Below are 56,235 nucleotides of genomic sequence, written 5' to 3'. Positions count from 1 at the left end.
GTGCACGCTGCTGCGCCAGTATCCGCGCACCAACCCCTGGGGACACCCGGCGTCGGAGTGCTGAGACGCTGACGAAGCACCCGGCCCGTCCGTGGGAACGCCACGGGCGGGGCGGGCGCCTTGCGGGTGGCGTCAGGCCCCGGTGGGGGTCCACCGCACGCGCAGGTGCTGGATGGAGCGGATGGTCAGCGACTGCGTGGCTCCGAACTCCGGGTTCTCCTCCAGCCGCAGGTCCGGGAGGGAATCCAGCAGCATGTTGGTGGCGATGAGGGCCTCCAGCCGGGCCAGCGGCGCTCCGATGCAGAAGTGGATGCCCCGGCCGAAGCCCAGGTGTGTCGGGTGGTGCCGGGAGATGTCGAAGTGCTCCCCGTCCGCGAGCAGCGCGGAGTCACGGCTTCCGGACGCGTAGAGCAGGAGCAGCCGCGAGCCCTTGGGCAGCGCGACGCCCGCGAGCTCCACGTCCTCCAGGGTGGTGCGGATCATCCCGTGCGCCACCGAGTCGAAGCGCAGCGTCTCCTCGATGAGGTGCGGCACCAGCGAGCGATCCGCGCGCAGCCGCTGCCAGAGGCCGGGCTGGAGCAGGGCCTGCTTCCAGCACTGGGCGAGCAGCGCCGTCGTGGTTTCATGGCCCGCCGCCAGCATGCTCCCGGCGATGGCGATGATCAGCTCCGGCAGCGTGAGGGCTTCGCCGTCCGCGTCGGTGGTGACCAGGTAGCTGATCAGGTCGTCGCGGGGCTCGTCCTCCCGGGCGCGGATGAGGCGGGCGACGTAGTGCTGGAAGGTGACCCAGCTGCGCGCCAGCGGCGGCTGCTCCTCCGCGGGGACGCGGGTGAAGATCATCCGGAAGAAGTCGTCGCACCAGCGCTTGATGTCCGCCATGTCCTCCTGGGGCACGCCCGCCATGCCCAGGATGACCCTCACGGGCAGCGGGTACGCGAACTGCGTCACCAGGTCCGCGTGTCCCTTCTGCGCGAAGGCGTGGATCAGCTCCTGGGAGACGGCGCGGATGGGGGCTTCCTGCGCGGCGATGCGCTGGGCGGAGAAGCCCCGTCCCAGCAGCTTGCGCAGCCGGGTGTGCGCCGGCGGATCCGAGTTGATCAGGCTGTCCGCCAGGGGATAGCCCTCGGCGAGCACCGAGAGCGTCTCCGGGGAGAGCACCGACCCCATGTTGCCCAGGTCCGCCGACGAGTAGCGCGACGGATCCTTCAGCACCTGGCAGATGTCTTCGTAACGGCTCACCAGCCACATCCCCAGCATGGGGTTGAAGCTGACGTGAGCGTCCTGTCTCAGCTGCGCGTAGAACGGATGCGGGTCCTCGACATGCGGTCCCGCGAACGGGTTGTACTGGGCTCCCAGATGGGGGCACTTCATGGCGGCTGGGGCCTTGCTGCCGTGCGCGTCGATGTGGCGTGCCTCGGACTGTCCTTCCACCTTCACTGTTTCCACTGCGGTACTCACCTTGAGCTTCCTCTCAGGATCCCCCCACAGCGGAATATTATAACCCAACCTGACAGGTCTTCTCAGCGAGTCCTGTGAACCCCACCCAGCAGGAAATCAGGGCTGTTAGGACCCTGGCTGATACGGGGGATGAGACAGGGCGTGTTTCCGGAGGACGGCGCGCTCCACCTTGCTCATCGCGTTCCGAGGCAATGTTTCAACTGAAACAAAGCGGGTGGGGACCTTGAAGCGCGCGAGCGACTGCCGGCACCACGCGTCCAGGTCTCCGGGCAGGGCATGGCCGGGGCGCAGGACGACGAAGGCGACGGGGACTTCACCCCAGTGCGGATCCGGCACGCCGACGATGGCGGACTCCAGGATGGCCGGGTGGTTGGCGAGGACGGCTTCGATCTCCGCCGGGTAGAGGTTCTCCCCTCCCCGCACGATGAGGTCCGTGCGGCGCGACAGGAGGGTGAGGCGCCCCTTCGCGTCCAGGACGCCTACGTCCCGGGTTCGCAACCAGCCGTCGTGGAAGGCGTCTCGCGTGGCATCGCGCTGGCGCCAATAGCGGGCCATGAGCGTGGGGCCCCGGACCTCCACGTCGCCTTCCTGTCCCTCACCGAGCGTCGTGCCGTCCGTCCCGACGATGCGGACCTCCAATCCCGGCAGGGGTGGACCCGCGGTGCGGCCATCCGCTTCCGTGGGACGCTCGGTGGTGACCTGGGAGCAGGCCTCGGTGAGGCCGTAGGTCTGGAGGGCCAGGAGTCCCGCGGCACGGGCCCGTGTGAGCAGCGCCGTGGGGACGGGACCGCCGCCAATCAGCGCGCACTGGAAGGTGGCGGGCAGCTTGCGGTCCTGCCTCGCGTCCAGCACCCGCTCCAGCGTGGTGGCGACGAAGCTGGCGTGTGAAGTGCCCTCCGTGTCGATGGCGCGGTTGACCGCGTCCGCGTCGAAGCGCTCGTGCAGGAGGAGGCAGCCGCCCTCGTACGCGGTGCGCGTCAGCATGGCCAGACCGCCGACGTGGAACAGCGGCAGCGTGCCCAGCCAGCGCGGCGCGGGGTGCGCGCCCAGGTTCGCGGCCGAGGCCCGGCACGAGGCGCGAAAGGCGCCTTCCGTGAGCACGGCGCCCTTGGGCCTCCCCGTCGTCCCGCTGGTGAAGAGGATGACCCGGGGCGTGTCCGCGTCCCAGGCTCGTACGGGTACGGAGTGCGCCGCGACGCCCTCCAGGAAGGACTCCAGGGACTCCGCTCCGGGAAGCCGGTCGCGCAGGGCGTTGAGTGCCAGGTTGAGGCGAGGCTCGACGGCCTCCAGCAGGGGCCGCAGCTCCGCCGGGGTGAGCCGGGCGTTGAGCGGCGCGAACACCGCGCCCAGGCGGCCCAGGGCCCAGAAGAGGAAGGTCACCGACGGGTGGCTCGTGGACAGCAGCGCCACGCGGTCCCCCTGATCCACTCCGTGCGCGGCCAGCGCTGCTGTCCAGCGCGCCACCTCTTCGTCCAGCGCCCGGAAGGTCCAGGTCTGTCCCGTGAAGCGCAGCGCCTCCGCTTCGGGATGCCGGCGCGCGCCTTCGCGGATGGGGCAGTCGTAGGTCATGGCCTGGCGTCTCCGAGGCTGGGACGGCCGGAGCGCATGGCTCAGCGGTCCCGGATGAGGTCCGGGTTCAGCCCCAGCCCGGGCAGGTCGCGCAGCCGGATGAGTCCCCGCTGGGGTTGATAGGGATGATCCCTCGGCTCGTCCGCGAAGAGCCGCCCCACGGCGAGCCCGGAGGCCAACTCTCCTGACGGCAGCGCGGACGCCAGGTGCGCGGCGCCCGCACGGGCCACCACGCCGTCGATGGAGCTGGTGACGAACGCGTGCATGCCCAGGTGGGCCGCACGCAGCGCCACCACCATGGAGGGCAGCAACCCTCCGAGCACCATCGGCTTGATCACCACCGCGCCCACCGCCGGCCCGCCGCCCAGGTCCATTGTGAGGAGCGTGCGCACCGAGGCGGGCGTGGCGAGCGTCTCATCCGCGGCGATGAGGCACGGGGCACGGCGCTGCACGCGCCACAGCGCCTGCAGGTCCTCGGGATGGGTGGGCTGCTCCACCAGCTCCAGGTCGTACCAGCCCAGCCGATCCAGGGCGCGGTTGGCTTCGGGCTCAGTCCAGCCGCCGTTCGCGTCCAGGCGCAGACGCACGCGGGGGCCCACCGCGTCGCGCACGGCGCGCACCCGGGCTTCGTCCTCGTCCAGCGAGCGGCCCGCGACCTTCACCTTCAGCGTCTGGTAGCCCTCCTCCACCGCCGCTCGCGCTTCGTGGGCCAGGGCCTCGGGCTCCACGGCGCTCAGCAGCGCGTTCACCAGGACCTCCTGCCTCGCCTCCTCCGCGAGCAGCCAGCACAAGGGCACACCCTTGCGCTGGGCCAGCAGGTCCAGCAGCGCCAGTTCCAGGCCGTGCTGCGCGGCGGGGACGGGCTCCTCGATGTCGATGCCGCGGAGCCGCGCACCGTGCTGGCGCACTTCCTCACTGGCCGACGGCACGAGCGTGGCTTCGATGCCCTCGATGCTGTCCTCCAGCGACTGGCCCTTGAGGGACCCCAGCCACCCGCGCAGCACCGTGTGCGTGGTGGCCAGTGACTCCGTGCCGAACTCGGGCAGCGGCATCGCCTCGCCCTGCCCCACGTGGCCGTCCTCGTCGCGCAATCGCACGAGGAACCCGTCGCGCGTGGCGTACGAGCCCCTCGCCGTCTTCAGGGGGGTGGAGAGCGCGAGGTGCAGCGGGGTGAGCGTTGCTTCGGTGATGCGCATGACAACCCTTCAGCGCAGGTACAGCCCCACCGCGAACAGCAGCCCGAACACCATCTGCAGGCGTGCCGTCCCGCCCAGCGCGGGGTTGAGCGCGGCGCCCTCCGCCTTCAGCATCAGCTTCAGCGGCGGCACCACCAACGGCAGGCTCAGGAGCGGCAGGAAGACCCAGGCGCTCGCGTAGCCCCTGGCGAACAGGATGAACGGCGTGACGTAGGAGGCCACCAGCAGCAGCACGTACTCCGCGCGGCCGAAGCCCTGGCCGAAGCGCACCACCACCGTGCGCTTGCCGGCCTTCACGTCCGTGCTCGCGTCGCGCTGGTTGTTCACCACGATGAGGCACGTGCCGATGGCGCCCACCGGCAGCGACACCCACCAGGCCGCCGGGGCCACGAAGCCGGCCTGCACGTAGTACGTGCCCGTCACCGCGACGATGCCGAAGAAGATGAGCACGAACAGGTCGCCCAGGCCGTGGTAGCCCAGCGGATACGGGCCGCCCGTGTACGCGTAGCCGCACACCAGCGAGGCCACCCCGATGAACACGATGGGCCAGCCGCCCACCGCCACCAGGTACAGCCCCACCAGCGTCGCCAGCGCGAAGCACACGAGGCCGCCCAGCAGCACCGTGCCCGGCGCGATGAGCCCGCTCTGCGTCACGCGCTTGGGCCCCAGGCGCTCCTCGGTGTCCGCGCCCTTCTTGTAGTCATAGAAGTCGTTGATGAAGTTGGTGCCGATCTGGATCAGCACCGCGCCCAGCAGCGCCGCGAGCGCGGGCAACAGGCGCCCCACGCCGTTGCTGTACGCGAGCGCCGTGGCCACCAGCACCGGCACCGCGCCGGCGGTCAGCGTCTTCGGACGCACGGCCATCAGCCACGTCTTCAGCGTGGGCCGGGGAGGCACCGCACCGGAGGGATTGCTCACCAGGGTCGTCACGAGTGGGTCGCCTCTCGCGCCAGGATGGCGGATTCGAACTGCGGCGCTTCGTACCAGGGCGTCTGGAGGAACGAGAGCACTTCGCGCACGTACGCCTCCGGCGCCTCCAGGTGCGGGGCATGCGTGACCCCGGCGAACGCGTGGCGCCACACCACCGGCAGCTCCGCCGCCATGCGCCGCGCCAGGGTCGTGAACTTCACGTCCTGATCCCCGGTGAGCAGCAGCGTGGGCAGCCGCTGACGGTGCAGCGCCGGCCAGTAGTCCGGCTGCACGCCCAGGCCCAGGGTCTCCAACGCCCCGGCGAGCCCTTCCCTCGTGCACGCCTTGCGGCGCTCGCGCAGCGCGGACTGCTCCGGATCCGGCAGGCGGCGCAGCCCGTCGAAGAGGGGCAGCGCTTCCCACCGGTCCACGAAGGCATCCACGCCCTTCGTGCGGATGAAGTCCACGAGCTTGGCGTCCGCCTCGCGCCGTTCGGAGCGCTCCTGACGGCGGTGCAGGCCGGGCGAGCCGCTCTCCATGATCAGCCGGCCGAAGCACTCCGGCGCGCGCACCGCGGCGCCCAGCGCCAGCCGCGCACCCTGCGAATAGCCGAGCAGATCCACCTGGCCGCCCAGCTCGCGCGCCAGTTGGACGACGGCGTCCACCGTCTCCAGGAAGCCGTCGCGCCCCGTCTTCTCCGGCAGCGGCGTGCGGCCGTGGCCGGGAAGGTCCACCGCCACCACGCGCACGGAGCGGCCGAGCAGCGGATGCAGGTGTCCGAACGAGGCGCCGCTGCCGGTGAAGCCGTGCAGCGCCAGGAGCGTATGGGGGCCTTCGCCCCAGGTGTCATAAGCGAGCGTCACGCCCATGGTCCTTCTCCCAGTGCGGCGGCCATCCGCGCATAGAGGTGCCGGTGCGCAGCCACGTTGGTGGTCCGGTCCACCTGGACCTCCACCAGGTGGAGGCCACCCTCCAGCCCGGTGCGCACCGCCGCACGCAGGGCCGCGGGCGTCGTGGGCCGCTCGAAGCGAGCACCCGCGAGCGCCGCCGCGTGCGACAGGTCCACGCCATGCGGCGTGCCGAAGAGGGTCTCGAACTCGTCCGGCTTCGCCACCTGCGCCAATGGCAGGAAGGAGAAGATGCCGCCGCCGTCGTTGTTCACCACCACGACCGTCAGGGGCACGCGCGCCCGCGCCGCCGTGACGAGCCCGCCCACGTCGTGCAGGAGCGCCAGGTCGCCGGACAGCAGCACCGCGGGCCTGCCGGCCGCCGCGGCCATGCCCGCCGCGCTGGACACGATGCCGTCGATGCCGTTGGCCCCCCGGTTCGCCAGCACGCGCAGCGGCACACAGCCACCGTGCGCGAAGGCATCCACCGCGCGGATGGGCATGCTGCTGGACACGAAGAACAGCGCGTTCGCCGGCAGCGCCGCCACCACCTCGCGCGCCAGCCGGGGCTCGGTCAATGCCTCGGACTGCTCACCGAGCGCCGCCTCCAGCGCGCTGCGGGCCATCCGCTCCGCGTTCACGAAGTCCTGCGCCCAGCGGCCGGGGCCTCTCGACAGCCCTTCCGTCAGCGCCCGGCACGCGAGCACCGCGTTGCCTTCCACCACCCGCGCGGCCCGGTGCGCCGGGTCGTACAGCGCGCTTTCGTCGCTGAAGACGGTGATGTCCGCGCCGGAGGTGTCCAGCCACTGCTGCGGCGACTTGGGCGTCAGGCCTCCGCCGAAACGCAGCACCAGCTCCGGCGTGTGGCTCCGCGTGAACGGTTCATGGCGGAGGAGCGCGTCGTAGAGCGACACCGTCAGCGGGCCGCCGCCATAGCGCGCCTGGGATGTGGCCTCCGCGAGCACCGGGTAGCCTGTCGCCAGGCTCAGCGCGGCGATGGCCTCCGCGAAGCCGTCGTCCTCGTCGCGGGGACCACACACGATGACGCCGCGCTCGGTGGCGGCGATGCGGGCGCGTACGGCGTCCAGCGCCTCGGCGTCCGGGGCCCGCGACGCCGGCAGGATGCGGGTGATGGGAGCGTCCGCCCGCCCTTCCCTCGCGAGCGCCGTCAGCTTCTCCGCGCCGAAGTCCTGCGGAATGGGCGCCAGCGGTTCGCGGAACGGCACGTTGAGTTGCACGGCGCCCCGGGGCGCGCGGCACGCGGTGCTCACCGCGCGGGCGGCCGTGGCCCGCAGGTGCGCGATGGCCGGACTGTTCGCCTCGGGCATGCCCACGTCCGCGAACAGCCGCGCGAAGTCTCCGTAGAAACGGCCCTGGGGCACCGTCTGCGGCGCGCCCCAGCCCTGCAGTTCCAGCGGGCGGTCCGCCGTGAGGATGACCAGCGGCACCTGGGCCATGGCCGCCTCGATGACGGCCGGGAAGAAGTGCGCGCCCGCCGAACCGCTCGTCGCGACCAGAACCACCGGCTGGCGCGACTGCTTGGCCATGCCCAGCGCGAAGAAGCCCGCGCTCCGCTCGTCGATGACGGACCAGACGCGCAGGCCCGGCGTGTGCGCGCACGCGAGCGCCAGCGCCGACGAACGGGAGCCCGGACACACCACCGCGTGCCGGACGCCGCCCCGCACCAGCTCCTCCAGCAGCGCACGCGACCACAGCACGTTGAGGTTGGTGTCCAGGGACATCACCGGCCCCCCAGCGCGCGCAGCATGGCCAGACTCTTCATCTCCGTCTCCCGCCACTCGGACTCCGCGCTGGAGCCCGCGACGATGCCCGCGCCCACGAAGAGCCGGGCCTTCGCACCGCGCACCAGCGCCGAGCGCAACGCCACCACCAGGTGTGCGCGTCCGGGGCCCACCCAGCCCACCGGCCCCGCGTACCAACCCCGGTCCAACGACTCGTGCTCCACCAGGAACGACAGCGCGCGCTCGCGCGGCGTGCCGCCCACCGCCGGCGTGGGGTGCAGCGCGGTGACGACCCGCGCGGTGTCCACTCCTTCCGCCAGCTCCGCGCGGATGCCCGTGCGCAGGTGCACCACGTTCTTCAGCGCGAGCACCGACGGCTGCGCGTCCGCGGACACGCTCGCCGCCACCGGCGTCAGCGCCTGGAGGATGTAGCGCACCACCGCGTCATGCTCGCGCCGGTCCTTGTCGCTGGCGTCCAGCGCCTCCGCGCCACCCGGTGCCGCGGATCCCGCGAGCGCCTCCGTCTCCAGCCGCCGCCCGTCCACCCGGCACAGCGTCTCCGGCGTCGCGCCCAGGAAGCCCGTGCCGTCCGGCGCGCGGAAGAGGAACGTCGCGCAGCGCGGGTTCTGCTCGCGCAGGCGCGCCAGCACATCCACCACGTCGAAGGGGGCCGGCCCTTCCGCATCCAGCGCCCGCGCCAGCACCACCTTGTGCAACTGGCCCGCGCCAATGGCCTCCACCGCGCGATCCACCAGCGCCTCGAAGTCCGGCCGCGACGAGGCCGTGCGCAGCGCCACCGGCTCGCCCACCGGGTGCCGGTAGGCCTGAGGAAAGGACGCCCGCACGCGCTCCAGCCGCGAGCGCACCACGTCCTCCGCGCCAGGCACTTCCAGCGCGAAGACCGCGACCGCCAGCGCGCTGCCATCGCGCCACACCAGCACCTCCGGCAGCGTCCAGCGCGCCAGTCCGTGCGAGCGCCACGCGCCATCCACCGGTTCCGTCGGGCTGAAACGCATGCCGCCGAACCAGGGGCCCGGCAACAGAGGAGACGCCGCGTCCAACCACCGCACGCTGTCCTGCCCGAGCGCACCGAGCACCGCCGGCAACTCGCCCGGTGCATGCGCTTCCAGGACACCCGCTTCGCCCCATCCCGCCACCGCCTCGCGTGCCACCGGCCGCTCCCAATACACGGAAGGAACGCCGAGGCTGCCTGCTCCAGCCAGCGGATCCACTCCCGCCAGGGGCATCATCCCGGCGACCCATCGCGGGCCCTCAGCGGGACTGAGCGGCGTCATCAGCCATTCTCCTGCACCTCGGGGGATGCGAGTGACATCACCTTCGATTGTCTTCTAAGCGATCTCGGCTATACATGCACCAAGGAGTTCAAAACCGCTTGAACTCCATGGAATCTGAATTCCCGTAACTCCAGCGAAGGAGCCATTGTGGGAGGCCAGCAGCCAGAGGACCCAGCCGGGCGGCGTGACCCGGGTGCACACCGCGTCCTTCGCGCAGCGCGTCCAGAGGGCACCCGCGTCCGCGTAGGGGCCGTGGAGGTGGGTGGCCCCGGCTTCGTGGTGATGGCGGGGCCGTGCGCGGTGGAGGGCGCGGAGCAGTTGGAACTGGCGGCACGCGCGGTGGCGCAGGCGGGTGCGCACCTCCTGCGCGGAGGCGTGTTCAAGCCGCGCACCAGTCCATACGCTTTCCAGGGCATGGGGGAGCCGGGGCTGAAGCTGTTGGTGGACGCCGGCCGGAGGCACGGCCTGCCCATCATCAGCGAGGTGATGGAGACGGAGCAACTGCCCCTCATGGCGGAGCACTCGGACATCCTCCAGGTGGGCGCGCGGAACATGCAGAACTTCGGGCTCTTGCGCGCGCTGGGCCGGCTGCGCAAGCCGGTGCTGCTCAAGCGCGGGCTGTCCGCCACGGTGCAGGAGTGGCTCAACGCCGCTGAATACATCCTGGCGGGCGGCAACGAGCAGGTGCTGCTGTGCGAGCGCGGCATCCGCACCTTCGAGACGTCGATGCGCAACACGCTGGACCTGGCCGCGGTGGCGTGGGCGAAGGAGCGCACGCACCTGCCGGTCATCGTGGATCCGTCGCATGCCACGGGCATCCCGTCGCTCATCACGCCCATGTCGCTGGCGGCGGCGGCCTGCGGGGCGGATGGATTGTTGATTGAAGTCCATCCCCGGCCGGAGCAAGCACTGTGCGACGGGCAGCAGGCGATGTCGCCCGGGGATTTCGCTACGTTGATGCAGCGGCTGCCGGGCGTGCTCGCCGCGGTGGACCGTCACCTTTGGACGCCGGCGGTGCCGGCACAGATCGCGGGGGCGCGATGAGTACCGAAGTCCGTCAGATGTTCTCCTCCATCGCCACGCGCTACGACGTGACGAACGAAGTCCTCTCCTTCGGCATCCACCGGCTGTGGCGGCGCACGGCGGTGAAGCTCAGCGGCGCGAAGGAAGGCAGCCAGGTGCTCGACTGCGCCACCGGCACGGGTGACCTGGCGCTGTCGTTCAAGCGCAAGGTGGGGTCCACGGGCCGCGTGGTGGGCACGGACTTCTGCCCGGAGATGCTGGAGAGCGCGCCGGCCAAGGCGGCCAAGGCGGGGCTGGAGGTGGAGTTCCAGGTGCAGGACGCCATGGCGCTCACCTTGCCGGACAACAGCTTCGACGTGGCGTCCATCTCCTTCGGCATCCGCAACGTGGATGATCCGGTGAAGTGCCTCCAGGAGATGGCGCGCGTGGTGCGCCCCGGGGGCCGCGTGGTGGTGCTGGAGTTCGGCCAGCCCACGGGCCCCTACGGCGCGCTGTTCCGCTTCTACAGCAAGACGGTGATGCCGGCGATTGGCGGCCTGCTCACGGGCAACCGCGCGGCGTACCAGTACCTGCCCCGCACCGCCGCGGCCTTCCCCGCCGGCGAGCGCTTCCTCTCCCTGATGGACCAGGCCGGCGCCTACTCCGAGCGCGCCGCCCACCCCCTGCTGTTTGGAACCGCCTACGTCTATGTCGGCACCGTCCGTTGAGGCACGACGCCTCCTTGTTTCCCAAGTCGTCGCGTCGGTAGACCCCAGACTCCAGCAGGCGCTCCAGGGGGCCCTTTCGTCCCCGGGGCCCTGCCCCCGCCCGGTGGGCACGCAGACCGTCGTCATCGCCGGGCACCGCGCCGCCGGGAAGACCCGCCTGTTGCCGCTCGTCTCGAAGCTGCTCGGGCGGGCCGGGTTGGATCTGGACGCGGAGCTGGAGCGCCGGCACGGGCGCCCGCTCCGCTCCTGGGTCGCGGAGTCCCCCACCACCTTCCGCGCCGCTGAGCGCGAGACGCTGGGCCTCCTGCCCGCGGGCAGCGTGGTGGCGGTGGGTGGCGGCTTCCTGTCGCATCATCCGGAAGCGCTCGCGGGGCACTTCACGCTCGTCGTCCCCGTCACCTTCGACACGTACCGCGAGCGGCTGACGGCGGACACCACGCGCCCTCGGCTGCGCACGGACGTGCCGCTGGAGGAGGAGCTCCACTCGCTGTTCCACGAACGCGAGGCGCTGCACGCCCGCGTCCCCACCATCTCCCTGGCGGACTTCCTCCGGGGCTGTCTTGCCCAGGAGCCCGCGTGATGGCCACCCGGCGCATCATCACCCTGCCCCCCACCCTCACCGGCGCGGACGCCGAGGCCTTCGCGCGCGACGGCCTCAAGCGGGGCGCGGACGTCATCGAGGTGCGCACCGACCTGCACGCCCCCGGCGACATCGACCCGGACGCGCTCGCCCGCGTGATGCCGCTGCTCGTCTCCGAGCGGGGCAAGCCGCTGCCCGCCCCCTGGATCCAGGCGGCGTGGCGCGTGGACCGGGACGTGGAGCGCGCGCAGGACATGGACGCGCCGCCGGGCAAGCTGCTCGCGTCGCACCACGCGGAAGGGCCGCTGACGACGGCGGAGGCGCTCAGGCGCTGGTCCCGTCCCATCCCCCCGGATGCGCTGGTGAAGCACGTGGAGCCCATGGACGGGCCCGCGCACCTGGACGTGCTGCTGGAGACGCAAGCCCAACTGTCGCAGCGCTTCGGCTCAGAGCGCGTCACCGTGCTGGGCATGGGGCCCGTCGCCATCCCGGCGCGCGCGGTGCTCTCACGCAGGAACGGCCTGGAGTACGTGGCCATGGGCGGCCCGTGGACGGCGGCCCCCGGACAGCGCCTGCTGGACGACGTGGTGCGCGAGCACCGCAAGGTGAAGGACCCGCACGCGCTGCGCCTGGGCATCCTGGGCACGTCCATTCCCCACTCGCGCTCGCCGCGCATCCACCGCCAGCCGTTCGACCGCATCGACCTGGCGGAGGACGCGCCGGTGGAGGCGGTGGTGGACGCGCTGCTGCCGCACTACGCGGGCTTCGCGGTGACGAGCCCGTTCAAGATGCGGCTCGCGAAGCACAGCGGTTCGGCACTGGAGGCCATCAACACGCTGGTGCGCCGGGGTACGCGGTGGGAGTCCTTCAACACCGACACCGAGGGCGCCCGCGCGGTGCTGGAGCGCCTGGGCGCGAAGGACGTGGCGGTGCTGGGCGATGGCGGCTCCACGCAGGCCCTGCGGCTGGTGGCCGCTGAACAGGGACTCGCCCTGCGGGTCGTGCGGCGGGCGGAGATTCAAACGCCGCTGACGGGGGATTGGGTCTGGACCTGGCCAGACCGGGTGGCCCCGCCCGAAAACCTGAGATTCCACGGGGCACGCGTGGCGGTGATCGCATACGGTGCGCCCGGCCGGCGCGTCGCCGCGGAGATCGTTCGCCGCGGGGGCACCCCTCTCCTGCTAGGTGCGGCGTGGTTCGTCGCCCAGGCCCGGCGGCAGCGACAACTCTGGGAAACGGCGACATGAATACCTTTGGCACCCTCTTCCGGCTGACCACCTTTGGCGAAAGCCATGGTCCGGCGCTGGGCTCCGTCATCGACGGCTGCCCCGCGGGCGTTCCGCTCACGCGCGACATGCTCCAGGCGGCGCTGGACCGCCGGCGTCCCGGCCAGTCCGCGCTCGTCACGGCACGCAACGAGCCGGACACCGTCGAAATCCTGTCCGGCGTCTTCCAGGACAAGACGCTGGGCACGCCCATCGCGGCCATCGTGCGCAACACGAACCAGCGCTCGCAGGACTACAACCAGCTGGCCAGCGTGGACCGGCCCGGTCACGCGGACGCCGTGTGGCGGGAACGCTACAAGCACCGCGACCACCGCGGCGGCGGCCGGACCAGCGGCCGTGAGACGCTCTGCCGCGTCATCGGTGGCACCATCGCGGAGGCCTACCTCGCGCGCGACCTGCCCTCGCTGAGCACCGTCGCCTACGTCTCCCAGGTGGGTGAGCTGGTCGCCTCCGTTCCCGCGCCGGGCCTCACCCGCGCGATGGTGGACGGGCACGCCACCCGCTGCCCGGACGCCGCCGTGAACGAGGAGATGTCCCGCCGGATCCTCGCCGCGAAGGAGGCCGGGGACAGCCTGGGCGGCGCCATCGACGTGCGCGTGGAGGGCCTGCCCGTCGGTCTGGGCGAGCCCATCTTCGGCAAGCTGAAGGCGCTCATCGCGCAGGCGCTGGGCAGCATCGGCGCCGTCACCGGTGTCGTGTGGGGCCCGCCGGATCTGCTCCAGCGCATCGGCCAGCCCGGCACGCAGTTCCACGCCGTGAAGGACGCGTACGGTGGCATCCAGGGTGGACTCGCCAACGGTGAGCCCATGCAGGTGCGCGCCTTCTTCAAGCCCCCCGCGACGCTCGCGGATCACGCCAAGGGCGGCCGTCACGACCCGTGCATCATGCCCCGCGCCGTCCCGGTGCTGGAGGCCATGGTGTCGCTCGTCATCGCCGACCTCGTCCAGCAACTCAACGCCCGCCCCCACTCCGCATGAGCCCGCTTCCTCCCGGTTCCTACCGCCCCCCTGCCGACCGCTGGGGTTCCTTCACGAAGCTCGTCGCGAAGCTGCCCGAAGGCAGCGTCGCCGTGGTGGACCGCACCGTCGCGCGCTTCCACCCCACGCTCATCCCCGCGCTGGAGGCCCGCAAGCCGCGCGCCATCATCCAGCTGGTCGGCGGTGAGCGCGCCAAGAGCCTCGCGTCACTGCAGAAGGTGCTCGCGGGCGGCATCACGCTGCCGCGCTCCGGCACGCTCGTCGCCGTGGGCGGTGGCACCGTGGGCGACGTCGCCACCGTGGGCGCGCACCTGCTCAAGCGCGGCGTGCGGCTGGTGCAGGTGCCCACCACGCTGCTCGCGGCGGTGGACAGCAGCCTGGGCGGCAAGGGCGCGGTGGACCTCGTCGTGCGCGGCCGCGTGGTGAAGAACCCCGCGGGCGTCTTCCACTACGCGGATGAGACCTGGCTGTGCCCGGAGCTGTACGCCACGCTGTCCGACGCGCAGGTGCGCGAGGGCTCCATCGAGGCGTGGAAGATGGTCGCGTCGCTGGATGCGTCCCTCTTCAAGCGCTACGTGCGCACGCCGCCGTCGCTGGAGAAGCTGGTGAAGGACGCGCGCGGCCTGAAGGAAGGCGTCTGCGCGAAGGACCCCTACGAGCACCAGGGCCTGCGCCGCGTGCTCAACTTCGGCCACACCTTCGGCCACGTGCTGGAGAGCCTGTCGCGCTTCAAGCTGTCGCACGGCGACGCGGTGGGCCTGGGCATCCTCTGGGCCCTGGACGTGGGCCGGCACCTGGGCATCACCCCGGAGCCGGTGGCGCACGAAGTGGAACGCGCGCTGGCCAGAGGCCCGGGTGTGCTGGGCCGCGACCGCGCCGCGGAGCTGGCCCACCGCGCGTCGCTGAAGGACGTGGTCGCGCTCCTGGACGCCGACAAGAAGGCCGGCGCGAACGGCGAGCTGCGCATGGTGCTGCTCACCGCCGTGGGCACCGCCGAAGTCGTGGATGTGTTGCCGAAGACGTGGCGGGCCCTGTGGCCCGCCTGGACCCGAGGAGCCCGCCCTTGAGCCACGCCTCGCCGAACCGCCTGACCGTCGACCCGAGCGCCTTGAGCGCCTCACCGCTCACCCCGCCCGTGTCGAAGTCGGACGCCCAGCGAGCCCTGGTGTTGGGACACCTCACGGGCGCCTGGCCGCTGCCGTCGGTGCAGGCGGAATCGGACGAGGACCTTCCCGCCGACGTGCGCGTGCTGCGCCGGGGCGTGGAGGCCCTGCGCCTTCCCCCCGGTCCCGTGCGCGACGTGGACTGCGCGGATGGCGGCGCCCCCTTTCGCATCCTGGTGACCCAGGCCGCGGTGACGCCCGGTGCGCGCGTGCGCTTCACCGGCACGCCCCGCCTGGGCGAGCGCCCGCACGGCCCGCTCTTCACGTCGCTGAAGCAGGCCCTGGGCCCCGCGGGCCTGACGCTCACCGAAGGCACCCCGTGGCCGGTGGAGCTGCACGCGCCCCAGGACACGGCGAAGGTACCGCCGGTGTTCCGGGTGCCGGGCGCGCAGAGCAGCCAGTACGCCTCCAGCCTGCTGCTGGGCTGCGCGGAGCGGTTCCTGCGGGAGAAGCGCGCGTGGAGCGTGGAGATCGAAGGCACGCTCACCAGCGCCGGCTACATGGACCTCACGGTGGCGTGGCTGCGCCGCTTCGGCTTCACCGTGGAGCAGTCCGAAGGTCACTATTCGGTCACGGGCTATCAGGCGCCTGAATCCGTGCCATCACTGCCGGGCGATTGGTCCTCGCTGGGGTACCTGGTGCTCATCGCCTGGCGCACGGGCGGCACCGTGGAGCGCGCGGAGCCCGAGAGCGCCCACCCGGACCAGGCGATCCTCCGGCTGGCCGCTGACGTGGGCCTGAAGATGATCCCCGCGGGCGCGCCCAACACCTGGCGCTTCGGGGGCGAGGCCACGGGCGAGCTGCGGGCCACGGGCAAGGAGTGCCCGGACCTGCTGCCCACGCTGGCGGCGCTCGCGTGCGTGCTGCCCCGGCCCACGACGCTCACGGACGTGGGCATCCTGCGGGTCAAGGAGAGCGACCGCCTGGAGGGAATCCGCACGCTGGTGGCGGCCTACGGCGGCACCACGGAACTGTCGGCCGGAGCCGACACCGAGACGCTCCGCATCCTCCCGCCGAAGGTGAAGCCCGCGCGCTTCGCCATGGACAGCCGGGGTGACCACCGCCTGGCGATGTCAGCGGCCACCCTGTGTGTGCTGTCCGGGGTGCCTCTGGATCTGACGGGGCCGGAGTGCGTGGAGAAGAGCTTCCCGGGCTTCTGGCGGCAGCTGGCGCGCGCGGGAGTCCGGTATTCCTGAGCACGGAGGCGGACCGGAAACTTCGCCTCTCGGACTTATCGTTCTTTTTTGTTGAAAGCGTCTGCCGCCCTGTGAAATCTCCGCCCATGCCCAAGGACACGCTGACCGTCACCGACAATCGGACCGGGAAGACGTACGAGATCCCGATCGAGAACGGCTGTATCCGCACCCCCGACCTGCGCCAGATCAAGACCGGCAGCGACGACTTCGGTCTCATGGGTTACGACCCCGCGTTCCTGAACACGGCGAACTGTAAGAGCGCCATCACGTTCATTGACGGTGACAAGGGCATCCTCGAGTACCGCGGCTACCCCATCGAGCAGCTCGCGGAGAAGTCCACCTTCCTGGAGGTGGCCTACCTGCTGCTCAAGGGCCAGCTGCCCACGCAGGCGGAGCTGGACAACTTCACGCACAACGTGACGCACCACACGCTGGTGCATGAGAACATCAAGTCCTTCATGGACGGGTTCCGCTACGACGCGCACCCCATGTCCATGCTGGGCTCCACGGTGGCGGCGCTGTCCGGCTTCTACCCGGACGCGAAGAACATCCGCGACGCGCGCAGCCGTGAGATCCAGATCACGCGCCTCATCGCGAAGATGCCCACCATCGCCGCGTTCTCGTACCGGCACTCCATGGGCCTGCCGTACGTCTACCCGGACAACGACCTGTCCTACGTCGCCAACTTCCTGGCGATGATCAAGCGCATCGGCACCACGACGTACAAGGTGCACCCCACGCTGGAGAAGGCGCTCGACGTCCTCTTCATCCTGCACGCGGACCACGAGCAGAACTGCTCCACCACGTCCGTGCGCACGGTGGGCTCGTCGCAGGTGGACCCCTACTCCGCGGTCGCCGCGGGCGTGGGCGCGCTCTACGGCCCGCTGCACGGCGGCGCAAACGAGGCGGTGCTCCGCATGCTCCGCGAGATCGGCACCAAGTCCGCCATCCCGGAGTTCATCAAGCAGGTGAAGGGCGGCGAGGGCGAGAAGAAGCTCATGGGCTTCGGCCACCGCGTCTACAAGTCCTACGACCCGCGCGCGAAGGTCATCAAGCGCGTGGCGGACGAGGTCTTCGAGGTGACGGGCAAGAACCCGCTGCTGGAGATCGCGCTCGAACTGGAGCGCATCGCGCTCGAGGACGAGTACTTCGTGAAGCGCAAGCTGTACCCGAACGTCGACTTCTACTCGGGCCTCATCTACGAGGCGATGGGCTTCCAGGCGGAGATGTTCCCCGTCCTGTTCGCCATCCCCCGCACGGTGGGCTGGTGCGCGCAGTGGGAGGAGATGGTGACGGACAACGAGCAGAAGATCGCCCGTCCCCGTCAGGTCTTCACCGGCTCCGCGCGCCGCGACTACGTGGCCCGCGACAAGCGCACCAGCGCCAAGTAGCCGCCGGCTGAACAGCCACTGAAGCACGAAGGGGCGCAGGACTCGTTGCTGAGTCCTCCGCCCCTTTCGCTTTTTCCTACCCGTGGGCCGCGGCGGCGCCGGCCGGCTCGCTGTAGAGCGCGTCGATGGCGTCCGCGTACTTCTGCTCCACCACCTTGCGGCGCATCTTCATGCTGGGCGTGAGCTCGCCGCCGTCGATGGAGAACTCCCCCGGCAGCACGCGGAAGCGCTTGATGGTCTCGAAGCGCGACAGCTTCGGGTTCACGTCCCGCTCGAAGGCCTCGTGCAGGTGCTGCTGGAGCCGCGGGTCGTTCACCAGCGCGGCCACGTCCTCTGGCCAGCCCTTCTCCCGCGCCAGCTTCCGCACCCGGTCCGGATCCAGCGTCACCAGCGCCACCAGGTAGTTGCGCCGGTCGCCCACCACCAGCGCGTGCCCCACGGGGGAGACGGCCTTGAGCAGCTCTTCGATGTTGGCGGGGGACGTCTTCTTTCCGCCGGAGGTGACGATGATCTCCTTCTTGCGCCCGGTGATGCGCAGGAAGCCCTCCGCGTCCAGCTGCCCCACGTCACCCGTGTGCAGCCACCCGTCCGCCAGCAGCTCCTGCGTGGCCTCCGGGTTGCGGTGGTAGCCCAGGCACACGTTGCCGCCCTTCACGAGGATCTCCCCGTCCTCCGCGATGCGCACCTCCACGCCCAGCATGGGGCGGCCCACCGTGCCCAGGCGCGCGCACTCGGCGGTGCTCACCGTGGCGGGGCCGGACACCTCCGTCATGCCCCAGACCTCCAGGAGGACGACGTCGATGGAGGCGAAGAAGTCCAGCACGTCCCGGCCAATGGGGGCCGCGGACGTGGAGAACAGCTTCGCCTTGTCCAGGCCGATGCGCGTCTTCAACGGCTGGAACACCACCCGCTGGGCCAGCGCGAACTTGGCCTCCATGAACGACGGCACGCGCTCCTGGCTCAGCACGCGCGTGTTGCGCTCCAGCGCCGTGGCGCGGGCCCACTCCACCAGCCGGCGCTTCAGGGGCGGCTGCGCGGCCAGGCCCTCCTCCGCCTTCGACTTGAACTTCTCCCAGACGCGCGGCACCGCGAAGAAGACGGTGGGGCGCACCTCCGTGAGGTTCTTGCCCAGGGCGTCCAGCGAGTCCGCGAAGTACACCTGCGTGCCCATGAGCAGCGGGCTGTGCAGGGAGACGATCTGCTCCGCGACGTGGGACAGCGGCAGGTACGACACCAGCCGCTCGTCCTCCATGTTCCGGAAGCCCATGGTGTCGCCCAGCTGCTTCGACGTCCAGGCCAGGTTGCGGTGGCTGAGGGCCACGCCCTTGGGCTGGCCGGTGGTCCCGGAGGTGTAGATGAGCGTGCTCAGCGCGTCCGGGTGGAGCGCGTGGACGCTGTCCCAGTACGGGGCTTCGTCCTGCTTCGCGCCGGAGGCCAGCACGTCCGCGTAGCGCAGCACCCCTTCCGGCAGGGGCGTGGGCGCGTCCACGACGAGCAGGTGCTTGAGCGCGGGCAGCCGCTTCTGGACCTCCAGCCCGGTGGCCAGGTGCTTCGCGTTCTCCACCAGGAGGAAGCGCGCCTCGCAGTGGCCCAGGATGTAGACGAGCTGATCCACGCTGCTGGTGGTGTAGAGCCCCACCGGCACGCCGCCCAGGGCCATGGCCCCCAGGTCCGCGACGTGCCACGCCTCGCGGTTGAAGCTCAGGATGCCCAGCGGGTCGCCTTCCCGGAACCCCAACGCATGCAGCCCGAGGGCGAAGCGCTTGACGCGCTGGGCATAGTCGAACCACGAGGTGGGGACATAGGCGCTTCCATGCCGGGACCAGAGTGCCGGGCGGTGTTCCAGCCGGGCGGCCTGGTCATGGAGCGCATGCAGCATCGTCTTGGGCAGGTCCATCCGACGGAACGTAGTGGAAGCGCACCGCCCGTACCACGTCTCCCCGTCTCAGCCGTTGACAGCATGTTCACCGGCTTTGTATGCCGCGCCCGACCATGAGCATCGACTTCACCTGTCAGAAGTGCGAGGCCAGCTTCGAGTTGGAAGCCCAGGACCTCATCGAGGGGACGGAGAAGATTGTCTGCCCCCACTGCGACGCGAAGGCGCCCGCGAACCTCTCCGAGGACTTCGTCGCCGCGCTCACGGAGATGCGCGCGCAGATCGCCACCCTGAGCAAGAAGTTCGCGGTGACGATGACGCTCGAGGCCGAGGAGCTCGAGGACGAACTCGACGACGAGGACGAAGACGAGGAGGAGTCCGACGAGGACGACCTCGACGAGGACGAGGACGACGAGGAGTCCGAGGACGAAGAGGACTACGACGACGAAGAGCCCGAGGGCGAGGACCGCTAGCCGTCTCGCGCCCCCTCTTCCCGCCTGCCCGCCCGCCCTCCAACCGGGTGGGCCAGGGCCCGGGGGCCGCTCGCGAAGGCGCAGGGGCAGCGCCCTCCCGGTGAAGGGGGAGGTGCGTAGCTTAGGGATGTGAAAACGTCCAACCGCGCCAATTTCTTCGTCGCTCCGTTCACGGCCGTGGTGCTGGCGCTGGGGGGAGCGTTGTTCCTTCCCGCGTTCGGGATCCCCGGCGCCATCGCCGCCTCCGAGACGGCCGAAGGGAAGAAAGAGAAGCCCTGCATCACCGAGAAGGGCAGCGATCCGAAGGCCTGCTCGGAGCTGGTGGAGCTGGAAGTGAAGGACGTGGTGCCCTTGATGGAGGCGCAGACGCACGCCGTCGTGCTGACCACCAAGGACGGGGAGACGGTGCTCCCGCTCTTCGTGGACGAGGGCGCGGCGGTCTCCATCGCCTTCCGCCTCGCGGAGCGTCCGCCGCCCCAGCCGCTGTCGCAGGACCTGCTGGACGACGTGGTGTCCAAGCTGGGCGGCAAGGTGACGGAGGTCCGCATCGACGACCTGCGCGACAACGTCTACTCCGGCCGCGTCTTCCTGCAGCAGGGCAAGAAGGAGCTGGCGCTGGACGCCCGGCCTTCGGACTCCATCGCCATGGCCATGCACAGCCAGGCGCGCATCCGCGTGACGCGCAAGGTGCTGGCCCTGGCGGGCATCACCCGTTCGGAGATTGAAGCCCTCCAGAAGCAGCAGGACCTGGGCGTGGGCGGCAGCGGCCACGGCGGCGAGGACATGGGTCCCCTGCCTCCGCCGCCTCCCATGGGCCCCAGCGCCGGCCACCCGAAGCCTCCCTCGGAGGACATCGGCATGGATCACTCCGTCAAGGATCAGCCGCGGATGGAGCCCATGGGCAAGGGTCAGGAGATCGACCTCTAGCCGGGCCAAGGACACGCCCTGGAACGATGAAAGCCCGGCCCCCCCTCCCAGGGTAGCCGGGCTTTCTTCGTCTCAAGCGTCTGAGAGCCACGAATGGCGTGCGCTGGCTCGCGGTAACTTTCCGCCCAGCGCGTGAGGCGAAGAGTTAGTCCTTCGGGCGCAAGCCTGTCAAGCCGGCCACCCCCTGCGGCTAGGATGGGCGGCTCTATGCGCAAGGCGAAGATCATCTGCACGCTGGGACCGGCGTCGGACTCCAGGGAAGTCATCGAGGGGCTGGTGAAGGCGGGCATGAACGTGGCCCGGCTCAACTTCTCGCACGGTACGCACGACGAGCACCGGCAGCGCGTCCTGCGCATCCGCGCGGTGTCGAAGAAGCTGGGCGTGCCGGTGGCCATCCTCCAGGACGTGCAGGGCCCCAAGGTGCGCCTGGGGAAATTCGAAGGCGGCCAGCTGATGGTCAAGGCCGGCGACACCGTGACGGTGACGACGCGCGCGGTGCTGGGCCAGGGCACCGTCATCCCCACGCCGGTGCGCTCGCTGCCGCGGGACGTGGCGAAGGGGCACGAGGTGCTGCTGGACGACGGGCGGGTGCGCCTGCGCGTGCTGAAGGTGAGCGGCCAGGACGTGTCCTGCCGCGTGGAGGTGGGCGGGCTCCTCAAGGACCACAAGGGGCTCAACCTGCCCGGCACGGCCATGTCGGTGCCCACGCTGACGGAGAAGGACAAGGTGGACCTGGCCTTCGGCCAGGAGGTGGGCGTGGACTACGTGGCGCTGTCCTTCGTGCGCAGCGCCCAGGACGTGCGCCAGGCGCGGGCGCTGGTGGCGAAGCTCAAGACGCCGCTCATCTCCAAGATTGAAAAGCCCCAGGCGGTGGAGAACCTGGAGGCCATCGCCGCGGAGTCGGACGGGGTGATGGTGGCCCGCGGCGACCTGGGCGTGGAGATGCCCCTGGAGCAGCTGCCCGCCATCCAGAAGCGCGCCGTGCGGGAGGTCAACCGCATGGGCGGCATCGTCATCGTCGCCACGGAGATGCTGGAGAGCATGGTGCTCAACGCCCGGCCCACGCGCGCGGAGGTGTCGGACGTGGCCAACGCCATCCTCGACGGCGCGGACGCGGTGATGCTCTCCGGGGAGACCGCGGCGGGCCGCTACCCCGTGGAGGCGGTGGCCACCATGGCGCGCATCGTGGAGGAGACGGAGCGCACCAGCCTCATCACCCTGCCCCACTCCCCCTTCGAGCGCTCGGCGGACCTGGGCACCGGCATCGCGGCGGCGGCGGTGGCCGCGTCCCGGCAGCTCAACATCGGGACCATCATCGCGTACACGGAGAGCGGCCACTCCGCGCGCCTCATCTCCGAGTTCCGCCCCGGCGCGCGCATCATCGCCCTGACGCCCAACCCGGACACGGTGAACCGGATGGCGCTGTACTGGGGCGTGACGGGCCACCTGGTGAAGCGCATCGGCTCCATGGAGGCCATGCTCAAGCAGGTGCGCAGGCTCTGCCAGGACCAGAACCTCTGCGAGCCCGGCGCGCCCTTCATCCTGGTGGCCGGCATTCCGCTCAACGTGCCGGGCAACACCAACCTGATGAGCATCCACCGCGTCTAGTCCGCGCGCGGTGGAGGCCCGGGCAGGAGGCCCTAGAGGACCTTCTGCTCGAAGTCGTAGAGCTTCTCCACGGAGAGCTGGCGGTAGCGCTCCACGTTGAGGGCCCGGCGGGCGCACTCCCACACCAGGTCCTTGGCGGGGCGCTCCGGCTCCTTCTTCTTGCGGCGCTTCACCTCGGCCTTGATGGCCTTGAGGGCCATGGCCGGGTGGTAGCAGAAGGCGGAGGAGAACAGCAGGTGCCCGCCGAAGGGCACCAGGCGCGCCTCCAGCACGTCGCCCGTCTCCAGGCCCGCGATGTGACGGCGCTCCGTCACGTCGAAGTCCTTGCCGGAGAAGAGCTCGCGCAGGCGCACCATGCCCTTGGCCAGCTTGCGCACCTCGAAGAGGCCGTGGACCGTCTCCGTGAAGCTGCGGAAGGCGTTGGCCTCTTCGGGCGGCGCGGACTTCTGGCGCTCCTCGTACAGCTCCGCGGCCGGCGTCCTGCCCGTGAGCGGCGAGACGCGGTCGTAGAGGTAGTAGTCCAGGAACGACGCCATCCGCAGCTCGAAGAACTTGTCGTCCTCGAAGACTTCGCCGGTGAGGCGGAAATACTCCGCCTTCGCCTCCAGGAGGTCCGGCTTGCGCGCCTCCGAGCTGCCGAAGGCGATGAGCTGGTCCAGGTACGGCTGGTACGACAACGGGGTCAGCGCGGTGTCCATGGCCGGTGCGAGCCTCTTCCTACGAACCCGCCATCAGCGTCGCGAAGCGGCTGAACAGGTAGCGCGCGTCGTGAGGGCCGGGCGAAGCCTCGGGGTGGTACTGCACGCTGAAGGCCCGCGCATCCGGTACGGCCAGGCCCTCCACCGTGCCGTCGTTCAGGTTGATGTGCGTGACGACGGCCTTGCCCTTGAGGCTGGCGTCGTCCACCGCGAAGCCGTGGTTCTGCGCGGTGATCTCCACCTTGCCCGTGGTGAGGTCCTTCACGGGCTGGTTGCCGCCGCGGTGGCCGAACTTCATCTTGTACGTCCGGCCGCCCAGCGCCAGCGCCATGATCTGGTGCCCCAGGCAGATGCCGAACACCGGCACCTTGCCCAGCAGCGCCGCCACCGTGCGGTCCGCGCCCTTCACCGCGGCCGGGTCGCCCGGGCCGTTGGCCAGGAAGACGCCGTGCGGCTTTTTCGCCAGCACCTGCTCCGCCGTGGTGTGGGCCGGCACCACCGTCACGCGGCAGCCCACGTCCACCAGGTACTGGAGCATGGAGCGCTTGAGGCCGTAGTCGTACGCCACCACGTCGTACTTCAGCTCCGGCTCCGGCTGCTTGTCCCCGGTCGCCAGGAACACGTCCGGCGTCGGCGTGGTGAAGAGGTAGGGCTCCTTGGTGGACACGCCCGTGGCCAGGTCCAGCCCCTCCATGCCCACGGCGCTGCGCGCGCGCTCGGACAGGGCGGCGGCGGACACGTTCTCCGTGGAGATGATGCCCGTCTGGGCGCCGTGCGTGCGCAGGTGGCGCACCAGCCGGCGGGTGTCCACGCCTTCGATGCCCACGCGGCCGTGGCGCGCGAGGTACGCGTCCAGCGTCTCCTGCGAGCGCCAGTTGGAGGGCGTCTTCGTCAGCGAGCGCACCACCATGCCCACCGCGTGCGGCAGGCCCGCCTCCTCGTCGCCGGCATTCGCCCCGATGTTGCCCATCTCCGGGTACGTCATGGTGACGATCTGCCCCACGTACGAGGGATCCGTGAGGATCTCCTGGTAGCCGTACATGGACGTGTTGAAAACCACCTCACCCACCGTCTCGCCGGAAGCGCCAAAGGCGCGACCTTCGAAGGTGGTGCCATCCGCCAGTGCGAGCACCGCCCGCTTCGTCATCACCGCGACTCCTTGAGCTGACCGTCCTCGAACACACACCGGCCGCCCACCCACGTCTGCGACACGCGACCCTTCAGCGTGCGCCCGTGGAAGGGCGTGTTGCGACTGCGGGAATAGAACCGGTGGGCATCCACCGTCCACTCCTCCGAAGGTGACACCAGCGTGATGTCCGCCGGGGCACCAGGCGCCAGGTGACCGCCCGGCAGGCCGAATACCCTCGCCGGCCCGTCCGACAGGAGCTCCACCGCCCGGCGCGGGGTGAGCACGCCCTCGTGCACCAGCACCAGCGTGAGCCCCAGGGCCGTCTCCAGCCCGACGATGCCGTTGATGCCCTTCTCGAACTCCACCAGCTTGTCGGACACGCCGTGCGGCGCGTGGTCCGTGGCGATGGCGTCCACCGTGCCGTCCACCAGCGCCTCGCGCAGCGCCTTCACGTCCACGTCGCCGCGCAGCGGCGGCGCCATCTTCGCGTGGGTGTCGTAGTCCCCCACCGCCCGGTCATCCAGGATGAAGTGGTGCGGCGCCACCTCGCAGGTGACGCTCAGGCCGCGCTTCTTGGCCTCGCGAATGAGCCGCACGCTGCCCTCGCACGACACGTGCGCGACGTGCAGGCGCCCCTTCGTCTCCTCCAGGAGCACCAGGTCGCGCGCCACCATGGCCACCTCCGCGGAGGCCGGAATGCCGCGCAGGCCCAGCCGCGTGGACGTGGCGCCCTCGTGCATCGCGCCGCCGGCGGACAGCGTGAGGTCCTCCTCGTGCACCATCACCGGCACGTCGAACTGGGTGGCGTACTGGAGCACCCGGCGCATCAGGGCCGCGTTCATCACCGGGCGGCCATCGTCGGTGAGGGCCACGCAGCCGGCGCCAATCAGCTCGCCCGCCTCGGACAGCTCCTCGCCCTTGAGCCCCTTGGTGATGGCGCCCGCCGGGTACACGTGGCACAGGGCCGCGTCCCGCGCGCGCGACAGCACCAGCTCCGTGACGAGCGCGCTGTCGTTGACCACCTTGGTGTTGGGCATGGCCACGACGCCGGTGAAGCCACCCGCCACCGCCGCGCGGCAGCCGGTGAGGACCGTCTCCTTGCCCTCTTCTCCCGGCTCGCGCAGGTGCACGTGCAGGTCGATGAAGCCCGGCACCAGCCACTTCCCCGTGGCGTCCACCACCCGGGCGTCCTGGGGCGCGGGCAAGGCGGCGTCCGACACCTGCGCCACCCGGCCGTCCGTCACCAGCACGTCGCGGACGCCGTCCACGCCATTGCGCGGGTCGATGACGCGCGCCCGCTGGAAGAGCACCGTGGTCATGATGCGCACGCCTCCAGGATGGCCCGGCGCACCGCGACGCCGTTGGCCACCTGTTCCAGGATGACGCTGCGAGGCCCGTCCGCCACCACCGGCGACAGCTCCACGCCGCGGTTGATGGGGCCCGGGTGCAGCACGAGCGCGTCCGGCTTCATCCGCTCCGCGCGGGCGGGCGTGACACCGAACAGCCGCGAGTACTCCCGCTGGGACGGCAGGAAGGCTTCCGACATGCGCTCCGTCTGCAGTCTCAGGCACATCACCGCGTCCGCCTGGGGCAGCACGGCGTCCAGCTGGTGCGTCACCTCTCCGCCCATCTCCTCCAGGCCCGGGGGCAGGAGGGTGGGCGGTCCGCAGAGCACGACCCGGGCCCCCAGCGCCTTCAGGCACACCAGGTTGGAGCGCGCCACGCGGCTGTGCAGCACGTCGCCCACGATGAGGACCGTCCGTCCGTCCAGCCGGCCCCAGCGCTGGCGCAGGGTGAAGGCGTCCAGCAGGGCCTGGGACGGGTGCTCATGCGCGCCGTCGCCCGCGTTCACCACGGCGCACTTCACGTGCCGGGCGACGAGGCCGGGCGCGCCGGAGGAGCGGTGGCGGATGACGATGACCGCCGGCCCCATGGCTTCGATGTTGCGCGCGGTGTCCAGGAGCGTCTCCCCCTTGGACACGGAGGAGCCCGCGTAGCTCCAGTTGAGGACGTCCGCGCCCAGCTTCCGCGCGGCCACCTCGAAGGAGGAGCGCGTCCGGGTGGAGTCCTCGAAGAAGAGGTTCGCCACGACGCGGCCCCGCAGCACGTGCGAGGCATCCGGTCCGCCGGGCAGGTGCGCCTGGGCGCGGTCGAGCAGGGCTTCCAGCTCGTCCCGCTGCCAGCCTGCGATTCCGAGAAGATGTCTCATGGGCCGGGGCCGCCGCGTACCGCGCGCCGCACGTTGCGTCAAGCACCGCGCGTGGTGGCCACGCGGCCACCGTCCGTCAGCGCACCGGTTCGAAGAACCGGTCGACCCGGAGGCCCGTGCCGCCAAACAGGTTGCCCAGCAGGCCGCCCCACCCGAGCGACAGCCAGACGACCATGGCCTTGCCCTTGATGTGGCCATAGGGCACGTAGGCGACCTCGGCGCCGCCCGGGCCGCCCAGGTTGTAGCGGCTGTCCGCGCTGTTGTCCCGGTTGTCACCCATCACGAAGACGCTGTCCGCGGGCACCGTGTAGGGGCCCTCGTGCTCGCGGCCCGGCAGGCGCATGGGGTGCTGGAGCGCCGAGTGCACCACGCCGCTCAGGTCCTCGCGGTAGAGCACCTCTTCCTGGTCGAACCAGCGGCCCGTGGTGTCGTCCTGGTTGTGCACGACGAAGTCCGGCGACACCAGCGTGCGCGTCTGCGCCTCGCCGTTGATGCGGATGACGCCCTCGACGATCTCCACCGTGTCGCCGGGGATGCCGACGACGCGCTTGATGAAGTCCTTGGACTCGTCCACCGGGTTGTTGAAGACGATGACGTCCCCGCGCTGCGGCGCGCGCACGATGCGGAACGGCACCACGTTCATGAACGGGACGCGCACCCCGTAGATGAACTTGTTGACGAAGACCTGGTCGCCAATCTGCAGCGTGGGCAGCATGGAGCCGGACGGGATGCGGTACGGCTCCACCAGCACCGTGCGGATGACCAGGGCGATGAGCAGCGCCTTGCCGAAGCCGCCAATGAAGTCCCACACGTTCTGCTTGCGGTACGCCCCCAGGTGCTCCTGCGTGAGCTTCTCCAGGGTCTGGGTCTCCGTGCGCAGCTGCTCCACGTTGCCCGCCACGGACGCGGACTCCACGCGCAGGGCCTGCTCGGTGATCCGCTCCGCCGCGGCCGGGGGCACCTTCGTGCCCACGCGCGCGAGGATGCGCTCGTCCTCGGAGAGCAGCTCGCGCGCCTCGTGGCGCAGCGTGCGCAGCTGCGACTCCTTCTTGGAGGCGTTGCGCCACACCAGCAGGCCCACGAAGGCCAGCACCATCAGCAGGCCGAAGCCCTTCATCAGGGGCTGGGCCCAGGACGCGGTGCCGGGCGCCATCTCAATCAGCGTGACGTAGGGGATGAACGCCAGGCCCACGCCACACAGCGGGGCCCAGAGGCTGGTGAGCAGCTCGCGCCACATCAACTGGCGACGGGCCTTGAGCTGCTCCGGGGTGCGGCGCGCGGCCATGGCCGCTCCCAGCTTCGCGGAAGGACTGGCCGTGCTCATAGGGCTTACTGCTCCGTCTTGAGGACCGCGAGGAAGGCTTCCTGCGGAATCTCCACCGTGCCCACCTGCTTCATGCGCTTCTTGCCCTCCTTCTGCTTCTCCAGGAGCTTGCGCTTGCGGCTGATGTCGCCGCCGTAGCACTTGGCAAGGACGTTCTTGCGCATGGCGGAGATCGTCTCGCGGGAGATGATCTTCGCGCCGATGGCGGCCTGGATGGCCACCTCGTACATCTGCTTGGGAATCACTTCCTTGAGCTTCTCGCAGACCTCGCGGCCGCGCAGGTACGCGCGCTCGCGGTGCACGATGACGGACAGCGCGTCCACCGGCTCCCCGTTGATGAGGATGTCCAGCTTGGCCAGGTCCGCTTCCGCGTAGGCGGACAGCTCGTAGTCCAGGCTCGCGTAGCCGCGCGACACGCTCTTGAGCCGGTCGAAGAAGTCGAACACCACTTCCGCCATGGGCATCTCGTACGTGACCTGCACGCGCGTGCCGCTGGAGCCCAGGTACTTCATGTCCTTCTGCACGCCACGCCGGTCCTGGCACAGCTTCAGGATGGCGCCCAGGTGCTCGTTGGGCACGTGGATGTGACAGGTGAGGATGGGCTCCTCGAACTTGGTGATGTTCTGCGTGGGCGGCAGCTTCGCCGGGTTGTCCACCAGCATCACCTCATCCTTGGTGGTGGTGATGCGGTAGACCACCGACGGGGCCGTGGTGATGAGGTTGAGGTTGTACTCGCGCTCCAGCCGCTCCTGGACGATCTCCATGTGGAGCAGGCCCAGGTAGCCGCAGCGGAAGCCGAACCCTAGCGCCGTGGACGACTCCGGCTCGTAGGTGAAGGCGGAGTCGTTGAGCGTGAGCTTCGCCAGCGCGTCGCGCAGGTTCTCGTAGTCGGACGAGTCCACCGGGAAGATGCCGGAGAACACCATCGGCTTGACTTCCTTGAAGCCCGGGAAGGGCTGGTCGGTGGGCCGCGCCTCCTCCGTGACGGTGTCGCCGACCTTCGCGTCCTGCAGCTCCTTCACGTTCGCGACGAGGACACCCACCTCGCCCGCCATGAGCTGCTGCACCGGGCGCGAGAACGGGCTGAACACGCCCAGCTCCTGCACCTCGAAGACCTTGTTGTTGCTGAACATCTTGATCTTCTGCTTGAGCTTCAGCGTGCCTTCCAGCACGCGCACCAGCGTCACCACGCCCCGGTAGTTGTCGTACCAGGAGTCGAAGATGAGCGCCTTGAGCGGCCCGGACGGATCGCCCGTGGGCGGCGGCACGCGCTTCACCACCGACTCCAGGATGTCGTGGATGCCGATGCCCTCCTTCGCGGAGGCCGGCACCGCGATGGACGCGTCGATGCCGATGACGTCTTCAATCTCCCCGCGCGTGCGCTCCACGTCCGCGCTGGGCAGGTCGATCTTGTTGATGACCGGGATGATCTCCAGGTCGTGGTCCAACGCCATGTAGACGTTGGCGAGCGTCTGCGCCTCCACGCCCTGGGTCGCGTCCACGACGAGCAGCGCGCCCTCGCACGCGGCGAGGCTGCGGCTCACCTCGTAGGCGAAGTCCACGTGCCCCGGTGTGTCGATGAGGTTGAGGACGTAGTTCTGGCCGTCCTTCGCGGTGTACGTCATCCGCACGGACTGGGCCTTGATGGTGATGCCCCGCTCTCGCTCGATGTCCATGTTGTCGAGGAACTGGGCCTGCGCCTCACGCTTGGTCAGCGTGCCTGTCTTCTCCAGGAGGCGGTCGGCCAGCGTCGACTTTCCATGGTCGATGTGGGCGATGATACAGAAGTTGCGGATGTGCGCGTTTTCAGCCGGCATGTTCAGGGCGCTCGTCGGTCGCGAAGCGGGCGTAGGTAACACCGAACCGCCCGAAAATCCACGACCGGCGCACACCCGCCCGCCGGGCACTCCACCCGCCTGACGCCCGGTATTGCCCCGGTATTGCTCCGGCGTCCCCCCCGGCATCCAGACCGGGGAGCGGACCGCGAAGAGGCCTAGCCCCGGGCCCGCGTGGGACCCACGGCCTTCTCGCGGAAGAACTCGATCGTGTGGCGCAGGCCATCCGCCAGCTGCACGGACGGCTCCCAGCCCAGCACCTTCTTCGCGTGGGCCGCGTCGATGCACGAGCGCATCTGCTCGCCCGGCTTGCCCGGCGCGTGCGCGGCCTTCAGCGAGCTGCCGCCCGCCTGCGCGATGAGCTCGTAGAGGCGGTTGATGTCCGTCTCCACGCCGGTGCCGATGTTCGCGGCGCCCACGTAGTCGCTCTGGAAGGCCAGGTAGTTGGCGCGGGCCACGTCCGGACCGAAGACGAAGTCACGCGTCTGCTTGCCCTCGCCGAAGATGGTGCAGCCCTGCCCCGCGATGGTGCGCTGGCAGAAGATGGCCACCACGCCCGCCTCGCCGTGCGGATTCTGCCGCGGGCCGTACACGTTGGCGTACCGCAGGGCGACGTACGGCAGGCCGTACTGCGCCCGGTAGTAGCCCAGGTACAGCTCGCCGGCCGCCTTGGAGACGCCGTAGGGCGACACCGGCCGCGTGGGGTGATCCTCGCGGGCGGGGAAGTAGTCCTGCTCGCCGTAGATGGCACCGCCGGTGGAGCTGAAGATGACCTTCTTCACGCCGGACTGGCGCGCGGCCTCCAGCAGGTTCGTCATGCCGCGGATGTTCACGTCCGCGTCGAAGCCCGGGTCCTCCACGCTGCGGCGCACGTCCATCTGGGCGGCCAGGTGACAGAGCACCTGGGGCTTCTCGGTGCGGATGAGCTCCGCGGCCTCGGGGCTCCGGATGTCGTGCACGGCCAGCCGCACGCGCGGATCCAGGTTCTCCTTCTTGCCGCTCGACAGGTTGTCCAGCGCGATGACCTCGTGGCCATTGCGCAGGAACTCGTCACACACGTGCGAGCCGATGAAGCCCGCGCCGCCCGTTACCAGGACTTTCACGCCGTTCTCCCCAAGCCCGGCCGCCAGAGAGGGGCCGGGCCGTCAACCTCGCGCTCACTCGCGCGCGGCCAACCTATGACGCGGGGGGGCTACCGGCAACCTCTCGGAAGTACGCGATGGTGTCCCGCAAACCATCTTCCAGCTTCACCTTGGGCTCCCACCCCAGCAGCGTGCGCGCGCGGGTGATGTCCGGCTGACGCTGCTTCGGATCATCCTTGGGCAGCGGGTGGTAGACGATCTGCCTACCCCCACCGGCCGCCTCCCGCACGGCCTCCGCGAACTGCTTGATGGTCATCTCGCGCGGGTTGCCGATGTTCACCGGGCCCCGGACGTCCGAAAGAACCAGCCGCACCAGGCCGTCCACCAGGTCCTTCACGTAGCAGAACGAGCGCGTCTGGCTGCCGTCCCCGAAGACGCTGAAGTCCTCGCCCTTGAGCGCCTGGCCCACGAAGGCGGGCACCACGCGGCCGTCGTTGAGGCGCATGCGCGGGCCGTAGGTGTTGAAGATGCGCACGATGCGGACGTTCACGCCCCGGCTGCGCTCGTACGCGGCGCTGATGGCCTCCGAGTAGCGCTTGGCCTCGTCGTACACCGAGCGCGGGCCAATGGGATTCACGTTGCCCCAGTAATCCTCCTTCTGGGGGTGCACCAGCGGGTCGCCGTACACTTCCGACGTGGAGGCCATGAGGAACACGGCCTTCTTCTTCTCCGCCAGCTTCAGCGCGTTCTCCGTGCCGATGGAGCCCACGCGCAGCGTTTCGATGGGGAGGTTCGCGTAGTCGATGGGCGACGCGGGCGAGGCCAGGTTGAGGACGAAGTCCACCGGCCCGTCCACCTCCAGCCCCTCGGTGATGTCCTGCTTCACGAACTGGAAGCCCGCGCGCGGCTTGAGCGTGCGGACGTTCGCCTCGTTCCCGGTGATGAGGTTGTCCACCGCGAGGACGGACTCCGCGCCGTCGTCCAGCAGCCGCTCACACAGGTGCGAGCCCACGAATCCGGCCCCACCCAACACCACCGCCCGCTTGCCACGCATGCTCGTCACGTCACGCCTCGTTCGTCAGGAGAGTTCGTCGAAGGTTGCCTGGCCCGGCAGCTGCGCTTTGTACTTCTCCAGCACCAGGTCGATGCCCTGCCGGATGTATTCGGCCACGGGCACCTTCGTCTTCTGGTTCAGCGCCTTGAGCAGTTCGTTCTGCTCCGGAGTGATGTAGATGGTGGTGCTGACTTTCTTTCGGGCCATGGCGATACGTGAAAATATATGGAATGACGTGGCCTGCGAAAGCACGGAGTGGAAGCGGCGCGAATAGGGCGCCCCACCTGCTTGGGAGGCACCTTGGCTTCTAGCAACCGTTTGATTTTCCTGGGCTTCCTTGCAGCAGGCGTGCTCTCCGGTTGCGCCTCCAAGAAGGCGGCGGAGACCCCTGACGCGGTGCGCAAGGGTCCGGAGGCGGAGGCCATCCGGGGGAAGCAGGACCCCGGGGAGACCGTCACGGAGCTGGACGCGAACGGCGACGGACGCACGGACGTCTGGGAGTACCGGCTGAAGGACGTGCTGGTGCGCAAGGAGCTGGATCTGAACTGGGACGGCCGCGTGGACGTCACCCAGTACCTGGATCCGCAGGGCGCGAAGGTCCGCGAGGTGATGGACCTGGACTACGACGGCAAGGTGGACGCCACGTACCACTACGCGGAAGGCAAGCGCACGAAGGGCGAGCGCGACCTGGACGGCGATGGCAAGGCGGACTCGTGGCTCTACTACGAGAACGACACGCTCGTGCGGAAGGAGCGCGACGCGAACCACGACGGCCGGGTGGACTACTGGGAGTACTGGGAGAACGGCCAGGTGGACCGCATTGGCGAGGACCTGGACGGCGACGGCACCGTGGACCAGTGGACCCGCAATCCGAACCCGGCGGCGAAGCCCAAGGAGTGACGCCGGGAGCCCGCGCCGGCGCACCTTCGGGGCGCGCCAGCGGGCGGTACGGCTCAAGACTACGGGGTGCTGGTGCCCGTGCGCCCGTAGGAGTCTTCCAGGCGGACCACGTCATCCAGCTCGGGGGTGCTGACCTCGAGGATGTCGCAGTCGGTGATGGCGACCATGCGGTGCTTGGTCAGCGGCTTGATGTGGTAGCTCTCACCGGGGTTCATCTCCTTCTCGATGAGACCCTGGCCCTCGTCCACGACGAAGAGGAGCTTGCCGCTCTGGACGTGGATGGTCTCGTCCTTGCGGTTGTGGAACTGGAGGCTCAGCTTGTGGCCCTGCTTCACGTGCAGGAGCTTTCCCACGTAGCGCTCCGTGTGCGCCCAGATGAGCTCGTGACCCCAGGGCTTCTCCACCCGCTTCGTCGTCGTCATGTTGCTTCGTCTCTTCCTTGCCCAGCGCTAGTTCGTGCCGGCCACGTACGCGTCGAGCTGGGTCTCGCGCTTGAAGTCCGTCAGGTACCGGCCCGCGGCTTCCTTGCTGGCGAAGCTGCCCATCCGGACGCGGTACCAGGTGCCCTTTCCGGGCACCTCCGCCGACAGGATATAGGGGGCATAGCCCTTATCGCGCAACCGCGCGGCGAAACGGTCGGCGTCCTGGCGGCTCTGGAAGGCAGAGAGCTGGAGCGTGAACGCCCCACCCTTCACGGCCTCGGACGGACGCGGCGGCTCCGCGGGCAGCGCCTGGGCCCGGGCGATGGCCTCCTTCATGCCCCCGTCACGCACGGCGGTGCGGGTGGCGACCGGCGTCTCCTCCACCTTTCCCTTCACCGGCTCCACCTTGGCGGGCTCCGGCTTCACGGGCTCGGGCTTCGCGGCGGCGACCTTGGCGGGCTCGGCGGGCTTCGGCTCCGGCTTCACGGGCTCGGGCTTCGCGACGGGCTTGCCGTTGGCGATGGCGTCCTCCTCGGCGGCGTCCATCGCGGGCAGCTCGCCCGTGTCGGGGTCCGGCGTGGGGGCCAGGGCGGCGGGCTTCGCGGCGACCTTGGCGGACTCCGCGGGCTTCGTCTCCGGCTTCACCTCGGGCTTCGCGGCGGCGGTGGCCTTGGGGGCCTCCGGCTTCGCGGCGGGCTTGGGCAGCGACGGCAGGGGCTCCGCGCCCGTCTTGCGGGTGAGCTCGTCCGGGAAGGTGAGCGGCGGCTCCTGGCGCGCGTCGTTGAGGACCTGCGCGTTGGCGTCCAGCGCGGAGAGCAGGTCCGGCGCGGCGGCGGTCTGCGCGTCGCCGGAGAGCTTCTTGCCCACCACCACGCCCAGCACGAACACGGCGCCCATCACGACGATGCCGGCGATCAAAAGGCTGACGATCTGCCGGTTGTCCAACGAGACGTCGAACTTCTCCTTCATCCGGTGGGCGTCACGCATGGCGGGGCAAACCTCGTCGCGCGCTCAGGCTGTGTAACGGCCTGTAGCGACAGCGTGCGCGCAAGCTACGCCCCACCCCCAGGCGGGTCAAATTCACGGAGGCAGCGGAACACCGACGCGCGCGAGGCCCAAAGTCAGGCCCCAGCGGCTCCGGCGATGCGCTGGCGACGGCTCCGGCACAGGACGCACGACGCGCCGGGTGGGATCAGACGATCCACCCACCGCCGAGCACGCGATCCCGGTCGTAGACCACCGCGGCCTGGCCCGGCGTGACGGCGCGCGCGGGCTCATCCAGCTTCACGGACACGAGCCCGTGCTGCGAGATGTGGATCCGTCCCGCGGCGCCCGCATGGCGGTGACGGATGCGGACCTCCACCGCCTGTTCGGGCGGAGGCGGCCCGTCCACCCAGTGAGGCTGGAGCAGGCCGAACTGCGCGCGGCCGGTGCCCTCCGCGGGGCCCACGACGACGCGGTTCGTCTCCGGCTCCAGGCGCTGCACGTAGCGCACCTCGCCACCACCCAGGTTGAGCCCCTTGCGCTGCCCCACGGTGAAGCGGTGGATGCCGTTGTGCGTGCCCAGCACCTTGCCGTCCGGATCCACGACCTCACCGGAGGGCTGGGGGCCGGCGACCTTCTCCACGAACCCGGCGTAGTCGCCGTCCGGCACGAAGCAGATCTCCATGCTCTCCGGCTTGTGGGTGGTGGGCAGCTGGTGGCGCTCGGCGACGGCGCGGACCTCCGCCTTGGTGAGGTGGCCCACCGGGAAGAGGACGTCCCTCAGCTCCTCCTGGCCCAGCGTGAAGAGGAAGTAGCTCTGGTCCTTGGCGGCATCCACGGCGCGGCGCAGGTGGAAGCGGCCGTCCACCTCCTCCACCTGGGCGTAGTGGCCGGTGGCGAGCCGGGCGCCCAGGGCGCGGGCGCGCTTGAGGAGGAAGTTGAACTTCACGTCCTTGTTGCAGCTCACGCACGGGATGGGCGTCTTGCCGCCCAGGTACGACTGGACGAACGGGTTGACGACGCGGTCCTGGAAGATCTCCTCGGCGTTGGCCACGTAGAACGGGATGCCCAGCGTCTGGGCCACCGCGCGGGCATCGTCGATGTCGTCCGGACTGCAGCAGCTTCCACACTTCGCGGCGCCCTCGTAGGACCAGACGCGCAGGGTGATGCCGATGACCTCGTGGCCCTGCTCCTTGAGCAGGGCGGCGGCGGCCGAGGAATCCACCCCACCGCTCATGGCAACGACGACTCGCATGGGGCTCCTTCCTACACGCCCCCGGGCCGGGACGCACGGCCCGAGGCGCTCCAGGCCCCCTCCCCTGCCCTCCGGCCGGGAGAAGGCCCCCGTTTCATGAACCGCGCGCCGCCCAGGCCGTGAGCCGGGAGCGGAGCTCGTCCGCGGTGTTGAGCGAAGGGTCGTCCAGCACGGTCTCCACCAGGTACCGGGTCGCCTCGCCCACCTTCGGCGAGGGGCCGATGCCCAGCCCCTTCATGATGTCGCCCCCGGTGAGCGCCAGCTCCTTCGCGGACAGGGGCGGCTTCGCGGCGGCCAGCGCCTCCAGCCGCGAGGCCAGCGCCTCCAGCGCGGGAACCTGCTCCGGGGCGCGGACCTGGACGCGGGCCCGGGCCACGGCGATGAGCGCGGGCAGGTTCGGAAGTCCCACACGGGCGAGCAGCCGACGCAGCGCGGGGTCCGTGTCGTCCACGCGCGTCTCCAGCTTCGCGTGCTCGACGAGCAGGCCGATGAGGTCGGCGGACTTGTTGGGGAACTTCAGGCGCAGGCACAGCTCACGCGCCTGCGTCGCGGTGTCGATGTCCGCGAGCAGCGTGGCCACGCGCAGATCCGCGTCCAGCGGCGCGGCCTGCACGGCGGCGCGGGCGAGCCGGGCTGTCTCCGCGTCCGCGCCAGCCACCTCCGGAAGGAAGACCTCCATCAGCCCCGTGTCCGCGAGCAGGTGGAGCCCCGTCTCCGCGCGGGGGGACAGGAGCAGCTTGAGGAGCTCCTCGCGCACGCGCTCCAGCGCGACCTTGCGGAACACGCTCAGGGTCGCGGGGATGGCGTCGCGGGTGGCGGGGTCCAGGGTGAAGCCCAGCACGGCGGCGAAGCGCACGGCGCGCAGGGGGCGCAGGCCGTCCTCGGAGAAGCGCTCCAGCGCGGAACCCACGCAGCGGATCAGCTGCGCGGGCAGGTCCACCTGGCCGCCGAACGGATCCACCAGCTCGCGGTCGAGCGGGTTGTACGCCATGGCGTTGATGGTGAAGTCGCGCCGGGACAGGTCCTTCACGATGTCGCGCTCGAAGGACACGGAGCTGGGGCGCCGTCCGTCCAGGTAGTCCCCTTCCGAACGGAACGTCGTCACCTCCACGTGGTTGCCCCCGGTGACGACCGTGACGGTGCCGTGCTGGATGCCGGTTGGGATGACCTTGCGGAAGGCGCGCTGCACCTCTTCCGGCAGCGCGCTGGTGGCGACATCGAAGTCCTTGGGGTGGACCTTGCGGACCATGTCCCGCACGCAGCCGCCCACCAGGTAGGTGGGGTGGCCCAGCTCGCGCAGGCGGGTGATGACTTCGAGCACGGGCTTCGGAATGTCGGCGTCGTGGAGGTTGGCGATCATGTCCGCGGGGGTGGGAGGAGGCGGGCGCGTACGTTGCCGCCTTCCGGCGGGCCTTGCCACTCCGGCCGCCTCCGTGAAGGCCGGCATACGACAAATGACGTATACATGGGCCAATGAAAGTCTTCAGGAAACTCCAGCCCACATACCCCGACAATCATTTCAACGCAGCACCTACCGCGGGCGGGGGCCACGGCCCACCGCCCTGAGCGAGGAAAACCATGTTCAAGGTCACCAGCAGCCACACGTTCCGGAACCCCTCCCGCCAGCAGATTGATTCGACGACGCAGGGCAAGACGAGCGACTACAGCCACGCGGTCAGCGGCGTGAACCAGATCCTCGACAAGAACAACCTCGGCATCTCCGACCGCTCCAAGAACAGCGTCATCGACAACGTCAACAAGGTGGAGAAGGGCCAGCGCAGCGAGGTCAACGCGCACCAGCGCGAGGCGCTGAACTTCGGCCGCGACGCCTTCGTGAGCTTCAGCAAGGGCCAGTTCAAGCAGGGCGCGGTGGAGGCGCTCGGCTCGGGGCTCAACGGCGCGGCCTCGGTGTTCAAGTCCACGTACACGCAGACGCCGAGCGAGAAGAAGGGCATCGACCCCTGGTGACCCCTGCCTGCTGACGGGGCCGGAGAGCACTCCTGAAGCGCTCCCCTTCCCTGCCATCACGCACGGCATGCGGCGGGTGCATCTGTTAACGATGCACCCGCCATGTCCGACTCCCGAACCACCGCGGTGCACGTCCACGACGCCTGTGATGTCTACGTGGGCCGGGCCTTCCGCGCCTGGGCGAAGCCAGGGCCGCTCAACCCCGTGCCGGGCCGCTTCGGCAACCCGTTCAAGCCCGGCGGGGTGAAGACCTGGAAGGCGATGATCCGCACGTACTTCGAGCCGTGGCTGGAGAAGCTTCCGGCGGACGAAGCCGCGAGGATCCGCGACGAGGCCCAGCGGCGCATGGCGCCCGGCCCGGACGCATTTGAATCCTTCCGCTGGTACCTGGAGCTGCGCACGAAGCACGACGCGGACTTCCTGCGCGACGTTAGGACGTTGCGCGGCAAGCGGTTGGGCTGCTGGTGCAAGCCGGGCCCGTGCCACGCGGACGTGCTGGCCGCGTGGCTGGATTCAGGTCAGTGACGGGCGCTCTCCCGCTCGCGGACCTGCGCGGGCTGGGGCGTGAGCGTCGCGTCCACCTGCCGCCGCGTGCCCAGCGCTTCCGACAGCGTGAGGCAGGCCTGGGCAATGGCATTGCGCGCGGCGAGTGAGTCCGCCAGCGGATCCAACATCACGAAGTCGTGGATCATCCCCTCGTATTGGATGGCCAGCGCCGGGACGCCCGCGTCCACGAGCCTGCGCGCGTAGGCCTGGCCTTCGTCGCGGAGCACGTCGCATTCGCCGTTGAGGATCAACGCCGGCGGCAGTCCTCGCAGCTGCGCATCGGTCGCGCGCAGGGGGCTGATGGTCGGCTCGGCGCGGACGGAGGAGTCCGGGGCGTAGTTGTCCCAGAACCACTGCATCCCGCTGCGCGTGAGGAAGTAGCCGTCCGCGTAGCGCTCGTAGGAGGCCGTGTCGAAGCGGGCATCCGTGACGGGATAGAACAGCACCTGCTGCAGGATGCGCGGGCCGCCGCGCTCCTTCGCCACCAGCGTGAGCGCCGCCGCCAGGTTCCCGCCCGCGCTGTCCCCTGCCACCGCGATGCGCTGTCCATCCAGGTCCGCTTCACCGCCGCTCTTCGCGATCCACTGGAGCACGGCGTCGGCCTGTTCGAGCTGCGCCGGGTACTGGCCTTCGGGAGCGGGCGAGTAGTTGACGAACACGACCGCGCACCGGCTCCCCACGGCCAGTTCGCGGATCAGCCGGTCGTGCGTGTCCTTGTCGCCCAGCACCCAGCCTCCGCCGTGGAGGTAGAGCACCACCGGGAGCTTTTCCGACGCGTCCGCGGGCCGCACGATGCGGACGGAGACCTGTCCGTCGGGGCCCACCGGCAGGACGCGGTCCTCGATACGGGCGGGTTTCTTCGCGCTCTTTCCCGACTGCACGCTCCGGAGCACGGCTCGCGCATCCGCGGGGGGCAGGGTTTCGAGCGCGGGCCCGCCCGCTTTCTTCAACTGCTCCAGGAAGGCACGGGCGTGGGGATCCAGTCCCGAGTCGGAAGGCTTCTTCGTGTCGGTGGGCATGGCGTCTCTCCTCTTCGGCCGAGGATGGCCACGCACGCCCGGAGTGGGAGACGCAGGCACACGGTGGGCTCGTCCGAAGGGCCCGTTTCGTCTGACAGGCCGCTCTCTGTTATTTATAGTTTCACTAGTATTTCCTGTTTTTCACGGAGAGTGCCATGAGTGAGTCCGCTGTCCTGCGCAGGCCGCGCTTCCGCACCGCCTGGGCGCTGTTGCTGGCCGTCCCGTTTGCGTCCGCTTGCAGTCCCGAGCCTGAAGCCGAAGCCCCGGTCCAGGCCTCCGCGTCGCTGGCCTCGGTGATCACCAACACGTCCTTCGAAACGAACACCAGTGGCTGGTCCAGCTGGCAGGGAACGCTGACGAGGGAGACGCGCACCGGAGCGCCCGACGGCCAATACGTCGCGCGCGTCACCGTCAGCGGTTCGGCGACGCTCTACTCGTTGGACGGCGCGCAGAGCGGCATTCCGAACGCGCCGCAGGGGCAGGCCTATACGGCGACGGCGTATGTCGCAGCGGGCAACTCCGGCACGGTGGGCAAGCCCGTCAGCCTCATCCTCCGGGAGAAGAACGCCTCCGGGACCACATACAAGCTCTTCACCGCGGACGCGACGCTGACCACCAGCTTCCAGCGGCTCACCGTAACAGGCACCGTGGAGCGCGTCGGTGACACGGTGGATGTCTATGTCCTCCAGAACCAGGCGACGTCAGGCAACGCCATCCTCGTGGACGCCATCACGTTGGAGCCCACTGGTGGCACGAGCCCATCGGGTGAACCGATGCCGGTGGGCGACCTCACGGGCTGGCGGCAGGTGTTCACCGACGACTTCACGAGCAACGTGCCCGTGGGCCAGTTCCCCGCGGCGGTGTCGTCGAAGTGGAGCGTGTACCTGGATGGCTGGAAGGACACGAGCAAGAACGGGACGTACTCGCCCTCGAAGGTCGTCAGCATCCAGAACGGCGTGTTGAACAAGTACCTGCACACCGAGAACGGTGTGCATATGGTCGCCGCGGTGCTGCCGAAGATTCCCGGAGCGAACGCATCGGGCGGGCTGCCCGCGGGGCGCTACGCGGTGCGCTTCCGGGCGGACGCGGTGCCTGGCTACAAGACGGCGTGGCTGCTCTGGCCGGACAGTGAAGTGTGGCCTCGCGACGGGGAGATCGACTTCCCGGAGGGCGACCTGGACGGCACCATCTCCGGGTTCATGCACCGGCAGAACGGGACGTCGGGCGGGGATCAGGACGCGGTCTCCACGAGCGCGCGCTACACGTCATGGCACACGGCCGTCCTCGAGTGGACCCCGGGACGGTGCCGGTTCATCCTCGATGGCGCGGTCATCCTGGACAAGACCAGCCGCGTGCCGAGCACGCCCATGCACTGGGTCCTCCAGACGGAGACGGACCTGAGCGGCACGCCGCCGAGCAACGCCGCAGCGGGCAACGTGCAGATCGACTGGGTCGCGGTCTGGGTGCCGAAGTAGCACGCGATGGATGCCGCCGGGCATCCCCCCCTCGGGGGATGTCCAGGCGCTCCGCACGGTGGGATGGAGTCGCGCGGGCCTGATCCACGGGCCCCTATTTCCTGACGGCGGAGTCACCATGTCGGTTCGCTACGATCCCAGCATCATCACGAAGCATGCCCAGGCGCTGTACGACCGCGCCTCCGGCATCATCTTCGCCTGGGGCGTTATCGGTTTCATCGCGGGCGCGGTGCTGGCGAAGGCCATGAACGCGCAAGGCCTCATCGTCGTGATCGGCGGCCTGGTGGTAGCGCTGATCGGCGTCATGTTCGGCCGGGGCCGGGCTTTCTCGCTCCAGCTCCAGGCTCAGGTGGCGATGTGCCAGGTCGCCATCGAAGCCAACACGCGGAGGGCCGCGGATGCCGTGACCGCCGGAGTGCCGCCTGTCGCCACCGAGCAGGTGAACCGCGCGGGTTAGCTGAAACGATGGCGCCGGATGAATCCCGATGAACCAGCTCAGTCCCGGTTTTTCCCGCCTGCTGAGACAAGCCCGGGTGTCTTGAGACACCTGATTTGTGTTCATGTTTCATGAAAGGAATCCAGACGTCGCATGCAATGGTCGCGAACCCATTTCCCGGGAGCCCCACATGCGCACCACTTGGATGTCCTTGGCCGTCGTTCCCCTCCTGTTGTGTTTCGCGTGCAGTCCCGAGAGCGAGTTACCCGAGGAGGACCTCGTGTCCTCCCAGTCGTCCGCGCTCGTCGTGTCCGGGGGTTCGCTGCTGTCCGCGCGCTATCAGCACACCGCCACGCTGCTCGGCAACGGCAAGGTGCTGGTGGCGGGCGGCGGGACGCCTTCGGGCTCGTACACCACCACGGAGCTGTATGACCCGGCCACGGCCACGTCCGTCGCAGGTCCGTCGATGCTCACCGCGCGCCGCGCTCACACCGCCACGCTGTTGCAGGACGGCACCGTGCTGGTCGTGGGCGGCATCAACTCGAGCGTGCTCGCTTCCGCCGAGCGCTACGACCCCGTCACGAACACCTGGAGCGCCGCCGCGCCCCTGCCCCGCATCAGCTATGGACACAGCGCCACGCTGCTCACGGACGGGCGCGTGCTGGTGGTGGGTGGCGTGAGCTACGTCACCTCGACCTACGTCTACACGCCGTCGACGAACACCTGGGCGGCCACGGGCTCGCTCAACGCCGGGATGATGGGACAGGCCGCGGTGCGGCTCGCGGACGGCCGCGTGCTGGTGGCGGGCGGTGGGAACAGCACGACGTCCTCCAGCAACCACGCGGAGATCTGGAGCCCCTCCACGGGGGCGTGGACCACGGTCGCGTCGATGAACACGGGCCGCAATGGCCACACCCTGCAGCTGCTCGCCAGCGGCCTGGCGCTGGTGACGGGCTACGCCACGGCGGCGGAGCTGTATGACCCGGCCGCCAACACCTGGACCAACACCGGCGCCACGGCCGTCCAGCACTTCACCGCGCCGTCGGTGACGCGGCCGGATGGCACCATCCTGATGGCCGGTGGCTCCTACAACACGATGCAGGTGGAGCTGTTCTCCCCCACGACCAACACCTGGAGCACGGTGGGAACGCTCGCCCAGTCCCGCGTGGAGCACCCCACGGTCGCGCTGGCGAATGGCCGCGTCCTGTTCCTCGGAGGGACGACCTACAACGCCCAGGGCAACATGCAGGCCCTGGCGAGCATCGAGGTCTTCGATGCGTCCGCCACGTGCACGCCGACGACGTGCGCGGCGCAGGGCAAGACCTGCGGGACGATCTCCAACGGCTGTGGAGGCACCCTCACCTGTGGCACCTGTGGCACCGGGCAGGCCTGCTCCGCCAACAACGTCTGTGTCGCCGCCTCCTGCACCCACAACGTCTGTACGTCCGGCACGTCGCTGAACAAGGATTGCAATTCCTGCACGTTCTCGGTGTGCAACCGCGACCCGTACTGCTGCACCACGTCCTGGGACAGCATCTGCGTCAGCGAGGCCAACTCCTGGTGTGTCATCACGCAGCCGGGCTGTGTCGTGAGTCAGTAGCAAGCACGTCCGGGTGGACCTTCGCCGTATCGGGTCCACCCGGATTTCCCGGCAGGGAAGCGGCTACGCTGCGCCGCGCATGAACAGCGAGGCCCGGGCACGACGCCGGGCCCCGCTGGAATTCAAGACCGCTCAGCTCTCGACGGCCGGGGTCTGCTCCGCGGCCGGATGGGCGGCGTCGCAGACCGGCGCGGTGTCCTCGGTCCGCTGGGCCTGCTGCGAGGAGACGGAGGCGGTCTCTTGCGAAGGCTGCGCGGCCTCGAAGCAATAGCCCCCGTCACCACACGTGGTGCGATGAGTCCCCTCGTAACAGGGAGCGTCGCAGTACCTATCGCTCTCGCAGACATCCCAGCACTGCGGCGGGTAGGCAAAGGCAGCGGCGGGAGCCACGGCGAAGACAGCGGCGACGGCCATCAGGGACTTCCTCAGCGCGTTCATCGACTCTCCTGGGGTGTGGGATGTGCCTGTGAAAAGCCAGGCACGCGCGGCAGCAGACGCCACCCCCAGGCCCCAAAGACAGACGCTCCGTGTCATCAATGCCACCGACTGAACACTTACACCGTACCCGGGTCCATATCGACGAAAGTCAAGGATGCCTGCATCCCCCCGGACAGCGCTCTTGAGTCGAGCGGCGATGAACTGGCGGCGACCCGTGCGGACTGCGCCACGGAGCGGACCGCCTGTCTCCGGCGCGTGAAGAACGGAGACCTGGAGGAAATCCAGGCGTGAGGGGATGGGCGCTCCGAGCGCCCTTTATTTTCAACGTGGGCTTAACAGGCCATTGGATTCCGGCCCCCTGGTCCGCCGTGGGCCCGGGCCGTATCTCCTTCGTGCGACGAAACCCACAAAGGAGACAGCACCATGCAGAAGCGCAAACTCGGAAACAGCAACCTGGAGGTCTCCGCCCTCGGGCTCGGCTGCATGGGGATGAGCCATGGCTTCGGTCCGCCGGCCGACAAGCGGGAGATGGTCTCCCTCATCCGGACGGCTGTCGACCGGGGCGTCACCTTCTTCGACACCGCCGAGGTCTACGGCCCCTTCACGAACGAGGAGCTCGTGGGTGAAGCCCTGTCCCCTGTTCGCGGGCAGGTGGTCATCGCCACGAAGTTCGGCTTCGGCTTCGACTCCGACGGGAAGCAGGCCGGGCTGAACAGCCGCCCCGAACACATCAAGCAGGTCGCCGAGGCTTCGCTCAAGCGGCTGAGGACCGACACAATCGACCTGTTCTACCAGCACCGGGTGGACCCGGAGGTGCCCATCGAGGACGTCGCGGGAGCGGTCAAGGAGCTGATCCAGCAAGGCAAGGTCCGGCACTTCGGCCTCTCCGAAGCGGGCGTGAAGACGATCCGCCGAGCGCACGCGGTCCAGCCGGTCACCGCCCTCCAGAGCGAGTACTCCCTGTGGTGGCGTGAACCCGAGCAGGAGATCCTCCCGACCCTCGAAGAGCTGGGCATCGGGTTCGTTCCGTTCAGCCCCCTGGGCAAGGGCTTCCTGACGGGCAAGCTGAACGACGCGTCCCAGTTCGAAAAGGGCGACATCCGCAACGTCCTGCCGCGCTTCACGCCGGAGGCACGCCAGGCGAACCAGGCCTTCGTGGACCTGATTGGCAGGGTCGCGGCACAGAAGAAGGTGACCCCGGCCCAGCTCGCGCTTGCCTGGGTCCTGGCGCGGAAGCCGTGGATCGTTCCCATCCCGGGCACCACGAAGCTGCACCGTCTGGACGAAAACCTCGGCTCGCTCCAGGTGGCGCTGACGCCTGATGAGCTCCGCGAGCTCACGGACGCGGCCTCGAAGCTCTCCGCGCAGGGAGAGCGCTACCCCGAGGCGATGCAGAAGATGATCAATCGCTGAGCGCAGCCGCGGTCACTTCACATCGCCTTCACGGCCAGCTCCCGCGCCGCTTCGACGAAGAGCCGCAGCGGCGCGGAGCGCTGTGCACGGCTGGGGTAGTAGAGGAAGAACCCGGGGACGGTGGGCGCGTAGGCCTCCAACACCCGCACGAGCCGCCCCGTGCGCAGCTGCTCGGCCACCATGGGTTCCATGGCGTACGCCAGTCCCAGCCCCTGCTCCGCCAGGGACACCGTCAGGTGGCTGTCATTGGAAACCACGCCGCCTCGCACTGGAACGCGCCAGTTCCTGCGGCCCCGCTCCAGCTCCCACGCGTAGAGCGTTCCGGAGGAGCGCATGCGGAACGTGATGCATTCGTGGCGCAGGAGGTCCTCTGGCCGCTGAGGTGTCCCCTGGCGTTCGAGATAGCCGGGCGCCCCCACCACCACGAAGCGGAACGCATCCGTGAGCCGCACCTGCACCATGTCGCGCTCGATGGCCTCGCTCAACCGCACGCCCGCGTCGTAGCCCTCCGCCACGATGTCCACGAAGCGCTCCTCGATGACGACCTCCACTTCGATGCGCGGGTGACGCTCGCGGAAGGTGGGCACCACCGGGGTGATGACGTAGGACATCGCCGCCCGAGGTACGGAAAGCCGGACCCGCCCCACCGTCTCTCCCGGCTGCGCGGAGACCTCACGGAGCGCGGCGACCGCTTGTCCGACCGCCGGGCCCGCCCCCTCCACGAGCCGCCTCCCTGCATCCGTCAGCGACACGCTGCGCGTGGTGCGGGTGAGCAGCACCACCCTCAGCTGCTCCTCCAGCTGCCGCACCGACTGGCTGACCGCGGCCGTGGAGACGCCGAGCTCGCGCGCCGCGCCGCTGAAGCTGCTCAGGCGCGCCACCGCGAGGAACACCTGGAGCTGGGGGAAGGGAGCCATGTTCATGCGTGGGAACCGCCTTCGGGCGCATTGTTAAGCGCTGGTTGAGAGCCTATTGGCGTCCTCGCGCGTAGTCATCCGCGGCGCTGACGCGTATCTCTCTTCGTGAACGGGGCCCAACACCCGCGCCCCCACGGAGACCCAAACCCCCATGCTCACTGTCAACGCCTACGCGGCCCCGTCCGCGACCGCGCCCCTCGCTCCCACGTCCATCCAGCGCCGGGACCTCGGGCCGCGCGACGTCCTCATCGAGATCAAGTTCTGTGGCATCTGCCACTCGGACATCCACACCGCCCGCGGTGAGTGGGGCGGGACGAACTACCCCATCGTCCCCGGCCACGAGATCGCCGGCATCGTCACCAGGGTCGGCGCCCAGGTCACGAAGCACGCCGTGGGAGACCGCGTCGGCGTCGGCTGCATGGTCGACTCCTGCGGCGACTGCGCGAACTGCCGCAAGGGGGAGGAGCAGCACTGCCTCAAGGGCATGATCCAGACCTACGGCGGCGCCGGGAGGGACGGCCAGCCCACCCAGGGCGGCTACTCCACCCACATCGTCGTGACCGAGGACTTCGTCCTCAAGATCCCCGAGGGCCTCTCGCTCGACGCCGCCGCGCCGCTCTTGTGCGCGGGCATCACGACCTACGCGCCGCTGCGCCACTGGGGCGCCGGTCCTGGCAAGAAGGTGGCCATCGTGGGCCTGGGCGGCCTAGGGCACATGGGCGTGAAGCTCGCGCGCGCGATGGGGGCGGAGGTCACCGTCCTGTCGCAGACGCTGAGCAAGAAGGAGGACGGCCTGCGCCTGGGCGCGCACCACTACCACGCGACCAAGGACCCGGAGACGTTCCGCAAGCTCGCGGGCACGTTCGACCTCATCGTGAACACGGTGAGCGCGAAGATCGACCTGGACGCGTACCTGTCGCTGCTGGCCCTGGACGGAGCCCTGGTCAACGTGGGCGCGCCGCCGGATCCGCTCTCCGTCAACGTGTTCTCGCTCATCATGACGCGCCGGTCGTTCGCGGGGTCGCTCATCGGCGGCATCCGCCAGACGCAGGAGATGTTGGACTTCTGCGCCCAGCACAAGCTCGGCGCCGACATCGAGGTCATCCCGGCCGGGAAGATCAACGAGGCCTATGAGCGCGTGCTCGCCTCCGACGTCCGCTACCGGTTCGTGATCGACGCCGCGACCCTGAAGTAACGCAGCCCGAAAGGCCCACCGACATGCCGCACTCCCGTCGTTTCGTCCTCGGGGCCTTCGCGGCCCTGGGCTCGCTCCCGGTCCTGGGACAGGTGAAGGAGAAGCGAAAGGCCATGCGAATCGGCGTCATCGGCGCGGGGTGGCTGGGCGGCACCGTCGGCCAGATCTGGGTCCGGGACGGGCACGAGGTGCTGTTCTCCTCCCGCCATCCGGATGAGCTCGTGTCCATGACCCGCCCGCTCGGTGCCCGCGCATCGGTGGGCACCCCGCGCGAGGCGGCCGCCTTCGGCTCCGTGGTGTTGATCGCCGTGCCCTATGGCGCGCTTCCGCAGATCGGACGCGACCTGAAGGAAGAGCTGCGCGGGAAGATCGTCCTCGATGCCTGCAATCCTCCCGCGGGCCGCGACGACGCCCTGGCGCGCGAGGCGCAGACACACGGCGTCGGCCCCACGTCAGCGAAGTACCTGCCCGGCACGCGGCTGGTCCGGGCCTTCAGCGCCGTCGACGCCACGGCCATTGAAGCTTCGGCCGGCAGTCAGAGCGGCAGGCTGGCGGTTCCGCTCGCCGGGGACGATGCGCAGGCTGTCCAGGTTGCCGCGCAACTGGTGCGCGATGCCGGCTGTGAACCGCTGGTGCTGGGCAACCTGTCGGAGGCCACCCGCTTCCAGCGAGGCAGCCCCGGCTTCAGGGCGAACACGACGATGCCGGAGCTGCGTCGCAAGCTGGGCCTGCCCGCCGAGCCCTGACGTATCACCGCATCCAAGGAGGAATGGGAATGAGACTGCTCGCCGTGACTGCGTTTTCGTTTTCCCTGCTCACCTCGGCGTTCGCCCAGACACACGACGGTGGCAGCTCCGCCGCTTCGCGCGAGCAGGCCCAAGGCTTGAGCATCACGCGCGGCGGCTCGCAGCCCTCCAGAAAGGGGCCCGCCGAGAACTTCACGGGCTCCGTCCGCGTCGATCCGCTGTTCCAGGCGAACGCGCCCGCTCGCACCGCTGGCGCCTACGTCACGTTCGAGCCCGGGGCCCGCTCCGCCTGGCACAGCCATCCCCTGGGCCAGACGCTGATCGTGACGGCGGGCTCCGGCCGCGTCCAGCGCTGGGGCGGCCCCGTCCAGGAGATCCGGCAGGGCGACGTCATCTGGACGCCTCCCGGTCAGAAGCACTGGCATGGTGCTTCACCCACCACCGCGATGACCCACCTCGCCATCCAGGAACAGCTCGACGGCAAGGCCGTGGAGTGGATGGAGAAGGTCAGCGATGCCCAGTACGGCAGCCTGCCGTAGGCACCTCACGTCACTCCCAAAGGCGAAGGGGGCTCCCGCATCCTGACGGCAGTTGAGAGTGTCAGGAGTGGGGGCGACCGCCGAAGGAGAAGGCCTGAACAAGCCAGCCCCGCGCACGTGGGCTCGCCGGGTCGACAGGGAAAGGTGAAACGGCCATGGGGAATGCGAAAGGACTCAATGAGGAGGTGAGGCCATGGATCTCGATGCATCGATGATCCCCGCCCACCTGCCCATCCAGGTGCCACCGGGATGGAGCTCGCGGGAAGAGGACGGCGCGCGGCTCCTCGCACCCGGGGACGTCGGCGAAGGAAAGACCTACGCCGTCCTGGTCCCCGAGCTCCAGAAGCAGGTCGGCTCACTCGCCGCGCTGGTCGAGACGGCGGAGACGCTCATCGCGGCGACCGGGACGTTCACACCGCTCAGCAGCCCGGCGCGCGGCCACAACGATCACGGCTGGGAGTACGCGCTCGTCATCGGCTCGCTGGAGACGGACGGCAAGGCGCTGCTGGCGCAGGCGACCGGGATGAAGAAGGGCGACGAGGAGGGCATCGTCCTCGTCCTCGCCGATACCGCCGAAACCATGGAGAGATACTCGGAACCGCTCCGCACGCTGCTGCAGGGCGTGGGTGCCTCCCCGACCGCTCCCGCGCCTGGCCCGGATGTCGATCTCCGCTATCGCGTGCCCGCGGGATGGACCGCCACGCGTATCGAGAGCGGCATGCTCCTCGAGCGGAGCAAGAACGAGGAGTACCAGAAGTACCTCTTCCGGCTCGTCATCCTCCCGAGCGAGCCACTCCACGACAGCCTGAAGAAGACCTATCTCGCGAAGTGGGCGGAGTTCACCAAGCCGGTGTTCGAGACCGAGCTCACACCGCTACCTCTCATGCACCGACTGAAATCGGGCACCGCGATCGCGTACGACATGGATTCGCGCGCGAAGACCCAGAACGGCCAGGGGGTCAACGCCGGGCTCTACCTCCTGGCCCGCGGGAAACGCGTGGTTCCAATCGGCGTCGTCCTCTTCGGGTCGGAGCTCGGCAGCGACCGGCTGGAGGCCGACATCACGGCCCTCTTGGAGTCCGCCGAGATCCCAGGCGCAGGATCGGAGAAGACGGCAATCTATTCTCCTGACGACCTTCTTGGAGAGTGGAGCAGGTCGTCAGCCTCGCTGGCCTCGTACGTGACCGCCTCGGGCGCCTATGGGGGCGATGCCTCGATCGCCATCGCCGCCAGCCTGGTGCTGAACGCCGATCGGTCCTTCAGCAGGGCGTTCACAGGACTGTCGAGTTCGACCACGATCCAGCAGAACGACTCCGGCACCTGGAAACTCGAGGACACGCTCCTGGTTCTGACCGGCCAGGAGCGGAAAGAGAAATGGGTCCTCGGCGTGGGTGAGGACCCCAGACTGGGGGCCTTCCTCGTCCTCTCTCACGGGGAGATCGCGATGAAACAGCGGTACTCCGATCCGCGAGGGGACTTCCAGGGGGAGTGGTTCAAGCGGAAAGCCTGACCGACCCGGGGTGAGGCCTGCCCCCAAGCCGCGCTCACCCCTTCACGACGCCGTCGAAGACGCCGTAGCCACCGGGGATGAAGTAGTCCTTCCCCGGCTCCAGGCCGAAGGCGCTCATCACCGTCGCCGCGATGTCCTGCGACCGTGGGGCGCGCGTCACGTGGCTTCCGTCCTCCTCCACCAGCGCCACTGGAGATCCCATGGGCGAGCCGCTCATCGTCTCGTCGTACCCACCGAGCATCTGGTTGCCCTGGATGCCGCCGCCCACCAGCAGGGCGCACGTCGCCGGGTGGTGGTCGCTGCCCTGCTTCGGGAAGGTCCTCCCGAAGTCGCTGTAGACGTAGACGAGCGTCTCATCCAGCAGTGAGCGGGACGGGTCGGACTTGCTCGGGGTGAGGCTCATCTCGATGCACATCTGCCCCACCATCTCCAGCGCGATGCGCAGGTGGTTGGTGTGCATCTGGACGCCGTTCGCGCTGTGGGTGTCGAACGAGTTGTTGTTGAAGCTCGTGGCCCTCAGGTTCACCGACGTCACCAGGTCCGACTTCAGCAGCTGCAACGCGAACTCATACGACCCCATTGACGGGCCCGTGCCGCAGGCGTCCGCGTAGCCAATGCATGCCGTCCAGTCCACCGGGTAGCGCGGGTCGTTCTTGAGCTTCTCCCACGTGGGCGTATTGGCCAGCACCGACAGGATGTCGCGGCGGATCGTCCGGCTCGCGCCCTTGTAGGTGTCATAGAGCTGTTCGAGCATCGCGTCGGTGCCGCTCGAGGAGATGCCCCGCTCCGCGCGAAGGGCCTTCATGAGCGCCGCGTCCACCGCCGTCGCCGGCACCGTCCCCGGAAGCGCTGAACCGTTGAAGGCCACGTCCGGCACGTCGCCGCGGGCGCGCAGCCCGTTCCAGGCGCTGCCTCGCTTGTCGGACAGCGTCGGTTCCACCGACGACGCGGAGCGCAGCACCGTCGGGTTCGCCAGCGCGGGCAGCCCGAACGCGTTCGGGAGCTCACCGCCCAGGCTGACGTTGGGGATGGGCCGGTCCGGGAAGCGCTGGGCCATGGCGTTCGCGATGACGGCCTGCACCGCCGGGGCCCGGAAGCTCGCGCCCGCCACGCCGCACATGCTGGCGACGATGCCGCTCGTGTGCGCCGCGGTGTTCTGGTCCGCGCCCACGAGCAGCGTGGCCTTGTCGTAGAGCTTGTACGTGGGGTCCGCCCACGCATAGCCCCACGGACGGTAGAACTGCTGGTTGTTCACGACGGGGTTCGCGCCCCGCGTGTCCGAGGGGTTCGCCCAGTTCCAGTAGATGGGCCCCCGCAGCTTGCGCACGGGCCCCGGCGCATCCAGGTCCACCGGCGAGCGGTCGAAGTTCTCCACCTGCCCGGGCGCGTAGCCGAACGGGATGATGCCGCCCTGCGCCGGGGGGATGTACGCGTTGATGCCGGCGCGGGACAGCGGGGAGAAGAAGCTCTCCCAGTGCAGACCTCCATCCAGCCAGATGCCCAGGAGCTTCGTGGGCCGTCCCGGCGCTGGCGCGGCCGAGGCCGTGGACAGCCCGAAGCGCGCCATGAGTCCCAGTTGCGTGGCACCAAGGGCCAGCTCGAACAGCTTGCGACGCGAGAGCTTCATGGGGTGCCCCTTCAGTAGAAGATCCAGTGCGGGTGACGGATGAAGTACGAGCACACGCCCACGTAGGCGGGCTCGGTGTCCGTCAGTGTCGAGAGCGGCACGAAGACGTCCGCGTAGAGCGCGTCCACCTGCGCGTCGGTGAGGCGCTCGCCCAGGAAGTGCAGCGACCAGCGGCGCAGCGTGGCCTTCACGTCCACGGCGTCGGCGGTGCGCCGCGAGCCCGCCGGGAAGAGCGCCACGTTGCCCGTCTTGGCCAGGGCCAGGCGGCACCAGCGCTGCGACACCTGCGTCAGCGTGAGCGCGAACGTCGGGGAAGCGGTCCGGTCCTGCGCCGTCTGGTTCAGCACCGAGCCTCCACCCAGGCCGTAGAAGCGCTCGGCCGTGGTGATCTGCCGGGGGGCCGGTACCGCGTCCGGAGGCTGCATCGGGTAGGCGTCGTCACCCCGGGCCTCCGCCATCGGGATCCCGAACTCCGTCGCGGAGATGAAGAAGTCGTCATGCGTGAGGCCCAGCTGCTGGTACAGCGCCCGCTGCACCTGGGTCGCGTTCATGCGGGTGATGCGCGCCGCGGCGGGGTCGGGGCGCGCGTCGCGCTGCTGCGTGGAGAGGCCCTGGATCCACGCGCGGACATCCGCGATGGGCAGCGTCGCCGTGCCCTCGGAGACGAGCTGGGCGTAGGACTTCTCGCCAATGGGCATCTGCTTGAACGCGGCGCTGCCCCGGCCCTCCAGGAGGCGGACGAGCTCGCTGTCATCGGGGCTGCCCGCCTTCACCAGCCGGGGGGCGGAGACGAGCAGGCTCTGGAACGCGTCCACCGACGCGAAGTACCCGCGCGCGCCCTGCGAGTGACAGCCCTCACAGTGGGGCTTGAGGCCCTGCATGATGCGCACGGTTTCGGAGCTGGCCGGGGTGCCACATGCATTCTGGGCCTGCGTGGAGGGGACGGACGTGGAGCCGTCCCTGCCGCACGCGAGCGCCACGGGAAGCACGAGCAGGAGGAGTGCGAAGCGGTTCATGTCAGCGCCCCCGCTGGAAGAGGTTGGACTGCGTGAGGGATTTGACGAACGGGCGGACCTTGCGGCCTCCCGCGACGAAGCGCTCCACCTGCGCGTCCAGGTAGCCCGCCTCGCGCGCCGGGTCGATGTCCCGCCCCAGCACCTGCGCGTGGAGGTGCCGCACCACGCAGCGATCAAACGCCCCCGCCGCGACGATGATCTTCGCGAAGCCGAGCGGCCCGACCGTCCCGTCCCCCACCTGCCCCAACAACGTCTGTTCTGGCGGGAGGAAGTCCAGGAAGACGGCCTCGGGGTTCGCCTGCGCCTGGGCCTCGGTGACGGGCGTGAGCTTCGTGTCGGCCATGTACCAGCGGTTCCAGTGGCTGAACGGATCCCCTCCGTAGGGGTACTCGCCCTTGCGCCACTGCACGGGCCAATGCCAGGCGGTGCCCACGCCCGGCATCAGGTACTTCGCGCCATAGCCCTCGAACGCGGAGCCCTGCTTCGCGAAGCGTTTGAAGTGGATGGCCGCGGGGTCCAGCCGGGTGTGGCAGTGCTGGCACGGCCCCTCCGTGCCCGGGTCGCGGCGGTACTCGTTGAACTTCTGTCCCAGGGGCGGCGCGAGGACTTCACACGCCAGCGTCTCCAGCGCCCGGGCACCGCGCACGCGTTCGCGCGGGTAGCCCGCGAGGAACCCGATGCTGGTGAGCATGCCCGCGGCGGGAATCCCCCGGGAGGGAGTGACCTGCGTGCGGGGGTCGTAGTGGTAGTCGCGGTCCGCGAGGAGGAAGGGATTGCGCGTGGGGACCTGATACTCGCGCCACGCGAGCGGATCCCCCTGCGCGTGATCCGGATCCACAGGCGCACCGGAGAAGCGCGACGGCCGCCACCAGGAGTCGTCGTCGAGCAGGCCCGTCGCTCCGCCCGCCAGGCCCTGCATCACGTACGCGGCCTGGAGCCGGGTGGGCGCCACGGAGTAGGTGCCGAGGATGAGGTCCGTCACCGGCCGGTCGTGCCACGCGAGGTGGGCGAAGAGGCGCGCGGGCTCCTCGGCGACGAGCCGCCGCTGGGCCTGCTCGTGGTAGTGCAGGTAGTCCTCCCAGCCGGCGTACTGCTGGAAGTCGGCGTGGCAGCGCACGGCGTTGGGGCCACAGCCGCAGGTGCCCTCCGGGCCGGCGGTGGCGCAGGTGATGGGCACGGGGTTGCCATTGACGTACGTGATGCCGGTGGCGGCGGTGTTGGCCGCGGCGCCCACCAGCGTCACCGTCGTGCCGGGGGCCCACCACGGCTCCAGGGCGAGTTCCTCGACCGGTGTGCCATCCCCCTTCACGCCGTCGCAGGCGGTGTTCTCGCCGCGGAAATACTTCCACGCGCCCGCCTTGGCCGTGCCCGCGGGGCAGCGCTGGATGGACCGCTGCTGCTGAACGCCATACTCCGGCGCGTCGGCGGTGCGAGCGACGGGCGGGATGTTGAACCAGTCACGCGCCTGCTCGAACATCGTCCGGTAGAACGCGGGCTGCCCGAGCGACTGGTCGACGAAGTGCTCGACGAAGGCCCGCTGCGCGGCGTCGTCGCCCGCGGCTTCGAGCGCGGCGAACTCCTCGTCGGTCGGAGGCGTCCCGCGCAGCGCGAGCGCCGCCCGCCGCAGCAGCCGGCTGGGGGCGAGCATGTCGTTCTTCTCGCCCGCGTCAGGGTCACCCGAAGGCGCGGGGTCTTCACAGCCGGCGTCCGGCGAGCCCGACGGATCCACGTCATCATCGGACGTCCCGCCCACCACACCCGTGCAGGCCGTCCATACGACGAGTAACAGCGCCCACCCGACGGAGCGTCGCAAGGTGCCGGGAGCCATCGAGTTGCGCGGGATCATTCGCCGCCGCAAGGCAATGCGTGTGCCAGGAACTCAACAGTGCCGCGACGCAATCCCTCCCTCGGGACGAGCGCACGCCGCCCTGGGAACGCCCGTCACTGGCGACGGATCTCCCCCACACAGTGAGGCCCGTTCCCCCCACCCTTTCGCGAGGATCCCATTCACGTCATCCTTCCGCGCCGTCACGCTGTCGCCGTCAGGGCTGCGCACAGACACCGCTGGGGGGGAAGCCGCGAACAGCACCGTGAATAGCCTCTCCACCGGTGGCCGGATGTCTCCGGCCCGGGGGAGGCAGCATGAAGCAAACACGCGGACTCGCCGTTGCCGTGGCTGTGATCACCTTGCTCACGGGAGCGCCCGACGTCCAGGCACGTGGCACGGTTCCTTCTGACGCGGATGCGAAGGTGACGTTCGCCAGCGGCGCGGCCGTCCGGTGCGGTGACACCCTCACCGAGCACACGCGCCTGACGCACGATCTCAGCTGCCCCAGCTCGGCTCCCTTCGCGCTCCGGCTCGACGGCGAAGGCATCGTCCTGGACCTGGGCGGATACACCATCCGCCGCACCGGCCCGGAGAACGAGGACTCGCAGGGCATCGTGGTCGACAACGGCAGGATGGTACGCAATGGCACGGTCCAGGGGTTCGGCAGGGGCATCATCACCTCCTCGTTCTCGAACGCGCGGAACCTGCGGCTGCATGAGCTGGCGATCCTCGACAACCACAGTGCCATCTACAGTCAGTCGGAGACGAACTTCCTCATCACCCAATGCCGCCTGAGCGGAAATGCCTGGGGGCTGAGCAGCGAGTTCTCTGCGTCCACGGGACTCTTCGACGTGAGGAACTCGATCTTCACGCACAACGGGACCGCGATGGCCGCGGACTTCCATCACATCGACGTGATCGACTCCACCTTCACGTCCAATGGAATCGTCATCAATTGCTTCGGGGGTTCCTTCCGCATCCGTGAGAGCACGCTCGCGTGGAACGACGCGGTGGGCAGGATGCAGCTCGACTTCGGCGGCCCGTATACCTGCACTGAGATGCGGTTCGAGAACTCACTCCTCGCGAACAACGCCGCGTTCGCTCCCGCCATCCGGCCGGTCTGGGAAACGGTCCGGCTCGTGATGATCGACACGCTGGCCATCAGCAATGGCCTGGGTCTCCAGGTCGCGGCCGAGACGGTCTACCTGGATGGCAACACCTTCCATGACAACGCAGGCGGCCTGACGCTGTCCGACCTGGCCACTGCCGAGCCCGTCCCGCTCACCGGCATCGTCCGGGGCAACCAGTTCCTGCGCAATGACGGTGACGGGCTCCGGGTCACGCCGCCCAGCACGCCCACGGTGCTCGACAACGTCGCCCTGGGCAACACGGGCTTCGGCATCTACGCGCCCACCGCCTTCGACGGAGGCGGGAACGTCGCGCGAGACAACGCCGCTGGCGGCTGCGTCGGGGTCATCTGCTCCCCGTACTGAGGACTGGCGGCCCACAACGGCTGCCCCGGCTGGAACAATGCACCTCCAGACACCTCCACGTACCCGGGTCGCCTTGAGGCGCACCCGGGGCCTTTCACTAGCGTGGCCTCCGTCCATTCCACCCTGGAGGTCGCGACATGGAAACGGAACGCGGAAGGGCCTGGGTCCCCTGGCTGGTGACAGCGTTGGTGGCGGTGCTCGCGGGTCTGGTGCTCTTCTTGTCGCATCGCAGCACCGCCCGCGCGGACGCGGAGGCGGCCGTGGCAGCGGCCCGGGCCAGCGACGCGGAGGCAGCGAAGCAGCAGCTCGAAGCGAAGCTGGCCGCGCTGGAGGCGGAGCGCGCGAAGCTGTCCACGGAGAAGGAGCAGCTCAGCACCGAGAAGGAGCAGCTCAGCCAGACGGTGCAGGAGCAGGAGGCGGAGCTGGCGCGGCTCAAGGCCACCTACGAGGACCTCCAGGACAAGCTGAAGAAGGAGATCGCCGAGGGCGCCATCCGCCTGTCGCAGGACGGGGGCCGCCTCCAGGTGGACCTGGTGGACAAGGTCCTCTTCGATTCGGGCGACGCCAGCATCAGCGCGCGCGGACAGGAGGTCCTCACCCGGCTGGGCGGCGTGCTGTCCAAGGTGGATGACAAGCTCATCCAGGTGTCGGGCCACACCGACGACTCGCCGCCCACGCAGAAGCTCCAGGCCACCTTCCCCACCAACTGGGAGCTGTCCGTCGCGCGCGCCGTCAACGTGGTGCGCTTCCTCCAGGACAAGGGCGGTGTGCCCGCGAAGCGCATGCTCGCGGCCGGCTACGGAGACACGCGGCCCCTGGGGGCCAATGCCTCGCCGCAGGGTCGCGCCCGCAACCGCCGCATCGAGCTGTTGTTGATCCCGGAGCTGGCCGCCAAGCGGAACCCCGCCCTCGCGAAGGCGACCCCCGTGAAGGGGACTCCCGCGAAGGCATCCGCCGTGAAGCCCGCTGTCGGGAAGAAGCCCCAGGCCGGCCGGTAGGCGCCAGCCCGCCGGACACGAAACCTGTCCGACAGCCGGACAGGGGGTGCCTTCCATTCGTCCGCGGCGCCGGGGTCCAGGACGTCGGAGCCCTCTGACAGCGCACGCTGCCGGTGCGCGATGACCGGCAGGGACAACCGGCCCGCGTTGCGCAGCAGATCGTGGAGGAACAGGAGGGTCGTTGTCCGGCCACCTCCGCCACTCTCCCAAGGCCGGGGACACGCGCTTGCCGGGGGACTGCCGGGGTGGGAATGCTTGCGCCGTCCTCTTCCCCGGTGCCCTCCCGCATGTCCCCTCCCCGTCCGCTGCTCCGCCT

General features: G+C 69.8%; 52 protein-coding genes (1 of these 52 only partly in view). 25 read left to right on the top strand and 27 right to left on the bottom strand.

From position 1 onward, the window contains the following. Window positions 1–64, top strand: partial view of a hypothetical protein gene (locus D7X32_RS07990; protein ID WP_120601904.1) — the final stretch only. The gene continues 137 nt to the left of window position 1, outside the view; the window shows 64 of its 201 coding nt (coding positions 138–201); the start codon falls outside the window, past its left edge; its stop codon occupies window positions 62–64. Between the two features lie 68 nt (window positions 65–132). Here the strand turns inward: D7X32_RS07990 and D7X32_RS07985 are convergent, their stop codons facing one another. The 7 genes from D7X32_RS07985 to D7X32_RS07955 form a co-directional block, all read right to left on the bottom strand. After that, window positions 133–1,458 (bottom strand): cytochrome P450, encoded by a 1,326-nt coding sequence (locus D7X32_RS07985; protein ID WP_120601903.1) that lies wholly within the window; start codon window positions 1,456–1,458, stop codon window positions 133–135. 105 nt (window positions 1,459–1,563) lie between these two features. Next, on the bottom strand, window positions 1,564–3,027 hold the full coding sequence (gene menE / locus D7X32_RS07980) for an o-succinylbenzoate--CoA ligase (protein ID WP_120601902.1): 1,464 nt from the start codon (window positions 3,025–3,027) through the stop codon (window positions 1,564–1,566). Window positions 3,028–3,068: 41 nt separating this feature from the next. Beyond that, window positions 3,069–4,223, bottom strand: coding sequence for an o-succinylbenzoate synthase (gene menC / locus D7X32_RS07975; protein ID WP_120601901.1), 1,155 nt, complete (start codon window positions 4,221–4,223; stop codon window positions 3,069–3,071). Between the two features lie 9 nt (window positions 4,224–4,232). After that, the gene (locus D7X32_RS07970; protein ID WP_120601900.1) at window positions 4,233–5,153 is read right to left on the bottom strand and encodes a 1,4-dihydroxy-2-naphthoate polyprenyltransferase; all 921 of its coding nucleotides are present in this window, start codon (window positions 5,151–5,153) and stop codon (window positions 4,233–4,235) included. Further along, a complete protein-coding gene (menH, locus tag D7X32_RS07965) occupies window positions 5,150–6,001 on the bottom strand; it encodes a 2-succinyl-6-hydroxy-2,4-cyclohexadiene-1-carboxylate synthase (protein WP_120601899.1) in 852 nt (283 codons plus the stop codon). Before menH ends, D7X32_RS07970 begins: the two co-directional genes overlap by 4 nt. Further along, entirely contained in the window at window positions 5,992–7,761 is a 1,770-nt protein-coding gene (gene menD / locus D7X32_RS07960; protein WP_120601931.1) for a 2-succinyl-5-enolpyruvyl-6-hydroxy-3-cyclohexene-1-carboxylic-acid synthase, read from the bottom strand. Before menD ends, menH begins: the two co-directional genes overlap by 10 nt. After that, the gene (locus D7X32_RS07955) at window positions 7,761–9,056 is read right to left on the bottom strand and encodes an isochorismate synthase (RefSeq protein ID WP_120601898.1); all 1,296 of its coding nucleotides are present in this window, start codon (window positions 9,054–9,056) and stop codon (window positions 7,761–7,763) included. The genes menD and D7X32_RS07955 overlap by 1 nt, the downstream gene beginning before the upstream one ends. Before the next feature lie 147 nt (window positions 9,057–9,203). Between D7X32_RS07955 and aroF the strand changes: the two genes are divergently transcribed. From aroF to D7X32_RS07915, 8 genes are all read left to right on the top strand, one after another. Next, the gene (aroF, locus tag D7X32_RS07950; RefSeq protein WP_120601897.1) at window positions 9,204–10,100 is read left to right on the top strand and encodes a 3-deoxy-7-phosphoheptulonate synthase; all 897 of its coding nucleotides are present in this window, start codon (window positions 9,204–9,206) and stop codon (window positions 10,098–10,100) included. After that, window positions 10,097–10,786, top strand: coding sequence for a bifunctional demethylmenaquinone methyltransferase/2-methoxy-6-polyprenyl-1,4-benzoquinol methylase UbiE (ubiE, locus tag D7X32_RS07945; RefSeq protein ID WP_120601896.1), 690 nt, complete (start codon window positions 10,097–10,099; stop codon window positions 10,784–10,786). Before aroF ends, ubiE begins: the two co-directional genes overlap by 4 nt. Before the next feature lie 103 nt (window positions 10,787–10,889). Further along, entirely contained in the window at window positions 10,890–11,366 is a 477-nt protein-coding gene (locus D7X32_RS07940; protein ID WP_244238901.1) for a shikimate kinase, read from the top strand. Beyond that, the gene (locus tag D7X32_RS07935) at window positions 11,366–12,613 is read left to right on the top strand and encodes a shikimate dehydrogenase (protein WP_439328992.1); all 1,248 of its coding nucleotides are present in this window, start codon (window positions 11,366–11,368) and stop codon (window positions 12,611–12,613) included. Before D7X32_RS07940 ends, D7X32_RS07935 begins: the two co-directional genes overlap by 1 nt. Next, window positions 12,610–13,629, top strand: a complete 1,020-nt coding sequence (gene aroC / locus D7X32_RS07930) for a chorismate synthase (protein WP_120601893.1) — start codon at window positions 12,610–12,612, stop codon at window positions 13,627–13,629. The genes D7X32_RS07935 and aroC overlap by 4 nt, the downstream gene beginning before the upstream one ends. Next, a complete protein-coding gene (locus tag D7X32_RS07925) occupies window positions 13,626–14,696 on the top strand; it encodes a 3-dehydroquinate synthase (protein WP_120601892.1) in 1,071 nt (356 codons plus the stop codon). The genes aroC and D7X32_RS07925 overlap by 4 nt, the downstream gene beginning before the upstream one ends. Next, on the top strand, window positions 14,693–15,988 hold the full coding sequence (locus D7X32_RS07920; protein WP_120601891.1) for a 3-phosphoshikimate 1-carboxyvinyltransferase: 1,296 nt from the start codon (window positions 14,693–14,695) through the stop codon (window positions 15,986–15,988). Before D7X32_RS07925 ends, D7X32_RS07920 begins: the two co-directional genes overlap by 4 nt. A gap of 86 nt (window positions 15,989–16,074) precedes the next feature. Further along, window positions 16,075–17,379, top strand: coding sequence for a citrate synthase (locus tag D7X32_RS07915; RefSeq protein WP_120601890.1), 1,305 nt, complete (start codon window positions 16,075–16,077; stop codon window positions 17,377–17,379). A 76-nt stretch (window positions 17,380–17,455) separates the two neighbouring features. Here the strand turns inward: D7X32_RS07915 and D7X32_RS07910 are convergent, their stop codons facing one another. After that, window positions 17,456–19,276, bottom strand: coding sequence for an AMP-dependent synthetase/ligase (locus D7X32_RS07910; RefSeq protein WP_171446182.1), 1,821 nt, complete (start codon window positions 19,274–19,276; stop codon window positions 17,456–17,458). Window positions 19,277–19,371: 95 nt separating this feature from the next. On the opposite strand from D7X32_RS07910, the gene D7X32_RS07905 reads away from it, so the two are divergent. The 3 genes from D7X32_RS07905 (at window position 19,372) to pyk (ending at window position 22,263) form a co-directional block, all read left to right on the top strand. Then, on the top strand, window positions 19,372–19,728 hold the full coding sequence (locus D7X32_RS07905; protein ID WP_244238900.1) for a hypothetical protein: 357 nt from the start codon (window positions 19,372–19,374) through the stop codon (window positions 19,726–19,728). Between the two features lie 129 nt (window positions 19,729–19,857). After that, complete coding sequence (locus D7X32_RS07900; protein WP_244238899.1) at window positions 19,858–20,655, top strand: bifunctional nuclease family protein; 798 nt, start codon at window positions 19,858–19,860, stop codon at window positions 20,653–20,655. A gap of 207 nt (window positions 20,656–20,862) precedes the next feature. Beyond that, window positions 20,863–22,263, top strand: a complete 1,401-nt coding sequence (gene pyk / locus D7X32_RS07895) for a pyruvate kinase (protein WP_120601888.1) — start codon at window positions 20,863–20,865, stop codon at window positions 22,261–22,263. 32 nt (window positions 22,264–22,295) lie between these two features. On the opposite strand, the gene D7X32_RS07890 is transcribed toward pyk, so the two are convergent. The 9 genes from D7X32_RS07890 to D7X32_RS07850 all read right to left on the bottom strand — a co-directional run bounded on the left by D7X32_RS07890 (window position 22,296) and on the right by D7X32_RS07850 (window position 31,801). Continuing rightward, a complete protein-coding gene (locus D7X32_RS07890) occupies window positions 22,296–22,961 on the bottom strand; it encodes a DUF7986 domain-containing protein (protein ID WP_120601887.1) in 666 nt (221 codons plus the stop codon). A gap of 19 nt (window positions 22,962–22,980) precedes the next feature. Then, the gene (gene carA, locus D7X32_RS07885; protein WP_120601886.1) at window positions 22,981–24,108 is read right to left on the bottom strand and encodes a glutamine-hydrolyzing carbamoyl-phosphate synthase small subunit; all 1,128 of its coding nucleotides are present in this window, start codon (window positions 24,106–24,108) and stop codon (window positions 22,981–22,983) included. Continuing rightward, window positions 24,108–25,409 carry a dihydroorotase gene (locus tag D7X32_RS07880; RefSeq protein ID WP_171446202.1) on the bottom strand — a complete coding sequence of 434 codons (1,302 nt, stop codon included), beginning with the start codon at window positions 25,407–25,409 and terminating at the stop codon, window positions 24,108–24,110. Before D7X32_RS07880 ends, carA begins: the two co-directional genes overlap by 1 nt. Further along, the gene (locus D7X32_RS07875) at window positions 25,406–26,299 is read right to left on the bottom strand and encodes an aspartate carbamoyltransferase catalytic subunit (protein WP_120601885.1); all 894 of its coding nucleotides are present in this window, start codon (window positions 26,297–26,299) and stop codon (window positions 25,406–25,408) included. The genes D7X32_RS07880 and D7X32_RS07875 overlap by 4 nt, the downstream gene beginning before the upstream one ends. A 76-nt stretch (window positions 26,300–26,375) precedes the next feature. Next, complete coding sequence (gene lepB / locus D7X32_RS07870) at window positions 26,376–27,623, bottom strand: signal peptidase I (RefSeq protein ID WP_120601884.1); 1,248 nt, start codon at window positions 27,621–27,623, stop codon at window positions 26,376–26,378. A 5-nt stretch (window positions 27,624–27,628) separates the two neighbouring features. Next, entirely contained in the window at window positions 27,629–29,440 is a 1,812-nt protein-coding gene (gene lepA / locus D7X32_RS07865) for a translation elongation factor 4 (protein ID WP_120601883.1), read from the bottom strand. A 176-nt stretch (window positions 29,441–29,616) separates the two neighbouring features. Continuing rightward, the gene (locus tag D7X32_RS07860) at window positions 29,617–30,561 is read right to left on the bottom strand and encodes an NAD-dependent epimerase/dehydratase family protein (RefSeq protein WP_120601882.1); all 945 of its coding nucleotides are present in this window, start codon (window positions 30,559–30,561) and stop codon (window positions 29,617–29,619) included. Between the two features lie 73 nt (window positions 30,562–30,634). Next, window positions 30,635–31,594: a UDP-glucuronic acid decarboxylase family protein gene (locus tag D7X32_RS07855; protein ID WP_120601927.1), complete on the bottom strand. Its 960-nt coding sequence runs from the start codon at window positions 31,592–31,594 to the stop codon at window positions 30,635–30,637. 24 nt (window positions 31,595–31,618) lie between these two features. Beyond that, complete coding sequence (locus tag D7X32_RS07850) at window positions 31,619–31,801, bottom strand: ribbon-helix-helix domain-containing protein (protein WP_014397342.1); 183 nt, start codon at window positions 31,799–31,801, stop codon at window positions 31,619–31,621. 93 nt (window positions 31,802–31,894) lie between these two features. Here D7X32_RS07850 and D7X32_RS07845 point away from each other — a divergent pair, with 93 nt between their 5' ends. After that, window positions 31,895–32,494: a CREC-EF hand family protein gene (locus tag D7X32_RS07845; protein WP_120601926.1), complete on the top strand. Its 600-nt coding sequence runs from the start codon at window positions 31,895–31,897 to the stop codon at window positions 32,492–32,494. A gap of 59 nt (window positions 32,495–32,553) precedes the next feature. On the opposite strand, the gene D7X32_RS07840 is transcribed toward D7X32_RS07845, so the two are convergent. The 4 genes from D7X32_RS07840 to D7X32_RS07825 form a co-directional block, all read right to left on the bottom strand. Beyond that, the gene (locus D7X32_RS07840; protein ID WP_120601881.1) at window positions 32,554–32,916 is read right to left on the bottom strand and encodes a cupin domain-containing protein; all 363 of its coding nucleotides are present in this window, start codon (window positions 32,914–32,916) and stop codon (window positions 32,554–32,556) included. 27 nt (window positions 32,917–32,943) lie between these two features. Continuing rightward, window positions 32,944–33,903 (bottom strand): SPOR domain-containing protein, encoded by a 960-nt coding sequence (locus tag D7X32_RS07835; RefSeq protein WP_120601880.1) that lies wholly within the window; start codon window positions 33,901–33,903, stop codon window positions 32,944–32,946. 205 nt (window positions 33,904–34,108) lie between these two features. Further along, window positions 34,109–35,155 carry a tRNA 2-thiouridine(34) synthase MnmA gene (gene mnmA / locus D7X32_RS07830; RefSeq protein ID WP_120601879.1) on the bottom strand — a complete coding sequence of 349 codons (1,047 nt, stop codon included), beginning with the start codon at window positions 35,153–35,155 and terminating at the stop codon, window positions 34,109–34,111. Window positions 35,156–35,249: 94 nt separating this feature from the next. Continuing rightward, on the bottom strand, window positions 35,250–36,515 hold the full coding sequence (locus tag D7X32_RS07825) for a CCA tRNA nucleotidyltransferase (protein ID WP_120601878.1): 1,266 nt from the start codon (window positions 36,513–36,515) through the stop codon (window positions 35,250–35,252). A 218-nt stretch (window positions 36,516–36,733) separates the two neighbouring features. On the opposite strand from D7X32_RS07825, the gene D7X32_RS07820 reads away from it, so the two are divergent. Next, complete coding sequence (locus tag D7X32_RS07820) at window positions 36,734–37,123, top strand: hypothetical protein (RefSeq protein WP_120601877.1); 390 nt, start codon at window positions 36,734–36,736, stop codon at window positions 37,121–37,123. Window positions 37,124–37,225: 102 nt separating this feature from the next. Next, window positions 37,226–37,648 (top strand): DUF4326 domain-containing protein, encoded by a 423-nt coding sequence (locus D7X32_RS07815; protein WP_120601876.1) that lies wholly within the window; start codon window positions 37,226–37,228, stop codon window positions 37,646–37,648. Here the strand turns inward: D7X32_RS07815 and D7X32_RS07810 are convergent. Further along, window positions 37,642–38,688, bottom strand: coding sequence for an alpha/beta hydrolase (locus D7X32_RS07810; protein WP_120601875.1), 1,047 nt, complete (start codon window positions 38,686–38,688; stop codon window positions 37,642–37,644). The two genes, D7X32_RS07815 and D7X32_RS07810, sit on opposite strands and share 7 nt — an antisense overlap. Before the next feature lie 155 nt (window positions 38,689–38,843). On the opposite strand from D7X32_RS07810, the gene D7X32_RS45370 reads away from it, so the two are divergent. From D7X32_RS45370 to D7X32_RS07795, 3 genes are all read left to right on the top strand, one after another. Next, on the top strand, window positions 38,844–40,163 hold the full coding sequence (locus D7X32_RS45370) for a glycoside hydrolase family 16 protein (protein WP_158625629.1): 1,320 nt from the start codon (window positions 38,844–38,846) through the stop codon (window positions 40,161–40,163). A 118-nt stretch (window positions 40,164–40,281) separates the two neighbouring features. Next, window positions 40,282–40,620 (top strand): hypothetical protein, encoded by a 339-nt coding sequence (locus tag D7X32_RS07800; RefSeq protein ID WP_120601874.1) that lies wholly within the window; start codon window positions 40,282–40,284, stop codon window positions 40,618–40,620. A gap of 259 nt (window positions 40,621–40,879) precedes the next feature. Next, window positions 40,880–42,199 (top strand): Kelch repeat-containing protein, encoded by a 1,320-nt coding sequence (locus D7X32_RS07795; protein WP_158625628.1) that lies wholly within the window; start codon window positions 40,880–40,882, stop codon window positions 42,197–42,199. 132 nt (window positions 42,200–42,331) lie between these two features. Here D7X32_RS07795 and D7X32_RS07790 read toward each other — a convergent pair whose 3' ends face one another. Further along, window positions 42,332–42,637, bottom strand: a complete 306-nt coding sequence (locus D7X32_RS07790) for a hypothetical protein (protein ID WP_120601872.1) — start codon at window positions 42,635–42,637, stop codon at window positions 42,332–42,334. Window positions 42,638–43,060: 423 nt separating this feature from the next. On the opposite strand from D7X32_RS07790, the gene D7X32_RS07785 reads away from it, so the two are divergent. After that, window positions 43,061–44,050, top strand: a complete 990-nt coding sequence (locus D7X32_RS07785; protein WP_120601871.1) for an aldo/keto reductase — start codon at window positions 43,061–43,063, stop codon at window positions 44,048–44,050. A gap of 17 nt (window positions 44,051–44,067) precedes the next feature. Here the strand turns inward: D7X32_RS07785 and D7X32_RS07780 are convergent, their stop codons facing one another. Continuing rightward, window positions 44,068–44,973 (bottom strand): LysR family transcriptional regulator, encoded by a 906-nt coding sequence (locus D7X32_RS07780; RefSeq protein ID WP_120601870.1) that lies wholly within the window; start codon window positions 44,971–44,973, stop codon window positions 44,068–44,070. A 145-nt stretch (window positions 44,974–45,118) separates the two neighbouring features. Here D7X32_RS07780 and D7X32_RS07775 point away from each other — a divergent pair, with 145 nt between their 5' ends. The 4 genes from D7X32_RS07775 (at window position 45,119) to D7X32_RS07760 (ending at window position 48,957) form a co-directional block, all read left to right on the top strand. After that, window positions 45,119–46,162 carry an NAD(P)-dependent alcohol dehydrogenase gene (locus tag D7X32_RS07775; protein WP_120601869.1) on the top strand — a complete coding sequence of 348 codons (1,044 nt, stop codon included), beginning with the start codon at window positions 45,119–45,121 and terminating at the stop codon, window positions 46,160–46,162. A 113-nt stretch (window positions 46,163–46,275) separates the two neighbouring features. After that, window positions 46,276–46,908: an NADPH-dependent F420 reductase gene (locus D7X32_RS07770; RefSeq protein ID WP_120601924.1), complete on the top strand. Its 633-nt coding sequence runs from the start codon at window positions 46,276–46,278 to the stop codon at window positions 46,906–46,908. A 29-nt stretch (window positions 46,909–46,937) separates the two neighbouring features. After that, a complete protein-coding gene (locus D7X32_RS07765) occupies window positions 46,938–47,447 on the top strand; it encodes a (R)-mandelonitrile lyase (RefSeq protein ID WP_167506452.1) in 510 nt (169 codons plus the stop codon). A gap of 193 nt (window positions 47,448–47,640) precedes the next feature. Beyond that, window positions 47,641–48,957 carry a hypothetical protein gene (locus tag D7X32_RS07760; RefSeq protein WP_120601868.1) on the top strand — a complete coding sequence of 439 codons (1,317 nt, stop codon included), beginning with the start codon at window positions 47,641–47,643 and terminating at the stop codon, window positions 48,955–48,957. Between the two features lie 34 nt (window positions 48,958–48,991). Here D7X32_RS07760 and D7X32_RS07755 read toward each other — a convergent pair whose 3' ends face one another. The 3 genes from D7X32_RS07755 to D7X32_RS07745 are packed head-to-tail and all read right to left on the bottom strand — an operon-like array spanning window position 48,992 to window position 53,413. After that, complete coding sequence (locus D7X32_RS07755; RefSeq protein WP_120601867.1) at window positions 48,992–50,584, bottom strand: DUF1501 domain-containing protein; 1,593 nt, start codon at window positions 50,582–50,584, stop codon at window positions 48,992–48,994. An 11-nt stretch (window positions 50,585–50,595) separates the two neighbouring features. Continuing rightward, window positions 50,596–51,600, bottom strand: a complete 1,005-nt coding sequence (locus D7X32_RS07750) for a hypothetical protein (protein WP_120601866.1) — start codon at window positions 51,598–51,600, stop codon at window positions 50,596–50,598. Window position 51,601: 1 nt separating this feature from the next. Then, window positions 51,602–53,413, bottom strand: a complete 1,812-nt coding sequence (locus D7X32_RS07745; RefSeq protein ID WP_244238898.1) for a hypothetical protein — start codon at window positions 53,411–53,413, stop codon at window positions 51,602–51,604. 359 nt (window positions 53,414–53,772) lie between these two features. On the opposite strand from D7X32_RS07745, the gene D7X32_RS07740 reads away from it, so the two are divergent. Together D7X32_RS07740 and D7X32_RS07735 are read left to right on the top strand one after the other, a co-directional pair. After that, on the top strand, window positions 53,773–54,921 hold the full coding sequence (locus D7X32_RS07740) for a right-handed parallel beta-helix repeat-containing protein (RefSeq protein WP_341868121.1): 1,149 nt from the start codon (window positions 53,773–53,775) through the stop codon (window positions 54,919–54,921). Between the two features lie 137 nt (window positions 54,922–55,058). Beyond that, on the top strand, window positions 55,059–55,919 hold the full coding sequence (locus D7X32_RS07735) for an OmpA/MotB family protein (RefSeq protein ID WP_120601864.1): 861 nt from the start codon (window positions 55,059–55,061) through the stop codon (window positions 55,917–55,919). Window positions 55,920–56,235 lie beyond the last annotated feature (316 nt).

The organism is Corallococcus carmarthensis (genome assembly GCF_003611695.1).
Taxonomy (GTDB): domain Bacteria; phylum Myxococcota; class Myxococcia; order Myxococcales; family Myxococcaceae; genus Corallococcus; species Corallococcus carmarthensis.
This window is presented reverse-complemented; position numbering and strand designations above follow the sequence as displayed.

Coding starts and splice junctions, on each gene's coding strand:
- menE (WP_120601902.1), bottom strand. CDS start 3,027: ATGACCTACGACTGCCCCATCCGCGAAGGCGCGCGCCGGCATCCCGAA.
- menC (WP_120601901.1), bottom strand. CDS start 4,223: ATGCGCATCACCGAAGCAACGCTCACCCCGCTGCACCTCGCGCTCTCC.
- menH (WP_120601899.1), bottom strand. CDS start 6,001: ATGGGCGTGACGCTCGCTTATGACACCTGGGGCGAAGGCCCCCATACG.
- menD (WP_120601931.1), bottom strand. CDS start 7,761: ATGTCCCTGGACACCAACCTCAACGTGCTGTGGTCGCGTGCGCTGCTG.
- D7X32_RS07955 (WP_120601898.1), bottom strand. CDS start 9,056: ATGACGCCGCTCAGTCCCGCTGAGGGCCCGCGATGGGTCGCCGGGATG.
- ubiE (WP_120601896.1), top strand. CDS start 10,097: ATGAGTACCGAAGTCCGTCAGATGTTCTCCTCCATCGCCACGCGCTAC.
- D7X32_RS07935 (WP_439328992.1), top strand. CDS start 11,366: ATGGCCACCCGGCGCATCATCACCCTGCCCCCCACCCTCACCGGCGCG.
- aroC (WP_120601893.1), top strand. CDS start 12,610: ATGAATACCTTTGGCACCCTCTTCCGGCTGACCACCTTTGGCGAAAGC.
- D7X32_RS07925 (WP_120601892.1), top strand. CDS start 13,626: ATGAGCCCGCTTCCTCCCGGTTCCTACCGCCCCCCTGCCGACCGCTGG.
- D7X32_RS07915 (WP_120601890.1), top strand. CDS start 16,075: ATGCCCAAGGACACGCTGACCGTCACCGACAATCGGACCGGGAAGACG.
- D7X32_RS07910 (WP_171446182.1), bottom strand. CDS start 19,276: ATGGACCTGCCCAAGACGATGCTGCATGCGCTCCATGACCAGGCCGCC.
- D7X32_RS07905 (WP_244238900.1), top strand. CDS start 19,372: ATGAGCATCGACTTCACCTGTCAGAAGTGCGAGGCCAGCTTCGAGTTG.
- pyk (WP_120601888.1), top strand. CDS start 20,863: ATGCGCAAGGCGAAGATCATCTGCACGCTGGGACCGGCGTCGGACTCC.
- D7X32_RS07890 (WP_120601887.1), bottom strand. CDS start 22,961: ATGGACACCGCGCTGACCCCGTTGTCGTACCAGCCGTACCTGGACCAG.
- carA (WP_120601886.1), bottom strand. CDS start 24,108: ATGACGAAGCGGGCGGTGCTCGCACTGGCGGATGGCACCACCTTCGAA.
- D7X32_RS07880 (WP_171446202.1), bottom strand. CDS start 25,409: ATGACCACGGTGCTCTTCCAGCGGGCGCGCGTCATCGACCCGCGCAAT.
- D7X32_RS07875 (WP_120601885.1), bottom strand. CDS start 26,299: ATGAGACATCTTCTCGGAATCGCAGGCTGGCAGCGGGACGAGCTGGAA.
- lepB (WP_120601884.1), bottom strand. CDS start 27,623: ATGAGCACGGCCAGTCCTTCCGCGAAGCTGGGAGCGGCCATGGCCGCG.
- lepA (WP_120601883.1), bottom strand. CDS start 29,440: ATGCCGGCTGAAAACGCGCACATCCGCAACTTCTGTATCATCGCCCAC.
- D7X32_RS07855 (WP_120601927.1), bottom strand. CDS start 31,594: ATGCGTGGCAAGCGGGCGGTGGTGTTGGGTGGGGCCGGATTCGTGGGC.
- D7X32_RS07850 (WP_014397342.1), bottom strand. CDS start 31,801: ATGGCCCGAAAGAAAGTCAGCACCACCATCTACATCACTCCGGAGCAG.
- D7X32_RS07840 (WP_120601881.1), bottom strand. CDS start 32,916: ATGACGACGACGAAGCGGGTGGAGAAGCCCTGGGGTCACGAGCTCATC.
- D7X32_RS07835 (WP_120601880.1), bottom strand. CDS start 33,903: ATGCGTGACGCCCACCGGATGAAGGAGAAGTTCGACGTCTCGTTGGAC.
- mnmA (WP_120601879.1), bottom strand. CDS start 35,155: ATGCGAGTCGTCGTTGCCATGAGCGGTGGGGTGGATTCCTCGGCCGCC.
- D7X32_RS07825 (WP_120601878.1), bottom strand. CDS start 36,515: ATGATCGCCAACCTCCACGACGCCGACATTCCGAAGCCCGTGCTCGAA.
- D7X32_RS07820 (WP_120601877.1), top strand. CDS start 36,734: ATGTTCAAGGTCACCAGCAGCCACACGTTCCGGAACCCCTCCCGCCAG.
- D7X32_RS07815 (WP_120601876.1), top strand. CDS start 37,226: ATGTCCGACTCCCGAACCACCGCGGTGCACGTCCACGACGCCTGTGAT.
- D7X32_RS07810 (WP_120601875.1), bottom strand. CDS start 38,688: ATGCCCACCGACACGAAGAAGCCTTCCGACTCGGGACTGGATCCCCAC.
- D7X32_RS45370 (WP_158625629.1), top strand. CDS start 38,844: ATGAGTGAGTCCGCTGTCCTGCGCAGGCCGCGCTTCCGCACCGCCTGG.
- D7X32_RS07800 (WP_120601874.1), top strand. CDS start 40,282: ATGTCGGTTCGCTACGATCCCAGCATCATCACGAAGCATGCCCAGGCG.
- D7X32_RS07790 (WP_120601872.1), bottom strand. CDS start 42,637: ATGAACGCGCTGAGGAAGTCCCTGATGGCCGTCGCCGCTGTCTTCGCC.
- D7X32_RS07785 (WP_120601871.1), top strand. CDS start 43,061: ATGCAGAAGCGCAAACTCGGAAACAGCAACCTGGAGGTCTCCGCCCTC.
- D7X32_RS07780 (WP_120601870.1), bottom strand. CDS start 44,973: ATGAACATGGCTCCCTTCCCCCAGCTCCAGGTGTTCCTCGCGGTGGCG.
- D7X32_RS07775 (WP_120601869.1), top strand. CDS start 45,119: ATGCTCACTGTCAACGCCTACGCGGCCCCGTCCGCGACCGCGCCCCTC.
- D7X32_RS07770 (WP_120601924.1), top strand. CDS start 46,276: ATGCGAATCGGCGTCATCGGCGCGGGGTGGCTGGGCGGCACCGTCGGC.
- D7X32_RS07765 (WP_167506452.1), top strand. CDS start 46,938: ATGAGACTGCTCGCCGTGACTGCGTTTTCGTTTTCCCTGCTCACCTCG.
- D7X32_RS07760 (WP_120601868.1), top strand. CDS start 47,641: ATGGATCTCGATGCATCGATGATCCCCGCCCACCTGCCCATCCAGGTG.
- D7X32_RS07755 (WP_120601867.1), bottom strand. CDS start 50,584: ATGAAGCTCTCGCGTCGCAAGCTGTTCGAGCTGGCCCTTGGTGCCACG.
- D7X32_RS07750 (WP_120601866.1), bottom strand. CDS start 51,600: ATGAACCGCTTCGCACTCCTCCTGCTCGTGCTTCCCGTGGCGCTCGCG.
- D7X32_RS07735 (WP_120601864.1), top strand. CDS start 55,059: ATGGAAACGGAACGCGGAAGGGCCTGGGTCCCCTGGCTGGTGACAGCG.